Below are 57,671 nucleotides of genomic sequence, written 5' to 3' on the forward strand. Positions count from 1 at the left end.
TTTTCTACGAATACGGCACCACGCTGGCCTTTAGCTCAGCCGTTCCGTTTTCTGGCTCATAACGGTGAAATCAATACGATCGAAGGTAACCGCAATTGGTCGCGAGCACGTTCGCGAAAATTTGCTACGGACCTGCTGCCTAACCTTGAAGACCTACAGCCTATTGTAAACACTAGCGGTTCTGACTCCTCTAGCATGGATAACATGCTGGAATTTCTAATGGTTGGTGGAATCGATATTTACCGTGCGGTTCGTATGATCATTCCACCTGCGTGGCAGAACGTGGATACCATGGATACGGAGTTGCGTGCTTTCTATGAATACAACTCGATGCACATGGAACCATGGGATGGCCCTGCAGGCATGGTAATGACCGATGGTCGATTTGCCGTGTGTATGCTTGACCGTAATGGTTTACGTCCATCTCGTTGGGTGATGACGAAACAAGGATATATTTGTACGGCGTCCGAAATTGGTGTTTTTGATTACCAACCTGAGGATATTGTGGCGCAGGGGCAGGTAGGCCCAGGTCAGATTTTTGCCATCGACACAGCCAGTGGTGAAGTATTACATACAGCGGATGTTGATAACCGTCTGAAAAAAGCTCAGCCTTACAAAAAATGGCTCAGAGAAAATGCTCTGCGTCTTGAGCAGACGATGAACCTGAGTGAAGAGTCGCGTTCTTTCCGTGAGATGCCTCCAGAAGAAGTTAAAAGGTACATGAAAATGTTCCAAGTAACTTTCGAAGAGCGAGATCACGTTATTCGTCCACTGGGTGAGTCTGGTATGGAAGCAGTCGGCTCCATGGGTGACGATAAACCAATGGCCGTTTTGTCTAGTCGTGTACGTTCTCCATATGACTATTTTCGTCAGCAGTTTGCCCAAGTTACCAACCCTCCTATCGATCCTTTGCGTGAAGCGATCGTTATGTCGTTGGAAACCTGTATCGGTGCTGAGCAGAATATTTTTGAAGAAACAGCAGAGCACGCCCGACGCGTTATTTTGACAACTCCTGTATTGTCAGCGTCTAAGTTCCGTCGTCTACGCGATAACGAAGTTTCTGGCTTTGATGTTATAACGATTGATTTGAATTACGATCCTTCAAAAACCAATCTCAAAGATGCTATAGCAACCGTGACAGATCAGGCTGAAAAGTCTGTTCGTGATGGCAAGGTGATCATCATTCTATCGGATGCCAAGATAGAAGAAGGTAAATTACCTATCCATGCGGCGATGGCTACAGGTGCTGTGCATCACCGCTTAGTAGATACAGGTCTGCGTTGTGATGCCAATATCGTCGTTGAAACGGGAACAGTCAGAGACCCACATCACTTCTCGGTTCTGTTTGGTTTTGGTGCTACAGCCGTTTACCCATTCCTTGTTTATCGTGTGCTAAATGACTTGTGTGCATCTGGCGAAATGCTATTAGACCCACTGGATAGCCATGAAAATTACCGTAAAGGTATTAATAAAGGCTTGATGAAGATCCTCTCGAAGATGGGTATTTCTACTATCGCTTCGTATCGAGGAGCTCAGCTGTTTGAAGCCATCGGTTTAAGTTCAGAAGTCGTCAATCAGTGCTTTAAGGGTGTGAGCAGTCGTATTGAAGGCGCACGTTTTGAAGATTTCGAATACGAGCAGTCATTACTGGCCAAGCAAGCTTGGACTGCGCGTAAGCCTATTCAGCAAGGTGGTTTATTAAAATATATGCACGATGGTGAATATCATGCGTATAACCCAGATGTTGTTCGTACTATCCATGAAGCGGTTGAAAGTGGTGATCCGGCTAAATATCAAGTCTATGCTGATCTAGTGAATAATCGTGGTGTTGCCACACTGCGTGATATGTTGGCTTTGAAAAAAGATGTGAAGTCTATTTCACTAGACCAAGTTGAGCCAGTCGAAGAAATTCTTAAGCGCTTCGACTCAGCAGCTATGTCTCTGGGAGCTTTGTCACCAGAAGCGCATGAAGCATTAGCGGTTGCGATGAACGAGTTGGGCGGCCGTTCTAACTCAGGTGAGGGGGGGGAAGACCCTGCTCGTCACGGCACAATGAAGCGCTCAAAAATCAAACAGATTGCATCAGGTCGTTTTGGGGTTACTCCTGAGTACTTGATGAGTGCAGACGTTTTACAGATCAAGGTTGCTCAGGGAGCTAAACCTGGTGAAGGTGGTCAGCTTCCTGGCGGTAAGGTCAATGAACTGATTGCCCGCTTACGCTTTTCTGTCCCAGGTGTAACGTTGATTTCGCCACCGCCGCATCATGATATTTACTCAATTGAAGATTTGGCACAGCTGATTTTCGATTTGAAGCAAATTAATCCAGAAGCATTGGTCTCAGTTAAACTGGTTTCACGCCCAGGTGTCGGTACTATCGCCTGTGGTGTAGCTAAAGCGTACGCTGATCTAATTACTATCTCAGGATATGACGGTGGAACGGCAGCATCACCTATTACCTCGATTCACCATGCGGGTTCACCATGGGAGCTAGGTCTTTCTGACGCGCATCAGTCTCTACGTGGTAATCATCTTCGTGGCAAAATTCGTTTGCAAACAGACGGCGGTTTAAAAACTGGTTTGGATGTAATCAAGGCGGCGATGTTAGGTGCTGAGAGCTTTGGTTTTGGCACGATGCCAATGGTGGCTCTAGGTTGTAAATACCTACGCATTTGTCATTTAAATAACTGTGCAACCGGTGTTGCTACTCAGAATGAAAGACTGCGTGACGATTTCTTCCGTGGAACGGTTGAAATGGTGAAGAACTTCTTCAGGTTTGTCGCAGAGGAAACACGTCAATGGATGGCTCAAATGGGTATTCGTACCATGGATGAGCTGGTCGGGCGTGTTGACTTACTGGAATTGATCGACGGTTATACACCGAAGCAACAGAATCTGGATTTAAGCCCGATTATAAGTGATGGTGGCGTGCCTGCTGAATATCCACAAATTTGTCAGCAAACGCGTAATGAACCGTACGATAGTGGTGCTCTCAATACTCAGATGCTTGATCTGTCATTACAGAGTATTGAACAAAAAACCGGTGGCGCATGGCAGTTGGACATTACTAACTGCGATCGCTCTGTTGGTGCGCGTACTTCAGGTGCTATTGCTAAGCAGCATGGTAATTTGGGTATGTGTGGTCAGCAGCTAACGTTTAGCTTTAAAGGCCACGCAGGTCAGTCATTCGGTGTGTGGAACGCCGGCGGACAGGATCTGATTTTAGAAGGTGATGCCAACGATTACGTCGGTAAAGGCATGGCGGGCGGCAAGATAGTAATTAAACCGTTTGCTGCTTCTACTTTTAAATCAAATGAAACCGCTATTATGGGCAATACCTGCCTTTACGGAGCAACTGGCGGTAAGTTATTCGCTGCGGGCCGTGCAGGTGAGCGTTTTGCCGTACGTAATTCGGGTTGTCATGCGGTTGTTGAAGGTGCGGGCGATCATTGCTGTGAGTATATGACTGGTGGTTTGGTTACGGTACTAGGATCGACTGGTTATAACTTCGGTGCAGGTATGACCGGTGGTTTTGCCTATGTGCTGGATATGAGCAACACCTTTGTGGATAAGTACAACCATGAACTGGTTGAAATTCACCGAGTTCATACTGAGCATATGGAAATCCATAAAAACCATCTGCGTTCAGTGATTATTGAGTTTGCTAGAGAGACAGGTAGCGCTTGGGGCCAAGAAATTGTTGAGAATTTTGATGATTATATTGGTCGCTTCTGGTTAGTTAAGCCTAAAGCCGCTGGCATTACTGATTTACTGAATAGTGTTCGTAGACGCCCTGAATAACAGGTTTCGTAGCGATAAAGTTTAACCTGCGCCTGTTAACAGGCGCCATAATGAGGTGGGACTATGACTGAACGTCTTAACAATGATTTCCAGTTCATCGACGTATCCCGTGAAGGGCCGAAGAAAATAAAGGCCTCTGTTCGTAAAAAACAGTATGCTGAAATTTACGAGCCATTTGTTGAAACAGAAGCTGCAGAGCAGTCACATCGGTGTTTGGATTGTGGTAATCCGTATTGTTCATGGAAATGCCCTGTGCATAACCATATCCCGGATTGGTTACAGCTAGTGTCGGAAGGTAACATCATTAAAGCGGCTGAATTAAGCCACCAGACAAATACGCTGCCAGAAGTATGTGGCCGTGTATGTCCGCAAGACCGCCTTTGTGAGGGCGCTTGCACACTCAACGATGGTTTTGGTGCCGTAACGATCGGTTCTGTAGAGAAGTACATTACAGATACTGCGTTTGCGATGGGCTGGAAACCAGACATGAGTAACGTACCGAAAACAGGTAAACGAGTCGCTATTATCGGGGCTGGCCCTGCGGGTTTAGGCGCGGCAGATATTTTGGTACGTAATGGTGTTACACCAGTAGTATTTGATCGCTATCCAGAAATTGGTGGCTTGCTGACCTTTGGTATTCCAGAGTTCAAACTGGAAAAAGAGGTGATGGCCAATCGTCGTCGTGTCTTTGAAGAGATGGGTGTTGAGTTCCGTCTTAATACCGATATTGGCAAAGATGTTGCCATGCAGTCTTTGATCGATGAATACGATGCTGTCTTCCTTGGTATGGGCACGTATACCTATATGAAAGGTGGTTTTCCGGGTGAAGACCTAGATGGTGTGTATGATGCATTGCCATTCCTGATTTCTAATGTGAATCATTGTTTGGGTTTTGAAAAAGATCCTGCTGACTATATTAGTATGAAAGGCAAAAAAGTTGTGATTCTGGGTGGTGGTGACACAGCCATGGACTGTAACCGTACCTCTATTCGTCAGGAAGCTACGCGTGTTATCTGTGCGTATCGCCGTGATGAAGCCAATATGCCAGGCTCTAAGCGTGAAGTAGAGAATGCTAAAGAAGAAGGTGTTGAATTCTTCTTTAATCGCCAGCCTGTGGAAGTTGTGGGCGAAAATGGCAAAGTAGTCGGTATTAAGGTTGTCACTACTCAGATGGGTGAGCCTGATGAGAATGGCCGCCAGCGTGCTGAAGTTGTTCCAGGCTCTGAAGAAGTTTTGGATGCTGATGCTGTGCTTGTTGCTTTCGGGTTCCGCCCAAGCCCTGCGCCATGGTTTGCTGACTTTGGTATCGATTTACATGATGATGGTCGTGTAAAAGCGGATGAGAAACCGTCTCAAGGGCGTCATGCGTTCCAAACGAGCAATGCAAAAGTCTTTGCCGGTGGTGACATGGTGCGCGGTTCTGACCTTGTAGTGACTGCTATTTATGAAGGCCGACAGGCTGCTGAAGGTATTCTCGATTACCTTGAAGTCTAATGTTGGATTTTAAATTGTTGCGTAGTCGCTTCTTATGACTGCAGCGATATTTAAAAAAAGGCCGCTAATCTAGCGGCCTTTTTTATGTCTGTATTTTCTCCCTGCCTTACATCAGAACGTCACTCTTTTTATTTATCTAACCCTATACTGTCGGCGAATCTTGCTAGCTTCGAACGGCGCATGGCATCGATTGAGAAGACGGTAAAGCCTATCCATACCAGTGCAAAGGTTACTAGACGCCCTGTGTTGATTGCTTCCGCGAATACGAATACTGCTAAAAGAAAATAAAGGGTGGGTTCTATGTACTGCAAGACTGCAACCGTAGAGATGTTTTTTGTGCGGGCTACACCAAAGGCAAATAAACCCAGAGGAAGGATCGTTATTGGTGCGGTTAGCATTAACAAAAGGCGATCATTGTCTTCACCAGTTTCCCAGTGAGTAAGCCCCGACATACCAATTAGATAAAACAGTGCAAAAGGTACCATGAGTAATGTTTCTGCTGCGAGTCCGTTGAGAGTATCAATCCGCACCTGTTTCTTAATGACACCATAACAACCAAATGCAAGCGCAATACCGATAGTCAGCCAGGGGAAACTATCCAAGCTTATACATGCGTAAAGAAAGCCTGATGAGCAGAACAGCAGAGCTATTAATTGTAAGGGAGTCAATCGTTCACGGAGATAGAGCACACCAATCAGAATGCTGATCAGAGGGGTGAGAAAATATGCCAGACTTACCATGAGTACCTGGCCGTTGGTTACTCCCCAAGTGTTGAGGTACCAGCTAGTAGAGATACAAGCCGTAGAGATAAACAGTGAGGCAAATGTTTTGGGTTCCATTAGCAGTCTGAAAACGCGTATGGGAGTGACTGTAACCCAGAGCAATATGGTCATTAGGGGCACCGAGCAGAGAACGCGCAGAGCAAAAATTTCCATGGCTTCTACATCGCGAAGATGCTGATAGAAGAGCGGTGTTAGCCCCCAAATTATATAGGCCGCAGTGGTCCAAAGTAAGCCGCCTTGTAGTAAGTTAGATAGTTGCATATGTCGATTTTAGCTATAAATTATCATGATGACGGAAAAGGAGAAGTATACACAAGCCTGGTGTAATACATGGAATGAGCAAAGGTATTGGGGATGTCGAGACCCTACTGAAACTCCATAGTTACTGAAGTTGTTTATAAAACGATAGACGAAGTATGGAATGACGGCTGTGGTACAGGTTCAAGCCGTCATTTGTCACGCTCTTAGCACTGTTTGAAACTCAAATTAAGCTATTTGACGATCCACTGTCGCTGCCACCATGCGTGTTAGGCTGCTCAAATCAAAGATGGGTAGGGCAAACTTTTTCTGTAACTTTGGAGCAAAATGCGAAAGGTCAGTGCACTCTAGAACGATTGCCCCTACTTCTGGATTTTCGTCCAACATGTTCTGAACCACAGAGTTTAATTCCTCCTCAAAAAGATCCATATCTAGGTCATCGGTATCGCCACGAAGAATGACTTCTGCAAACTGTTTCTGGTGCTGCATACCTGCAACGACAATAGGCTCGGCAACAATACCGACACCTTTTAGGTGATCTTCGGTCAGTGCATCACTGTTGGCAACGACTACCCCTACTTTTTGATCCCGCTTTAATAAGCGAGACACTAATGGCACTTGAATGAGGCTAGACATAAATACGGGTACATTAACCGCATCGGCGATCTCTTTCTGATGTAGGGCTAGAAAGCCGCAGCTGCCGGTGATTGCTTTTACGCCTTCACGTTCTAGTTCCTGAGCGGCTTCTATAAATGGCTTTAACAGTTCAGGATCACGTTCGCGGATAAGGCGATCAATAGTGGCACCTTTGACTGTCTTGTAAAGAATGGGAAAGTCAAAGCTGGCGGGGTGTTTAATATGTCCAGCTGGTTTTGGGAAGTAAGACTCTAGGGAAATAACGCCTATGGTGAGCCCACAAAGATTGATACCACCTTTGATGATCATTTAAATATCCTGTCAGTTAAAGCGTGCGGCGGAGAATGGTTTAAGGTCCACTGCTGGTGCATGGCCCTGTATGCTTTGTGTAATCAGTTTTCCGGTGATTGCAGCGAATGTTAGCCCTAAGTGGCCATGACCAAACCCTACTTTTATCCGCGGGTGGTGCTCTAGTTCCCCGATAACCGGTAGAGAGTCTGGTGTTGATGGGCGACTACCAACCCAGGTCGATATAATTGAAGGGTCACTGCCCAACATCACTTTGGCATGCTTCAGCATTTCATCGGCACGCTGTGGGTTTAGTGGTGCATCAGCGAACGCAAATTCTGCTGTTCCTGCCAAGCGTATACCGCCTTCCATTGGCGTAAGGAAGACCGCTTTATCTAACCAACCTACTGGGCGACTAAGAGACTTTTCGCCAATATCGAGTGTTAGATGATAACCACGTTCGCTGACGAGTGGGAGTTTCACTCCAAGTTTTTTAAGAATCGCTTTTGACGAGAAACCTGCACAGATCACAACTTGATCATATTTTACGTTTCTATCATTTAGCTTCACGGTTACTTCGTTACTGTTAGGTAATACTGCTTGTACTTCATCATGCAAGATCGTTCCACCATTGTTACTGAAGTGGTGGGCGTAACGCCTACTTAATTCAACAGGGCTTATAGTGAAGCGAGTATCGGGATAAAAAACGCCGCCTGCATGAAAATTGGCTAAATTCGGTTCCAGCTCGTGAACCTGATGAGCATTAAGAAATTCGAGATTTACACCTTGCTCTCTGCGCTCTTGTAGATCGCCACTTTGTGCGGTTGAAAAACCTTCTTCTGTTGCAAAAAGCCCTAAACAACCCTCGGATTTAATCAGATCCTGAGCATTGGTGAGGTTCAATAGTTCTTGATTGGTGAGCTGTGTATGTTCTTGCAAGGATGTTAGTGCTTCCTTACCTTGTATGTACTTTGTGGGGAAGCAGGCTTTGAAAAATTCCCACCCGTAAGGCATCAATGAAGGTAAATAGCTTCCCTGCATAGACAGTGGACTGGTTTTATCTAGCAGCATTCCAGGCATTTTTTTCATCATGGCAAACTTGGCAAACGGCAAGCGGGCATAATCTGCGAATAAGCCAGCGTTACCGAAAGAGGCCCCCATTCCGGGGGCTTCTTTATCGATCAATGTCACCTTATAACCTGCTTCTTGTAAGCTTAGAGCGGTTGATAGGCCGACGATGCCAGCCCCCAAGATTCCAATATGTATATTTTGCATACTTACTTCGTGATGAAACCATCACGCCTCACGTTTTTAAACTTTGGCTGCAATTACCTGAATTTCTACTAATAGTTCTGGTCGTGCTAAACGTGATTCCACACAGGCCCTGACGGGTGTGTTGTTGCTATCTACCCATGCATCCCACACAACATTCATTTGGGCGAATTGGTTAATATCAGAAATCCAGATATTGGCGCTGATTAGATGGCTCTTATTGCTGCCCGCATCTTTGAGGAGTTCATCTATTTGTGCCAGAACTTGGTGGGTCTGCCCTGCCATATCCTCGGATGGTTTTTTTGCTACTTGGCCTGCAGTCCAAACTAGATCAGCAAAGCTCACTAGTTGGCTCATACGGTGATTTGAATGTTGTCGTTGGATCATGTTCTACTCGCTTATTATTGGTTTTTCTTTTGTTGGTTAGCAGTACTGCTAAGTGTTCTTACTACTTGCTTTTTTTGGTATCAGAAATCAGTTTCTTAAATCATTAAGCGGCGGCTCACGGACACTCAGTTATGAGAACAAGTAACTCAACATGGTTGTCGAAATAAATAAGAGAAGGGTTATAAGTGCTAGGTACTAGATGCTGATTTTTTATAATCACTACCGGTTGAAAATGGTATGAGCATCGAGATCTTCTTTTATTGTTATGTTCGGCTCACCAGCTAAAACAACCTAAGGAGCAGTTTTTAAGAAGTTATTATTTACACTAAAAAACATAATAACAAATCGTAAATATTTAACATTTCATCAGTTTTATTTATATTTGTGTTTGGAGCTGTGTGCGTTCTCATTCGTTATTGAAATTGAGTATTTACCGAGGTAGTCAATTGATGAGGCTTGTTAGCTTGGTGTTAAACCTAACGAAGGTAAGGTGACAATGTGTGGTTATCTGAGGTATTCGCTTTTAACTCTCTATTTTTGCTAAAGCATGTTTTCTTCGGCTCCATCGAAGTGATCTTTTCTCTTTCATTAATAAAATAATCCACTAGCGCCTATTCAGAACCCTGCTGCTATAGAAACACGCAATTACATAGTGCTCTTATTAAAATGCTGTTGGTGGGAAGGGGCATAGCGTAAAAAATAACATAAGAAAAACTTATATAATCAAATATTTTTTAGAATTGTATCTATATTAAGTTTGTTTACACTGAATGAATCAGCGTCCTGTGATATTGGCAATTGAGTTGTTACAGCAGCTTTATGTTCTTCGTCGCAGCCGTTGCTGAAACCTATAAAAACAAGAAACATTCGGGTAGCAAAATGGATAGAAGAAAGATAGACGTCGTATTATCGACATTTTTGATTATTGTTTCTTTGATCATCTTAACCAACAACAACTTAGTTGAAGGTGGTGCTGAAAGTGATCTAGGATCCATGTTTTTACCTCGTGTCGTAGCAGGGTTGATCATCCTCTTTTCCGCGACTATCGCTATCCAATCTCTAATGAAACTGTCAAAAGGCACCAAGATTGAAGATTTGGAGCTGATCAGTACTGATGGTTTCTCCGGTATCTTTATTTATATAGGGATCTTTATTGTTTATTGGCTTGCCGTGCCTTACGTAGGTTTTCTGGTGGCAACTCCCTTTATTATGATCGCTGTTGCCATACTCCTTGGAGGTCGCAACTGGGTTCCTATTATCGCTATGTCTGTTATCACCCCTGTACTGATTGATTATGGGTCTAAAGAGTTCCTGCGAGTCTACTTGCCAACTTGGGCCTTTTAAGGGGAGTAAATCAGATGTTTGATAATATTATTAGTGGTTTCTCTTCTATTTTGGCAATAGGCCCCATTTTGGGCATTATTGCGGGCGTAATCATCGGCATTATTTTTGGTGCTATTCCTGGTATCTCCGCGATTATGGCGATCGCTATCATTTTGCCGATGACTTTTTATGTCGATCCAATCATTGGTATCACCATGTTATTGGCTGTATATAAAGCCGGTATTTATGGTGGGTCGATCTCAGCTATCTTGATCAATACGCCGGGAGCTGCAGCCTCATTTCTGACCGCTCAAGATGGTCATGCACTGACGAAAGCAGGCAAGGCTGGCAAGGCACTTGATATGTCGCTATTTGCCTCGGTCACAGGTGAGATGTTGGCAACATTAGTGCTGATTTTAGTGGCGGCTCCGATCTCTCTGATCTCATTGCAGGCAGGCCCTATAGAGAAAGTATTCCTGCTGCTGTTTGCTTTTACCGTTATAGGTTCTATGGCGGGAGAGTCACTCCCTCGTGGCTTGTTATCGTGCTGTCTGGGTATGCTGTTTGCAATGGTTGGTATGTCTACCATTACGGGGGCTGCACGCTTCACTTTTGGCTATACCGAACTGATGGGTGGTTTTACCTTTACGCCCATGCTAATTGGTATCTTGGTTATGCCTGAGGTGTTCAATGTTATTAAACGGCGTTTAGTTCCTCATCATGAGATGACGATTACTCATTCTCCTAATCCTGCTGATAATCGCATTAGTTTTAAAGAATTTCGAAATGTGTTCAGCACCATTTTAAAGTCCAGTGGCATTGGTACTTTTGTAGGGGCGCTGCCAGGCTTGGGCTCTAGTACAGCTGCCTTTATTGCCTATGGTGAAGCAAAGCGTACTGCTAAAAAGCCTGAAGAGTACGGTAAGGGTTCAGTCGAAGGTATTGCGGCTGCCGAGTCTGCTAATAATGCAGTATGTGGCTCTAGCATGATTCCAATGCTGACATTGAGCATACCTGGTGATGATGTGGCAGCCTTGCTAATGGGCGCCTTTTTGATTCATGGTCTGACACCCGGCCCTATGATCTTTTTTGAACACACTGAAATTATCTACGCGATTTTTGCAGGTTTCTTGATTACTGATCTCTTCCTTTTGGTGATAGCACGCACTGGCTTCAAATTCTTCGTGAAGATGGCGTCGTTGCGCCGCTACTATATTTTCCCTTGTGTAACTGTGTTTGCTTTCACCGGTGCCTTCACCGCTGGGCAAAATATGGATGACATTCTGGTTCTTATTGCTTTCACCGTGATGGGCTACGGCATGAGACTGGTTGGGTTAAATCCGGCGGTATTTATTATCGGCTTTATTCTGACACCGTTTCTAGAGCAAAACTTAGATCAGGCAATGTCGATCGTTGGCACTGATTATTATTTGTTCTTTGCATCACCGTTCTCATGGGTGTTTATCGCACTATCTGTCTTCTTTGTTTTCTCCAGTATGCGAGTAAAGCGTAAAACTGCGAATGCTACTGCTTCGGCAGAAAGTAAAGCCGCCTGAACATGAAAACCAAACTTTCTTAGCTAGGCAGTAACTTTTTTGTTGCTGGCCTTTGCTTAAGGCCATAAATCCATATGAAAACCGTTAAATATAAATATAAATATAAATAAATCGAAGGAAGTATGTATGAAAAGTTCTAAAAAAATACTGGCAACTCTTACTGCAGCGCTAGCTGTAACATTGGCTTCTGGTGCCGCATTGGCTGAATACCCTGAGAAACCAATCAATGTCATCGTTCCTTGGGGAGCGGGTGGTGACTCTGATTTAACGACGCGTATTTGGGCTGACGCCGTAGAAAAAGAGCTAGGTGTTCCTGTGGTTGTTATTAATAAGACAGGCGGTGGTGGTGTTGTTGGTACATCGTTCGTTGCTCGTGCAAAAAAAGATGGCTATACGTTGATTAATGCGGGTCTGAGTAACATGTTAATAACCCCTAACTTCAGCAAAACACCATACAACTTTGATAGCTTTACACCCGTAGTGAAAATGACTTCTGTACCGTTAGCGGTGGTCGTTGCAAAAGACAGCCCTTATAAGACTTTTGAAGATTTTGTTGCTGGCGCTAAGAGTAAGAGAGTAACTCAGGGATCTTGGGGTGCGACCTCTTCCGGTACGATTCAAGCCAACATTATTGCAGAACAGATGGGCTATAAAGTTAAATATGTCCATGCAAAAGGCGCTGCAAACTCTATGGTTTCAGTAGTGGGTGGTCATATTGATTCTGCTGTGTCATTCCCTCCTGCATTTGGCCCGCATGTAAAGGCTGATCGTGCACGTGCACTGGTTATGAACCAGAAAATGGATGCATTTCCTGGTGTGCCGACATTTGCTGACTATGGCGTAAAAGGTAGCTTCGAAGGCTGGTCGGGTGTGTTTGCGCCAACAGGTGTTCCTCAGGACGTAGTTGATAAGCTAAATGCGGCAACTGCTAAAGTAATGAAAGACCCAAAAGTGTTGGCTGCTTACCAGAATATTGGTGCAATAGTTGATTATCGTCATGGGGCAGAGTGGATTAGTGACATGAAAGAAACTTACGGCATCATGAAAGAGGCGGCTGCTAAAGTTAAGAAATAATAGCCGCAACTGAATTTCAACGGCACTCGTGCTTTCTGGTTATCGAGCTGTCGTTGAAGTTTTCTGTTTAACTCTCTCTGCCATTCCACTCAAGACCCAAATCAGAATTTATCTACAGCCTGCGCTTCAACCCTTTTTGCTATTTCATTGCTCTCTTCTGGTTTATTGTGCGTAACTTCCTAGCTTAAAAAATGGATAACATGAACAGGTATTGAATGCTTGTATGCGTTATATTTCTACTGAAATTATAACCAAATACTCATTTTTTAGAGTAGTTTATCAGCATATCTAATATTTAAAGGTGAAATAATGAACCTCAAGCAGATGGAAGCCTTTCGGGCGGTGATGTTAAGTGGTTCGGTTTCACAGGCCGCTAAACAATTATTTCGAACTCAACCAGCAGTGAGCATGATGATTACCTCGCTGGAAAACGATATTGGTTTTCAATTGTTTGAACGGCATAAAAAACGCCTGTATCCCACTCCTGAGGCTCACTATTTATATAAAGAAGTAGAAGCTATCTTCTCTCGTATACAGGATGTAAGCCAGACTGTTCAGGATATACAGAACAAGCAGTATGGTTTTCTACGCATCGGTTGTATGCCTGGGCCATCTAATTTCTTCGTGCCAGATATTTTGGCAGATTTTTTGGAAGATCATCCCAAGGTTCAGGCCTCATTACAGACTCGAACGTCTGATGCTGTCGTTGAGTGGGTCGCTTCCAATCAATACGATTTGGGTCTGGCTGAAATATCCACGCATCAGTCCAAGCTAGGTAGAAATAGGCTGTTCGAATTGCCTTGTGTTTGTGCGCTACCGGCTGAACACCCGTTGGCAGAGCAGGAGGTGATTACGCCCGAGATGCTTGACGATGAGCCAATGATAACCCTGCATCCAGATCATATGATATTCCATGATTTGATGCAGCTGTTTGAAGCGGGTGGGCATCGTATGAATGTGCGTTTGCAAACCCGCTTCTTTATTCCGGCGCTTAAGTTTGTTGAGCGGGGGCTTGGTGTATCTATTGTTGACCCTATATCAGCAAGTAGTTACACCACGTACGCACAAGCTGACAAAGTTGTCTTTCGTCGCTTTCAGCCTGACGTGCATTTACGTATAGGTTTGATGTTTCCCTCGGGTAACCCGTCATCGATGATTGCCATGGAGTTTGCTGACCTACTGTGCAAGCAGATTGAAAATGTTCTTGATAACCCTGAGCAGTTCCTTGGTTGGGGTGAGTAATGGTTCTAGTTAGGTGTTGCTGGATTGTGTGGTGTATTAAAATATTTAGCAGTGAAAACAAAAAAGCCTCGTATTTACGAGGCTTTATATAGGGCTATAACTAAACTTTATAGCTTGCCAAGATAACTATCAAATCGCTGTTTAATTGATTCTGACGGTGCTGCGGTTACTAAGCTTACAATGATAATTGATAGTGCCGCAAAGATAATTCCCGGAACTATTTCATAAACATCAAAGATGCCTCCACTGATCTGTTTCCAGATAACAACCGTTAAGCCACCCACAATAACACCCGCCAATGCGCCAAAACGGTTCATGCGTTTCCAGTACAAGCTCAGGATCAGCGTTGGACCAAAAGCAGCACCAAAGCCTGCCCATGCATAAGAAACCAATCCTAATACAGAGCTATCAGGACTCATTGCTAGCACTAGTGCTACAAGGGATAAACCTATCACAGCAATGCGACCGACCATGACAACTTGTTTTTGCGATGCGTCTTTACGAAATACCTGTTTATAAAAGTCTTCAGCCAATGCTGAAGAAGATACCAGTAGTTGAGAATCAGCAGTACTCATAATGGCTGCAAGAATCGCGGCTAGAAGAATGCCGGCAACAACAGGGTGGAATATGGCATTGACTAGCAACATGAAGATTTTTTCGCCATCGCCTAAGTTTCCACCTAGCTGGTTGTCTACATAGATAATACCGGCAAGGCCCACTAGTATAGCGCCGACCATGGATAGCCCAGACCACACGACCGCAATACGACGAGCAGTAGATATCTCTGCATTACTACGGACTGCTGCAAAACGTGCCAAAATATGAGGCTGGCCGAAGTAACCTAAACCCCACGCAGCTAAAGAAATAATAGCGATGGCTGTGAGTGGTTCACCTTTGCTGTCGTTCCATATAGTGAGTAATTCAGGGTTTTTAATTTCTAGAGCAGTAAAGAGGTTAGCAAACCCACCTTCTGACTGAATAGCAATAATAGGTACAAGAATAAGCGCTGCCGCCATCAATAAGCCCTGTACTAAATCTGTCCAAGATACCGCTAAGAAACCACCAAATAAGGTATAAGACACAACACAAACGGTGCCTATAATGACCGCGAGGGTGTAATCCAGTCCAAATACAGTTTCAAATAGTTTGCCGCCAGCAACGAGACCTGAACTTGTGTAGAACAAGAAGAATAATAAAATAAAGAAGGCAGAAATAACCTGTAATAAGTTTGATTTGTCCTCGAAACGATTAGCAAAGAACTCGGGCAGTGTGAGTGCATCGTTTGCTTCAATACTATAAGTACGTAGACGCTTGGCTACTAATAACCAGTTTAACCAAGTCCCTATGAGTAAGCCTGCTCCTAGCCAAATTGATTCTAAACCAGATGAAAATGCATAGCCTGGAAGGCCTAAAAGTAACCAGCCACTCATATCTGAAGCGCCTGCCGATAATGCAGCTGGCCAAGGGCCTAGAGAACGGCCTCCCAAAAAGTAATCTGAAGAGTTTGCTGTACGTCGGTAAGCATACACACCAATGGCGAGCATGAGTCCCAGATAAATCGTAAAAGTACCAATAATGGCACCGCTATTTGCGATCATTTACCATACCTCGTGTTGAGTCTAAGAGTTATTATTAGAATCGGCCTATTTTGGAGAGGGCGAAAATAAGCCGTGGATCATACGCTTACCGTTATACTTTTGGATATGACGATAAGCATATTTTGAGGTTACGAGTCGCTTTTGCCACCAAGCTCCAATAACGTCGCATTACCTCCAACCGCAGTGGTGTTCACTGAGAGAGTGCTTTCTGTGACAAAACGCCAAGGATAATCAAGGCTAGTTAATGTCGGATAAGTATTAAAATCTGTTTCTGTAATGAGTTGCGCTAGCATGCCGTCGCGTTGTGCTAGTTGTGTATTGAGCGCTATTACATCGGCATCTGATCCACAAAAAGCATAGGCATGAAAGGCTTCATGGCTGGCTAGCTCTTCTATTGATGCACAGCTGATTTGAACGGTATCAGGTGTAATTCCTGCATTCAGTAATACTGAATGCAGTCGATGCATATATTTATTGGATGACTGCAGAACCACTGCATTTCCGGTTGCTAGTGCTGTGAATAACTGTGCAGCTATCGCTGCCTCATACGCCAGAGTCGTCTTATCATCTTCTGAATGTGGGGGGGCTGAGCAAATGCCGATAAGCCCGCGGCCACTCCAATGTAGGCTGTTAGCTTCGCCTGTAGGTCCTGGTAAATGGACTGTGTCTGGCATCGAGTTAGCGATGCGTGTCAGGAGCCAAGTGACTAAAGGTTGGTTGAGCTCTGTAGCTGCGACACTAAGTAATTCCACTCGGGCTGTAGTTCCTAACGTATTCCAAGCTTCCCAGGAAGATTCTGCCGTTTTTACAGCACTCGCTAATGTTGGGTTAGTCATATTAATCTCCTGCTTACACTTGGCTAGTTAGTGGGCTTTGGGTGTTTTGAGCGTGAGTACTTTGAGGCTGAGTCTTTCGCACTTCACGAGTGAAACGTTTTAAGTAGTGTGGTCCACCCGCTTTAGGACCTGTTCCTGAGAGTCCTTGGCCACCAAAGGGCTGAACGCCGACTACCGCGCCTACTTGGTCGCGATTGATATAAATGTTGCCGGCACGAACACGATGTGTAATGTGATTAGCTGTGGTTTCGTTGCGTGTATGCACACCAAGGGTTAAACCAAAACCGCTGGCATTTATGCTATCAATGATGCTGTTAAGCTCAGACGCTTTATAGCGAACCACGTGAAGAATTGGCCCGAACTGCTCTTCAGATAACTGTTCGATTCCTGAAATTTCAAATGCACTTGGCGCAACAAAAGTACCTTTGTCTGAATCAAATGGCAGCGGCGTTTGAGCAATTAGAGAGGCATTTTTATGCATGTTTTCAATATGCTGCAACAGCCTGGTTTGTGCCCTTCTATCTATGACAGGCCCAATATCTGTTTGATGATATTCAGGGTTTCCAACAATGCTCTCTTGCATGGCTCCACGTAGCATTGGAATAATGCGATCAGCTATATCTTGCTGAACAAATAACACACGTAATGCTGAGCAGCGTTGCCCGGCGGATGCAAAAGCTGAGCGTACAGCATCGCGTACGACCTGTTCAGGTAAGCATGTTGAGTCGATCAACATGGCGTTTTGGCCGCCAGTCTCGGCGATAAATGGAACGGGACCTGCTTGGCGTTTGGCTAGAGAGCGGTTAATACGCTGCGCGGTCCCTGTTGAGCCAGTAAAGGCAACTCCAGCAACACGCTTGTCAGACGTTAATGGCTCACCGAGTGTTGCTCCCTCACCGGTAAGTAGCTGAATAGCGCCTGCAGGGATGCCTGCCTCAAGCATTAGTTGAACAGCGCGAAAGGCAATAAGGCTAGTTTGCTCTGCAGGTTTGGCGACAACCGTGTTACCGGCAGCCAACGCTGCTGCTATTGGGCCTAGGAATATTGCTAGAGGGAAATTCCATGGTGATATACAGACGAACACACCACGCCCTTGACGGCTTATCTCTAGTGTTGAATGGTCAAAGCTCTGTAGCGTTTCAGTTTCACTCATTGCCAAGCGGGCTTGGACTGCGTAATAACGACAAAAATCAACGGCCTCACGCACTTCGTCGATTCCATCTTGTAACGTTTTTCCCGCTTCACGATGGCATAGTGCCATTAACTCACCGTAATTTTCTTCTAGTAAGTCGGCTAAGCGTTCTAAAGCTTGGGCACGATCAGTTACTGGTGTATCGCGCCATGCAGGGTAGGCTTTCTCAGCATGTTCTAGAGCAAGGTCTACATGCGAAGCACTGGCGAAATTAACCTGTCCTACGATGTGGTTGTGATCGTATGGCGCAACAATGCTAAAGGGTGTGGTGTTTGTAGATAGCACCTCACCATTTATAATCGGGCCTGCTTGCCAAGTAGTAGCCATAAATGGCTGAATCATCGCTTTAAAGTTGTTCCACTGCGCATCAATTTCAATGTTGTAACCGTAAGAGTTTTTACGCTCACCACTAAACAGTTCTGCAGGTAGTGGGATATAAGGGTTAGCCAGTGATTTTCGTGATGCTAAGACATCTGCTGGATGATCCACTAGTTCACTAATAGGGCAACGAGCATCCACCAAACGGTGCACAAAAGAGCTGTTGGCGCCATTTTCTAATAAACGGCGTACTAAGTAGGGCAGTAAGTCTTTGTGGTTACCTACCGGTGCATAAATACGTACAGTAACATTGTTTGTTTTGATGACCGTATTATAAAGCGCATCTCCCATGCCATGTAGGCGCTGGAATTCGTATTCATCGTGCATAGCCATAGCTATCACTGAAGCAACGGTATGCGCATTGTGGCTAGCAAATTGAGGATAAATATGCCCTCGGACATTTTCGCTTAACAAAAATCGCGCGCATGCTAAGTAAGCGGTATCCGTTGCTTCTTTACGTGTATAAACGGGGTATCCGCTTAAGCCACGCTGTTGGCAATTTTTGATCTCGCTATCCCAGTAAGCGCCTTTTACTAAGCGCAATGGAATACGATCTCCCTGGCTTTTAGCTAATGCTGCTAGCCAGGCTAAAACAGGCAATGCGCGTTTTGAATAGGCCTGTACTACTAGACCTAGTTCACCCCAACCACGGGTTTTTGGGTGCTGGTATAGCTGCTGGAATAGTTCTAAAGATAATTCTAACCGATCCGCTTCTTCAGCATCGATGGTAATACCGACATTGAGGGATCTCGCGTGGCTGATGAGTTCAAGTACCTTATCGCTCATCTCTCCTAGTACGCGTGCTTTTTGGCTCACTTCATATCGTGGGTGAAGTGCTGACAGCTTGATAGATATTGTCGGTTTAGGCGCGCTTCCTTCATACTTATCTTTTCCAACAGCACTAATAGCCTGTTTATAATCATTGAAGTACTTATCAGCATCTTGCGATGTTAACGCAGCTTCTCCAAGCATATCGAAGGAGTAGGTATAGCCTTTGTCGCGGTCGCTACGGCCACGCTTTAGTGCTTCTTTAATTGAGCGTCCCAGCACAAACTGATGGCCCATTATTTTCATAGCCTGGTTCATCACTTTACGGATGACAGGTTCAGACATTTTATTGACGAGACGGTTAATGACGTTTGACGGTTCGCCGTCTTCATCTTTATCAAGCGATACAACTTTACCGGTCAGCAGTAATCCCCAGGTAGAGGCGTTTACAAAGAGAGAGTCTGAGTTCTTCAGGTGTGCTTTCCAGTCAGCTACTGACAGCTTGTCACGTATTAGCGCATCGGCTGTTTCTGCATCAGGGATACGCATGAGTGCTTCGGCAAGGCACATAAGGAGGATACCTTCACGAGTGTCTAAGCTGTATTCAAGCAGCAATGCATCAATCATGTGAATGGCACCATCATCTGCGCGCACCTGTTCGATTAGCGTAGTCGCGCCTTGAGTGATCTGTTGGCGTTCATTCGTATTAGGTGTGGCCAATGGTAACAGTTCTTTTAACCAACTCGTTTCATCTACTGAGTAGAGCGGTGAAATGAGTTCCCAAATGTGTGGGAGTGGCTGATCTAGAAAATCAGGATTAAAGATGTCGGTGGCTTTGAACATAGTTATGCTCCCTAAACATGTTGGACGGTCGATAGCTGCGCCATGGGTCACGAATATCATGATGGTTCAACTGTATGGCCAACTGGCCGCTTTCGTCTTGCGAAAAACTTGGGTTGTTTTGTAAAAAGCTCTGTTTTACCTTCCATTAAGTGCTTTTTTGGACGTTTTCTTTATAAACATGGGAGGTGATGAGGGAAAATTCCAGTTTTTAAGCGATCAATTGTCTGGAATTTGCTATGATCCGCTTTTGCGGCGTTATCTGGGATAGCGCTTCTTTTTAGTACAATTAATTAGATCGGATCGAGTTATATGCAACCGAAAGTCGCCATTATCATGGGTTCTAAAAGTGATTGGGATACCATGAAATTAGCCACCGAGATTCTGGACGAGCTTCAGGTACCTCACCATGTAGAAGTCGTTTCAGCACACCGCACACCTGATAAGCTATTTTCTTTTTCCTCTGGTGCCGTTGATGCAGGCTATCAGGTCATTATTGCAGGTGCTGGTGGTGCCGCACATTTGCCTGGCATGGTTGCTTCAAAAACGCGCCTTCCTGTTCTAGGTGTTCCTGTACAGAGTAAAGCGCTGAATGGTATGGATAGCTTGCTATCAATTGTTCAGATGCCTAAAGGTATTGCTGTTGGCACATTGGCCATTGGTTCTGCCGGTGCTTTTAATGCAGGCTTGATGGCAGCACAAATGCTTGCAAACACGGATGCTGAGTTAGCGCATCGTTTGGAAGCATTTCGTAAGGCGCAGACAGATACTATTTTAGAAAATCCTGATCCACGAGAAGTCTAATGAGTAAAGTATGGGTATTGGGTGCAGGTCAGCTAGGAGCAATGATGCGCCATGCGGCAACGCCGTTAAATGTTGAAGTTGTACCGGTTGACTTTAATCAGTCTCAGAGCGTTGAGTTGGCAGATGATGATGTTGTTACTGCTGAAATAGAGCTGTGGCCTGAAACGAATGCAACCAAGGTGCTTTCAAAGCATCCGCACTTTATTAATCGCGAAGTATTCCCGCGGTTAGCTGACCGCTTCACGCAAAAGCAGCTACTTGATGAGTTACAGATTGCCACAGCGCCATGGCAGCTTGTGGATTCTGACACTCAATCACAAGCCCTTTATCAAGCATTAGGTGAAACCGTACTCCTGAAGCGCCGGACGGGTGGTTATGATGGGCGCGGCCAGTATTGGCTGAAGCAGCCAGAAGGAACAGAAGTACCAGAAGGTTGGCATCAAGAAGCCATTGCAGAACAGAAAATACCGTTTGATGAAGAAGTCTCTCTTGTCGGCGCTAGAGATAAGGAGGGTAATTTGTATTTTTACCCGTTGGCGCTGAACCTACATGTTAACGGCATACTGATGGCATCTATTGCTCCGTTAGAGCGCTTGTCAGGTGTTCAGGCAGAAGCGGAAGAAATGCTGGGTAAACTGCTGACGTCGCTTGAATATGTGGGTGTGATGGCGATGGAGTGTTTTCGTGTCGGAGAGCATTTGATGGTAAATGAACTTGCTCCTCGTGTACATAATAGTGGGCATTGGACTCAATCAGGAACAAGTATCAGCCAGTTTGAATCACATATTCGTGCTGTAGCAGGTTTGCCAATGAGTAAGGCGGTGGTTAAAGGCCAGTCTGTGATGATTAACTTGATTGGTGTTGAGCGCAACGATGATTGGCTTGCCGTTGAAGGCGCTGAGTTGTATTGGTACGGAAAAGAGGTACGAGTTGGGCGTAAGGTAGGGCATATCAACCTTACGTTGAATGATTCGCAGCAGCTGAACTCATCTTTAAATCAACTGGCTTCAAGTTTTCCTGAGCCTTACCCTGAAGTATTTAGCTGGGTCGCTGATAATTTGAAATAAGCTTGTAGTTTCATACTTAGATAAATTGTGATTAGTAAAAACATTAACGCCGTTGAATTTCAACGGCGTTTTTTGTTTAAACTTTTCTTAAAGCTAAGGGCTTGGGATTACTTAAAAGAATAGGCTGGTGTACGGTTGAGCTGTTGTTGTTTCAGTATTCAATAATGGTTTTTTGGCAGCGTGCAGGCGTGATATTAAAATGATCACGAAATGCATGTGTAAAGGCGCTCTGGCTGCTAAAACCACAGTGTTCAGCTGTTTGTAATATTGTCCAACCAGCAGCTAACTTCTCTTTCCCTCGCTCCAAACGCATTCGTAATACATATTGATGAGGTGTGATACTTGTTTTCTCTTTAAAACAGCTATGAAAATGGCTAGGGCTTAAGAAAACACTTCCGGCGAGTTCTGCAATAGATATTTTACGGTGCATGTTTAATTGGATATAAAGGTCTAACGCTGCTAAATCAATCTGTGTGTTAATTCTTCGTGGTGAAGGCTCGTTCATGAGGTTTTGCATAGAAAGCAGCAAAGTATTACCACACGCCTGTAGTAACGGCGAGTTGGTAGGTGTTTGCTTTATTTCTTGGCAAATAGCTTGAAGTAATACTTGTCTTTGGCTATCTAGTGAGAAGTAAGAAGCTTTATCAAATAGACGAGATACTTGTGTTTGTAGGGTGGCTGAATTTAGTTTTGCTGTTTCTATATTAATGACAACAATACGGTTGTCTCCCATGCCGCAAAACGCATGTTCTGTTGCTGAGGGGACTAAGCAACCTTTGCCAAGACCCACATTAGCCCCGTGACCTTGAATATCAAATTCAGTATTGCCTTCTAATCCAAAAACTAGCTGATGATACTTGTGGTCATGGTTATGGGCGGTATCAGGTAATGTCAGCAACTCTGTAGTCGTCACGATAGTGCTTGCCGTAGTTTGAACTGGGTTTGTTATATTTATAATTAAGTCGGCATATTTCAGTGAAAAGCCGTACTGATTGATAATTGTACAGCAAAATATCAATGGTTCCATGGGAATCAAATAGAGTTAGCGATGGCTTCTTTGATGTTGATCGTCTAATTAGAGCGCATTTCCTCATAAAAATCGGTAGAATACGCCCCCATTGAAAGAAACTTTAGATGGCTGAAATTGACATGGCTGAATTACAAAACGACCGCTTTTTACGTGCGCTTTTGCGTGAACCCGTTGATGTTACACCTGTTTGGATGATGCGACAGGCGGGACGTTATTTACCAGAATATAAAGCAACACGTGCGCTAGCAGGAGACTTTCTGAGCCTGTGTAAGAACCGTGAACTTGCATGCGAAGTAACACTTCAGCCGTTAGAGCGCTTTGAGTTGGATGCGGCAATTCTATTCTCTGATATTTTGACAATCCCTGATGCAATGGGTTTGGGTTTGTATTTTGAAGAGGGTGAAGGCCCGCGTTTCAAAAAAGTCATTCGTACTGAAAAAGATGTTGAAGCGTTAAAAGTACCAGACGCTGCTACGGATCTTGATTATGTAATGAATGCTGTTAAAGAGATTCGTTCAGAGTTGAAAGGCCGGGTGCCATTGATTGGTTTTTCTGGAAGCCCGTGGACGCTAGCAACCTATATGGTTGAAGGTGGCTCTTCAAAAGATTTCCGTCATCTTAAAAAGATGATGTACGCTGAACCACAAGTGCTGCATGAGCTGTTAAGTAAGCTGGCGCAGTCAGTCACTAATTATCTTAATGAGCAAATTTTGAGCGGCGCTCAAGCCGTACAAATCTTTGATACTTGGGGTGGCGTGCTTAGCGGTGACATGTATAAAGCGTTCTCTTTAGATTATATGCGTAAAATCATCTCCGGTTTAATTCGTGAACATGATGGCCGTAAAGTACCGGTTATTATGTTTACCAAGAATGGCGGGCAGTGGTTAGAAGTGATGGCAGATGCAGGTGCGGATGCGCTAGGTCTTGATTGGACTACGGATATTGATGACGCACGCCGCCGTGTTGGGGGTAAAGTAGCGTTGCAAGGTAATATGGACCCTTCTGTTTTGTATGCGCAGCCTGAACGCATTCGTCAGGAAGTTGCAGATATCTTACAGCGCTTTGGTACAGGTAATGGCCATGTATTTAATCTTGGTCATGGCATACATCAGTTTGCTGACCCTGAACATGCCAAAGTATTTGTTGATGCAGTGCATGAACTCAGTGCTAAATATCATGTCTGAGTTATCTAGCTGATATGCTTTAATAAAAGGGACTTCACTGTCCCTTTTTATTAATTAGTTTTTGGCGATGGGATTTAACGTCTGATTCTTTATACCTAACTTTTACGGGTTAATATGAAAAAACTACAGCATCTTTTTGATAGTAACCGTTCTTGGGCGGACAAAATTACGGAAGAAAATCCAGATTTTTTTGCTACGCTAGCGAAGCAGCAAGCGCCTGATTATTTATGGATTGGTTGCTCGGATAGTCGTGTGCCTGCGAATGAAATCGTCGGAATGTTACCAGGCGATATCTTTGTTCATCGAAATGTATCAAACCTTGTTATCCACACCGATATGAATTGTCTATCAGTGATTCAATATGCAGTGACCGTATTAAAAGTGAAGCATATTATGGTGGTAGGACATTACGGCTGTGGTGGTGTACGCGCTGCTATTGAATCAAAGCCACATGGCTTGATTGACAACTGGTTACGTCATATCCGTGATATTGATACGAAACATCGTGACTTGTTGTCGGTTTGGTCTGACCAGACTGAGTATTTAGAACGCCTATGCGAACTTAATGTCATTGAGCAAGCCTACAATGTATGTAATACCACTATTGCTCAAGAAGCGTGGGGAATAGAGCAAGAGCTTTCTGTACATGCGTGGGTGTATGGTTTAGATAATGGCCTAGTAAGAGATCTGAATTTTTGTATATCTGACCCGAGTTCTATTGAGTCGGGCTACCACGAAGCTGTGGAGTCGATTAATCAGCTTGCTTCAGCCAAGTGATTTAGATATAGCATTAAAGTATCCCCTGCAATGTTGCATTACAGGGGATAGATCAGAGCAGTATTAAGTTTTTACTTAGTGCTAGCTAGTGCTTGTTCAAGGTCAGCAAGTAGATCGTCTATATGTTCAATACCGATCGATAGGCGAATCATTTCTGGTGCAACACCAGCTGATTTTAGCTCTTCATCATTTAACTGACGATGAGTTGTTTCGGCAGGGATTGAGGCGAGTGATTTACAATCCCCAATATTAACCAAGCGTACAAATACGGTTAAAGCGTCATAGAATTTGCGGGTGGCTTCGCGGCCACCAGTGACGCCAAAGCTTAAAATTCCCGATGCTTGGCCTTTCATATATTTCTTCGCTAATGCGTGATCTTTATGGCTTTCTAAGCCTGCATAGTTCACCCAAGCTACTTGCTCATGGTTCTCTAAATACTCAGCTATCGTTTGAGTATTAGCATTAACACGCTCCATACGCAGTGCTAGCGTTTCTATGCCCTGCAGAATTAGGAAAGCATTCATAGGGGATAGAGCAGCACCCATGTTGCGCAATGGAACAACACGACAACGACCGATAAATGCCGCAGGGCCAAAGGCTTCTGTGTAAACAACGCCGTGGTATGAAGCATCGGGTTCGTTTAATAAAGGGAAACGTGTTTTGTTTTCAGCCCACGGGAAATTACCCGAATCAATGATCACACCTGCTAACGAGTTGCCGTGTCCACCCATATATTTTGTAGCAGCATGTACAACAATATCAGCACCTTGTTCAATAGGGCGCCACATCAGTGGGCTTGCGACTGTATTGTCCACAATCAAAGGCACACCGTGTCGATGTGCAATCTCTGCTAATTTCTCAATATCAGCAATACCACCTGAAGGGTTGCCGATAGACTCGCAAAAAATCCCTTTAGTGTGCTCGTCGATGTGCGCTTCAATGGCAGCAAAATCATCTTTGTTAGCAAAACGAACCTTGATCCCTTGGCGTGGCAGGGTATGAGCAAACAAATTATAGGTGCCGCCATAGAGCTCGCTAGTAGAAACGATGTTATCGCCTACTTCAGCGAGTGTCTGGATAGTATAAGTAATGGCAGACATGCCAGAAGCAACGGCTAATGCCGCGATGCCTCCTTCTAGTTCAGCCGCACGTTTTTCAAGAACATCGGTAGTTGGGTTCATGATGCGTGTGTAAATATTACCTGGGACCTTTAAGTCAAACAGGTCTGCACCATGTTGAGCATCATCAAACGCATAAGAAGCTGTTTGGTAAATAGGGACAGCAACCGCTTTAGTCGTTGGGTCTGGCGTATAACCGCCATGAACGGCAATGGTTTCCAGTTTCATGTAGCGCTCCTTGGGTGTTTTTTATTAAGGGCTGTTATCGTCTGTTAGATAATACGATAAAAATAGTAGGTCGATTGTAAAGGTTATCCCCAACAAATTAAAAGCGAAACAGACTAATGCTTTATGAGAAGTGTGCAGGTTGGGTAGAATGCATTTCATATAGCAAAGGGAGAACATTATGGCGAAAGCCAAAACGGCTTATGTTTGTAACGAATGTGGTGCTGATTTTACTAAGTGGCAAGGGCAATGCTCGGCTTGCCAAGCATGGAATACCTTAAGTGAAGTACGTTTAGGCGCAACACAAAATTCGTCTGCTAAGCCACGGTTTGATGGCTATGCTGGGCAAGCGAGCCAGCGTGTAATGCGTTTGGCCGACGTCGACCTAGCAGATATGCCACGTTTTAGTACGGGTGCAGAAGAGCTTGACCGTGTACTGGGTGGAGGGTTAGTCCCAGGATCATCTATTCTGATGGGAGGGCATCCAGGAGCGGGTAAAAGTACACTGCTATTACAAATCATGTGTTATTTAGCTGAAAGCATGCCTGCATTGTATGTGACGGGTGAAGAGTCTTTGCAGCAAGTTGCTATGCGTGCACATCGTTTAGGTTTAAAAGCTGAGCAACTAAAAATGCTCTCTGAAACCAGTGTTGAGTCTGTGTGCCAGGTGGCCACTGAGCTTAAGCCTAGAGTGGTTGTTATTGACTCTATTCAGGTGATGCATATGGCTGAAGTGCAGTCTGCTCCGGGTTCTGTTTCGCAGGTTCGAGAGTCTGCGGCTGATTTAACACGTTTTGCTAAGCAAACGGGGTGCGTGTTGTTTTTAGTTGGGCATGTGACGAAAGATGGTTCGTTAGCAGGCCCTAAAGTACTAGAGCATATGATTGACTGTTCTTTGCAGTTAGAAGGCTCCTCGGATAGCCGTTTTAGAACGCTACGCTCACATAAAAATCGTTTTGGTGCCGTAAATGAATTGGGCGTATTTGCTATGCTGGAAACAGGGCTTAAAGAGGTGAAGAATCCTAGTTCCATCTTTCTTAGTCGTGGTGAAGTAGCAAGCCCTGGTAGTGTTGTTATGGTTGTCTGGGAAGGTACTCGGCCTTTGCTGGTTGAGATACAAGCGCTAGTAGATCAGTCGCATATGAATAACCCAAGGCGTGTGGCTGTTGGGTTAGACGGTAATCGTTTATCCATGTTGTTGGCAGTTTTGCATCGCCATGGAGGTTTACAAACGGGTGATCAAGATGTGTTTGTGAATGTCGTAGGGGGAGTGAAAGTACTTGAAACAAGTGCTGACCTTGCATTGCTGTTAGCGGTCGTGTCCAGTTACCGAGATAGGGCTTTACCGCAAGATCTAATGGTCTTTGGGGAAGTTGGTTTGTCAGGAGAAATTCGTCCGGTACCAAACGGACAGGAGCGTATTCGTGAAGCAGCTAAGCACGGCTTTAAGCGAGCGATTGTCCCTAAAGGAAATGTGCCCAAAGACGCGGTAAAAGGAATGGAAGTGGTTGGTGTCAGCCGCTTAGCTGACGCTTTGGATGCGCTATAATGCTTAAGTGCTCAAAATAAAGGTGACTTATTACACCTTGTAAAGGTGAATCAGTTCTCGCTCTAGTAGAGCTGGATCACCTAAGTTCAATTCTACAAGGCGGCGCAAGTAGCTGATACTTGAAAGCTCCATATTCATTGCTTGAAAGCCGAGATGATTATCTTCTCGATGGTTTATTTGTGCAGGCATGGTAATAACAACATCATTGCCATCGAGTATAATCTTCAGCTCAACTTGATCCCCAATGTTGAGAGGAATAGTAGTATGACTCTCAATTAATGCACCTTTTAAGCAAATATCGATTAGTTTGACTGGCCACTCTCCATCTGGATAATGCAATGTGCACTGCGCATCAAAATGAATTCTGGTGAACTTACGTCGATTTTGTGGGTGTTGAATGGACTCTTCCACTTTGTGCTCCAGATATTTGTCAAATTCTTATAATTTAGTATAGAGCTAAAATCGCTATTAGCGTAGATCATCAACTACACTATTCATATGGAAATTAATTCGGTGTGTGAACATAAATGACTAGCTTTGCAGGATTATTGAATAATGCTGTTTTATTGCTGGCGCTTGGCGTTATATATGATTCGTTAGGCTTACATAATTTAGCTAATAAAGCACTGCGCAACGTATTAACAGGAATTTTAGTTGGCATCATAGGAATCTCTGTGATGTTAGCACCTTGGGAGCTAAGCCCAGGTGTGTTTTTTGACACCCGTTGGGTATTGATCAGTCTATGTGGGTTGTATTTTGGCCTTGTTCCAACGTTAATCGCTGTAGCTATGACCGTTTGTTTGCGTCTTTTTCAAGGTGGCGCAGGAATTTATGTCGGCTCAATCGTTATTGTCTCCAGTGGCATTATTGGTTTGGCGTGGCGTTATTGGAGTCTGCGATATAAGAAGGAGATGAGCTGGGGGTTGCTCTACTTGCTGGGATTGAGTGTTCAGCTTGATGTTCTATTGTGTATGTTTTTGATGCCTGTTGAGATGCGTTACATCATTATTTCGGCCATTGCTCCCTCGTTGTTTACTATTTATCCCATCGGAACAATGCTGCTGGGAATGTTACTTAAGCATCAGAAAGATAGACGCAAAGCCGAGCTGGATCTTCTTGAGCATAAAGTTTTATTGGATCGCGAAAGGGGCTTACTTAAGCGCCTTATGGACAGTATTCCAGATTTTATTTTTTATAAAACGGTAGATGGTCGTTATTTGGGTTGTAATAAAGCCACCGCTGAGCTTTTGGGTGCGAGCGAAGAAAATATTATAGGTAAGACGGATTACGATTTTTTTGATCATGAACAGGCTGCTTTCTTTCGTCAAAAAGATCAAGAGATGTTGTTGTCTGGCCAGCATCGTGCAAATGATGAAGTGGTTAAACATCCCGATGGGCGAGAGATTCTTCTTGATACATTGAAAACGCCTTTTTATGGTGAGGCCGGTAAGCTTTATGGCCTGATAGGGATTGGCAGGGATGTAACTGAAAAGAAAAGAGCAGAGGAGCTATTACGTAGGAATGAAAATACTTATCGTAATGTACTAAGTACTGCTTTAGACGGTTTCTTAATTGTATCACCCGATGGTCATATTCAGGACGCAAATGAAGCTTATGCAATGATGTCGGGTTATCGTATTGATGAGCTTTCAGGTATGCATATCAATGAGTTGGTGGCTGTTGAAACGGCCCAGATGACTGAAAAGCATATTCAGCAAATTATTAATCAAAAAGAACAGCGTTTTAGTAGTCAACACTGTCGTAAAAACAACTCGGTGTTTGATGTTGAAGTGAATGCGACATATTGGGCTGAGAATGGCGGTAAGTTTTTTGTATTTATAAAAGACATAACCGAGCGGAAAATGGCAGAACAGCGCTTATGGCAAAGCGAAGTAAGATTTAGGCATGTGTTTGAGAACATGTCTGCTATTGCTGTTCAAGGTTACGACAAAAATCGTAATGTTATTTTTTGGAATGATGCGAGTGAAACCGTATATGGTTATTCGACTGCAAATGCCTTAGGGAAAAAGCTTGAAGATTTAATCATACCCAATGCAATTAGAGAGCCGGTGATTGATGAGGTCAACCGCTGGGTAGCGGGAGGTCCGGTGACGCCTGCATCAGAGATGATATTGCAAAAAGCTGATGGTTCACCGATTACAGTATTCACAAGCCACGTTATGATTACTGGTGTGAATAATGAACCAGAGATGTATTGTATTGACTTAGATTTAACGGCATTGAAACGTGCTGAAGAGCGTATTATCACGCTTTCTCAGGCGATAGAACAAAGTCCTGTTTCTGTGGTAATCACTGATACTCACGGCAAAATAGAATATGTTAACGGCATGTTTGAGCGAGTGACTGGCTACAGTAGTGATGAAGTAGTTGGTAAGCCTAGTAGCTTGCTCAAATCTGGCTCCACTCCTGACGCTAAATACCAGCAACTCTGGGCTGCTTTGGCTGCTGGGGAATCATGGCAGGGAGAGTTTCAGAATAGAAAAAAAGACGGGCAGTTATTTTGGGAGCAGGCGCATATCGCCCCCGTTATTAATGAAGTTGGGAATGTAAAACATTATCTAGCGGTAAAACAAGATATAACCCAGCAAAAAAACCAAGAAGAAAGAATACTCTATCAAGCTCATTTTGATAGTTTAACTGGTCTACCTAACCGATTTTTATCGCTTGATAGGCTGTCGCAAATGCTGAAAGACACTCAGCGTACACAAGCACAAGTAGCTGTTTTCTTTCTAGATTTAGATGATTTCAAAAAAGTGAACGATACCTTAGGGCATCAGGTTGGTGATGAATTACTGGTAGAAGCTGCCTTGCGATTGAAAGCTGCTGTTAGGGATGTAGATGTCATTGGTCGTTTAGGTGGCGATGAGTTCATTATTCTTATTGATCAGTTGGACAGTAATACCATCATTGCTCAACTTGCGGAGAAACTATTAGAGCAATTTAGAGCTCCGTTTCAGTTGAAGGGAAGAGAGCTTGTGTCCACTGTGAGTATTGGTGTATCCGTTTACCCCACGGATGGCATAACGCCTGCTGAGCTATTAAGACAGGCAGATGCGGCTATGTATCATTCAAAAGAGCAGGGGCGTAATACCTATAATTTTTATACACAAAAAATGAATGAAGATGTTGCACGCCGCTTGCTTATTGAGGAGCAATTGCGTGCTGCGCTAGAGAAAAATGAGTTTCAAGTATATTTTCAGCCTGTCGTTGATTTAAAAAGACGTGAAGTGATTGGTGCAGAAGCGTTACTGCGCTGGAATAACGACGTCTTGGGGCCGGTGGCGCCGGATGAGTTTATCCCTATCGCAGAGCAGACAGGGTTAATTGTTGCTATTGGCAGGTATGTATTGGAGCAGGCTGTTACTGTTGCGGCGGGGTGGCGTAATGAGTTTTTACCGAGCTTTCGTGTGGCTGTTAATATTTCGCCTCGCCAGTTTCGGGATGTGTCGCTGGTAACATTTATTCGTGAGTTATTAGAACGTTTTGATTTTCCGGCTTCTGGAGTCGAGCTTGAAATTACTGAAGGTGTTTTGATGACAGGACACGCCATGGTCGATGTCGCGTTGTTAGATCTGAGTAACATGGGAGTAGGTATTTCAATGGATGATTTTGGTACGGGCTACTCATCATTGAGTTATTTGCGAAGTTACCCATTTGATACGTTAAAAGTTGATAAAAGCTTTATTAACGATATAACGCTGGATCAGGCTGATTTACAGCTTGTAAGCGCTGCTATTGCGATGGGGCAAGGATTAGGTCTTAAAGTAATAGCAGAAGGTGTTGAAACAGAAGAGCAGTACCAGCTGTTGTTGGAGCAGCAATGCGATTATGCCCAGGGGTATTTGTTTGGCCGGCCAGTCCCAGCTGATGAGTTTGAAAAGATGCTTATGACAGGTAGCAAACAGCTACATTGATGAATAGGGCGTTATGAGAATAAACAACCAGCCTTGCTGGTTGTTTATTGTTAAAGGTTTTACTAGTTGATACGTTTGTACTTAATACGCTCTGGCTGGTGGTCTTTGCCATGGCGACGTTTGTAATCTTCAGCGTATTCTGTGTAGTTTCCATCAAAGAAAGACACTTGTGAATCGCCTTCGTAGGCCAGCATATGTGTGCACACACGGTCTAGGAACCAGCGGTCATGCGAGATAACGACGGCGCAGCCAGGAAAAGCCAATAGTGCTTCTTCTAATGCACGTAGAGTCTCTACATCCAGATCGTTGGTCGGCTCATCTAATAGCAGTACGTTGCCGCCCTCTCTGAGTAGTTTTGCCAGATGTAAACGGTTGCGTTCACCCCCTGATAAATCGCCCACACGTTTTTGTTGATCGGAGCCTTTAAAGTTGAAGCGGCCACAATAGGCGCGTGATGGTGTTTGGTAATTGCCGATAGTTATAATGTCTTGCCCATCAGAAAGTTCTTCCCAAACGGTATTGTCAGCGTTGAGTTCGCGCATCTGATCTACATAGGCTAACTTAACCGTGCTTCCAACGATAACTTCACCAGAGTCGGGTTGCTCTTCGCCAGCAATCATCTTAAATAGCGTAGATTTACCCGCACCGTTGCCCCCGATAACGCCCACAATAGCACCTTGTGGAATGGTTGCTTCTAGGTTTTCAAAGAGCAGTTTGTCGCCATAGGCTTTAGAGACGTTATGTAGCTCTATAACTTGAGCGCCTAAACGAGGCCCTGGTGGGATGTAGATCTCTTGGGTCTCGTTGCGTGCTTGGAACTCGCGAGAGTTCATCTCTTCGAACTGGCTTAGGCGAGCTTTAGACTTAGATTGTCGACCTTTTTGACCTTGACGAACCCATTCTAACTCGGATTTTACGGCTTTTTGATGAGCGGCTTCTTGCTTAGATTCCTGAGCTAGGCGCTGTTCTTTCTGCTCAAGCCATGATGAGTAATTGCCTTCATATGGAATGCCGTGGCCACGGTCTAGCTCAAGAATCCAGCCTGCAGCATTATCTAGGAAGTAGCGGTCATGGGTGATGGCAACAACAGTACCTGGGTACTCTTGCAGAAAACGTTCAATCCACGCGATAGATTCTGCATCCAAGTGGTTGGTTGGCTCATCTAAAAGCAACATGTCTGGTTTGTCGAGAAGGAGGCGGCATAGAGCAACACGGCGACGTTCACCACCTGATAGATGCTCAACTTTGGCATCCCATGGCGGTAGTCGCATAGCATCAGCGGCACGTTCTAGTGCGACTTCAAGGCTGTGTCCTTCTTTTGCTTCAATCAGGTTTTCAAGTTCGCCCTGTTTTTTAGCCAGCGCGTCAAAATCTGCATCGGGCTCTGCATAAGCTGCATAAACCTGATCAAGCTCTGTTAGCGCATTCTTTACATCGGCTACTGACTCTTCAACAATCTCACGGACCGTTTTGCTGTTATCTAGCTGGGGCTCTTGTGGTAAGTAGCCGACGTTGAGATCCGGCATAGGGCGAGCTTCACCGATAAAATCAGTATCAACGCCAGCCATGATTTTAAGAAGGGTGGATTTACCTGAACCATTGAGGCCGAGTACGCCGATTTTGGCGCCGGGGAAAAAAGAGAGTGAAATGTCTTTAAGAATCTGGCGTTTGGGAGGAACGATTTTCCCCAAGCGATTCATTGTATAAACGTACTGTGCCATAAGTCCTCAGCGTATAGTATCGGTTAGCATGCCGCTCAATTTTATTTAAAAATACTAGAATGAAACTCTTATTTTTCAAATCTGTTTTTGGAACTCACCTATAAAAGAGGAGTCGCCGATAAGTATTTTTTAGTATTGCTATATTGAGAGCGCTTTGAATAAAGGTAAACAATAAAGGAGTAATAAGGTTCCGGCAACTGAACTCGTGCAATAACGCGTGTGTATGTTCTTAGTCATAGCTATCAAAGGCGCGTGCTGCCATACAAGGTATGAAAAATAGTGAGGGCCCTAATTATGCTCTTCTTTATTAGGGCTCTAACTTTTAGAACGCTCCGGTACTTTGTTTTTACGCTTTTGTATTTACAAACCTTTGTTCGAGGTAGCGGATAATATCGCTCGATTCATACATCCAGCTTACACCACCATCATCATTAGTGATGCGCAGGCAAGGTACTTTAATGCGTCCCCCTTGTTCTAGTAGTTCTTGGCGAAATGTTTCATTATTTTTGGCATCGCGTATTTCAATATCAAGTGTGTAGCGCTTCATCGCACGACGTACTTTGACGCAAAAAGGGCAAGCATGAAATTGGTAAAGTGCCAATTGATGTGTTTGTTTATCGATTTGCGCCTGTTCGTCAGCAGTGCGTTTGAGTCCACGAGGTGTTGTCAGGAAGTTAATGGTCAGAATTAGTTTTCCTAGGAACCAGCGAATAAAAGCCATCTCTAAAAGTCTCAGCTATCAAGGTAGAAAGGCGCGTAGCTTAGCATGTTCAGCGATTAATGATCAGCTATCGGCTGTGATGAATGTTCTTCTTGTCTAGGTGATAGAGTTTCATGTGTGTTTTGGCCTCAGTTCAGAGTATAATGCGCTCCTTTTTTAAGGCCGGATGCCATCCGGGTGAGACCAGTAACCTAGGGGATAGCTATGTTTAGCAAAGATATGTCAATTGCCGATTTTGATACTGATCTGTGGTCAGCAATGCAGTCTGAAGCCACACGTCAGGAAGAGCACATCGAATTGATTGCTTCTGAAAATTATACCAGCCCACGAGTCATGGAAGCTCAGGGGTCTGTACTGACTAATAAATATGCTGAAGGTTATCCTAATAAGCGTTACTACGGTGGTTGTGAGTATGTTGATGTTGTAGAGCAACTGGCCATTGATCGCGCTTGTGAGCTTTTTGATGCAACTTACGCAAACGTACAGCCTCACTCAGGTTCACAAGCTAATGCTGCTGTATACATGGCGTTGTGTCAGCCAGGTGATACTGTCTTAGGTATGAGCCTTGCTCATGGTGGCCATTTAACACACGGTGCAGCGGTGTCCTTTTCTGGCCGTATTTATAATGCTGTTCAATATGGCTTGAACGCGGAAACGGGCGAAATTGATTACGCTGACGTTGAGCGTTTAGCACTTGAGCATAAACCTAAGATGATCGTTGCTGGTTTCTCTGCGTACTCTGGCGTTGTTGATTGGCAGCGTTTCCGTGATATCGCGGATAAAGTGGGTGCATATCTGTTTGTTGATATGGCGCATGTTGCTGGTTTGGTTGCCGCCGGTGTATACCCGTCACCAATGCAGTTTGCGGATGTTGTTACTACCACTACGCACAAAACATTAGGTGGCCCACGTGGTGGTTTGATTTTGTCTGCTCGTGCAGATGAAGACTTACAGAAGAAACTGAATTTTGCTGTTTTCCCTGAGTCTCAGGGTGGTCCCTTGATGCATGTTATTGCAGGTAAAGCGGTTTGCTTTAAAGAAGCAATGCAGCCTGAGTGGAAAGCATATCAGGCACAGGTTGTAAAAAATGCACAGGCAATGGCTGAAACGTTTAAATCTCGTGGCATTAATATTGTTTCTGACGGAACAGAGAACCATTTGTTCTTAATGGATCTGATTGATAAAGACTACAGTGGTAAAGATGCAGATGCTGCCTTAGGTCGTGCAAATATTACTGTGAACAAAAACTCTGTCCCTAATGATCCACGTTCACCGTTTGTTACATCGGGTCTGCGTATCGGCACACCTGCGGTAACACGTCGAGGCTTTAAAGAGGCAGAAGTTACCCAGTTAGCTAACTGGATCTGTGATGTTCTTGATGATATTACTAATGAAGAAACGAGCGCGCGTGTTAAAGCACAAGTACTCGATATCTGTAGCCGTTTCCCTGTTTATAAATAGCATTTCAGTTTATAAATAAGCGCTGAATCAGGTAGAATAGACGGGCGACTGAAAGGTCGCCCTTTTTTGCGTTACAGGTTATGAACTAGCTATTATATACATCGCTCTTTACCTCGAGTAAGACACGAACTGTTTTACTTACGCTCTTTAATGACAGGATTTCACTATGCATTGTCCCTTTTGTGGCGCCAATGAAACCAAAGTAGTCGACTCGCGCCTTGTGGCTGAAGGCCAGCAGGTTCGCCGAAGACGTGAATGTATTGCCTGTCATGAGCGCTATACCACTTTTGAAATTGCTGAACTTCTCATGCCTCGTCTAATTAAAGCAGACGGGTCACGCCAACCTTTTGATGAAGACAAGCTCCGCGCTGGAATTCAACGCGCGTTAGAGAAGCGCCCGGTTAGCGTTGAAGCTGTCGAAGCTTGCATTAATCATATAAAGCACCGTTTACGCGCCACAGGCGAGCGAGAGTTACCATCACGCCAATTAGGCGAAGAGGTGATGGCTGCGCTACGTAAACTAGATCAAGTCGCTTATGTCAGGTTTGCATCTGTTTATCGTAGTTTCCAGGATATTAACGAATTCCGTGAAGAGATCGAGCGCCTGTCTGAAGATGAGGCGCCTAAAGTTCTTGCCTCTAAAGATAAAGTACTCGAGGGTTAGGCAGTGCTTGATTGGAGTGTAGAAGATACAGCCTATATGGCTGAGGCTATCCAGCTGGCCAAGCAAGGGCTATACACCACGGCCCCTAATCCGAGAGTCGGTTGTATTTTAGTGAAAGCCGGTGAAGTGGTTGGTCGTGGTTTTCACTATCGTGCAGGTGAAGGGCACGCTGAAGTGAACGCGCTTAAACAAGCGGGAGAAGCCGCTCGTGGTGCAACAGCTTATGTCACGTTGGAGCCTTGCAGCCATTACGGAAGAACACCTCCATGCGCGGAAGGCTTAATTAATGCAGGTGTTGCTCGGGTTGTGAGTGCCATGCAAGATCCCAACCCTAAAGTAGCTGGGCGGGGCATAAAAATGCTACAGCAGGCAGGTATTGAGTGCAGTGCTGGCTTATTAGGTAAGCAAGCGGCGGAGCTGAATCCGGGTTTTATTAAACGCATGGAAACGGGGCTTCCATGGGTAAGAGTTAAACTAGCGATGAGCCTTGATGGACGAACAGCGATGAACAGTGGTGAATCCCAATGGATCACCGGAGGCGCAGCTCGTGGTGATGTCCAGCGATTGCGGGCCAGAAGCTCTGCCATTGTCACGGGCATCGGCTCGATACAGATAGATGATTCCTCTTTGACGGTCCGTGAGACCGAATTAGGCTTAGACAATGCTATAGACATTGTTAAGCAGCAACCGCTTCGTGTGGTGCTTGATAACTCTGGGAAGATGGGCCCTGATGCTAAAATTTTACAGCAACCTGGGCGTACCCTATGGGTAACTCAGGGGGAGCGTGATATGCCTCACGCTGACGTGCTTACAGCTCAACAGTGTGATAGCCAGATTGATTTACAATGGCTATTACGTCATCTGGCAGAATCGGAACAGTGCAATGAGGTGCTGGTTGAGGCTGGTGCTACATTGGCAGGAGCATTTGTTGAAGCGGGGTTAGTCGACGAGCTAGTTGTCTATATGGCGCCGACAATATTAGGCTCCAATGCGCGCGCTTTATTACAGTTGCCCTTAGATAAAATGGATCAGAAACTACGGTTATCAATGACTGATTGTCGGCAATTAGGTGATGATCTTCGTCTAACGTACTCTTTTCTTGATAGAGCAAGCAGTTCCTGTAACACCTCCCAAAATAACGCCGTTAATGAGGTGTCCGTTTAATGTTTACTGGTATTATTGAAGCCTTGGGAGAAGTGGCAGCACTTGAGCAAAGCCAAGGTGACCTTCGTCTTTATATTAGAACGGGTGCTTTAGATTTATCCGATGTTCAGTTGGGCGATAGTATTGCGACAAACGGCGTGTGTTTAACCGCCGTTGAATTACCGGGTGATGGGTTTTGGGCAGATGTATCACGTGAGTCTTTAGCGCATACCCGGTTAGAGTCTTTGAAGGTGGGTGAGCGCGTTAACTTAGAAAAAGCCTTGATGCCTACAAGCCGTTTAGGTGGGCATATTGTGACAGGGCATGTTGATGGTATTGGTAAAGTGCTTGAGCGACGTGAAGATGCCCGCTCAATTCATCTGGTGGTTGAAGCCCCGGTGTCTTTATCAAAGTATATCGCTGGTAAAGGTTCGATCACTGTTGATGGTGTTAGCTTAACGGTTAATAGCGTGCAGGGAGCCTTGCTGACGCTGAATATTGTACCTCATACGGCCCAACAGACACTGCTTGATCAATATGTCACGGGCAGTAAAGTTCACTTGGAAGTAGATATCATCGCTCGTTATATGGAGCGCCTTCTAATGGCTGGACAAACAGAGCATACGCAAGAAGAACAAAGTGGATTAACGCTGGCGACGCTAGCGGAAAATGGTTATATGAAGCGTTAAAATATTATAAGACAGGAAGATAATGATGGAGCTAAATAGCCCACAAGAACTGATTGAAGATATTCGTCAGGGAAAAATGGTCATCCTGATGGATGATGAAGATCGTGAAAATGAAGGCGATATTGTTATCGCGGCTGATCAGGTTCGTGCTGAAGATATTAACTTTATGGCAATGCACGCGCGCGGCTTAATTTGCTTAACGTTAACGCGTGAGCGTTGTGAACAGTTGAATCTACCCTTGATGGTTCAAAGCAATGGCGCTCAGTTCTCGACTAACTTCACAATGTCTATTGAAGCAGCTACCGGTGTTACCACGGGTATCTCTGCCGCTGATCGTGCCCACACGGTTCGTGTAGCGGTAAAAGGCGATGCTAAAGCCGAAGATATTGTTCAACCCGGTCATATATTTCCATTGATGGCGCAACCCGGTGGTGTTTTAAGCCGCGCGGGGCATACAGAGGCAGGTTGTGATCTTGCGCGTATGGCTGGTTTAACCCCAGCAGCGGCTATCGTTGAAATCATGAATGATGATGGAACGATGGCGCGTCGCCCTGATCTAGAAAAGTTTGCAGAAAAGCATAAATTGAAGATCGGCACTATTGCTGATCTCATCCATTATCGTACGACTAATGAGCGCACAGTAGAAAAAGCTGATGAAGGCGTTTTGACGACAGAGTACGGCGATTTTAACTACACGACTTATCATGACACTATTCAAAATGTCACTCATATGGCGTTAGTTAAGGGCGATATTAAGCCCAACGACGCTACGATTGTTCGTGTGCATGTGCGTGGTGATGTGTTGCGTGATTTAGTGGGTGTAAACCGTGATGGCGATTCTAAATGGACAATGCATCGTGCACTAGAATATGTAGCCAAGGAAGAGCAAGGTGTTGTTCTGCTGCTGGATAATGGCCAGCGTGAAGATCTTGGAACAGCGTTAGATCGTGTGTTGGGTAAACAACCTAAAACACGTGCAGCTAACTTTAGTTCGTCTGGTGCTTATCTGACGGTGGGTACAGGGTCTCAAATTTTGCGTGACTTAGGTGTAGGTAAAATGCGTTTACTTAGCTCTCCTATCAAATTTAATGCAATTTCTGGGTTTGATTTGGAAATTGTTGAATACATCCCCTGCGATGAGTAATTAACAGGAATATATTATGCCAGTACAAATTATTGAAGGTGACTTCGTTTCCGCTGATGGTAACTATGCCATCGTAGTGGGCCGTTTCAACGCATTTGTGGTTGAAAGCTTGTTAGAAGGTGCACTGGATACACTTAAACGCCATGGCGTTAAAGAAGAGAATATTCGTGTTGTACGTGTGCCTGGGGCATTCGAAGTTCCTTTGGTTGTGCAAAAAATTGCCCAACAGAAAAAAGATGATGCCATTATTGCTTTAGGTGCGGTTATTCGTGGTGGTACACCACACTTTGAGTATGTGTCAGCTGAGAGTTCTAAAGGTGTTGCTCAAGTAGCAATGGATTCCGGAATTCCTGTTGCTAACGGTATTTTGACAGTTAATAGTATTGAACAAGCGATTGAGCGTTCAGGTACTAAAGCGGGAAATAAAGGCGCTGAAGCAGCGTTATCTGCACTAGAAATGGTTAGCTTACTGCGTAACCTTGAGGCGTAATTGGAATGACAGAAGAAAGCTCACCAGCTCCACGTAAAGCTAAAAAGACATCGTTAACGGCACAACGTCGTTCCGCTCGTGGTTTTGCTTTACAAGCCTTGTATCAGTGGCATATGGCTGGGCAACCAGTTAACGAAATAGAAGCTCAGTTTCGTGTTGATAATGATATGGCTGGCACGGATGTTAAGTTGTTTCGTGAAATTCTACAGGGTGTTTCACACTCTAAGAGTGAATTAGATGAGGCTTTTCAGCCTTTCCTTGATCGTGGATTGCATGAATTAGATCCCGTTGAACTAGCGGTATTACGCATAGGTAGTTATGAACTGATTAACCGCCTAGAGGTACCTTACCGTGTTGCTATTAATGAAAGTGTTGATTTAGCGAAAACCTATGGTGCTACCGATAGCCATCGTTATGTGAATGGTATTTTGGATAAGCTGGCTCAACGTGTTCGTATGGTTGAGATTCGGGGTGCTCGAGGAAAGTAGTCGTCATGGATGAGTTTGCACTGATACGCCGTTACTTTCAGCCTTTACCGCAGCGCCAGCAAGGCGCCTGTGAGGGCGTATCTGTAGGTATCGGCGATGATTGTGCAGTGCTTAGTGTCCCAGAGGGGCAGCAGTTGGTTGTCTCTATCGATACGCTGGTTGAAGGTACGCATTTTTTAACAGATACACCGGCGGAGCAGCTTGCTTGGCGCCTGCTTGGGGCCTCTGTTAGTGATTTAGCTGCAATGGGAGCAACCCCCAGCTGGCTGACGCTTGCACTGACATTACCTTATGCTGACGAAGCATGGGTGAGTGATTTTTCCGCGGCACTGGCTGAAGCATCTCAGCTTTACTCTATCCAGTTAGTGGGTGGTGACACTACGCGTGGACCGCTGACATTAACGGCACAGGTGCATGGTTTTGTTAAAACAGATGCTGCCTTGTTACGAAGCAATGCTCAGATCGGTGACTTGATTTGTGTAACGGGAACGCTCGGAGATAGCCGGGCAGGGTTAGAAACGCTATTAACAAAATCCTCATCAAACACTGTTGTAGAGTACTTACGTCAGCGTTTTTATCGTCCTCAGCCTAGAGTCTCTACAGGGCAATTAATATCTGCTTATGCTTCGTCGTGTATTGATATTTCTGATGGCTTGTTAGGCGATATACAGCATATTCTGGATCAATCAGGTGTAGGGGCTCAAATTAATCCTGAAGCGCTACCTTTGTCAGCTGAGATTCAGCACTTTACTGATGATAAAACAGCACGAGAGTGGGCTTTATCCGGAGGTGAAGACTTTGAGCTGTGCTTTACAGTGCCTCCTGAGCAATGGGTAAGTCTACAGGAGCACTTGCAAAATCATGACGTGCAGGTAACACCTGTCGGTGCTATATGTGATGAGGCTAAGGGCTTGCAGTTATTCAGTCAAGGTGAATGGCGTGCTGTAGCAGCGAATGGATATAAGCACTTTTAATGAATAAAGAAGACACTATATGAAGCTCAGTACAAAACGAATTTTACGTAATCCAGTGCACTGTTTAGCATTTGGTTTTGGCAGTGGACTTGCGCCTAAGGCACCTGGAACCTTTGGTACTTTGGCTGCGGTGCCTTTGTTTTTGTTGTTGTCTTACTTATCATTATCTGAGTACATATTTGTTGTTATTTTTGCATCAATTGTGGGTATTTATTTTTGTGGTCAAACGGCTAAAGATTTACGGGTGCATGATCATCCGGGTATCGTTTGGGATGAATTTGCAGGTTTTTGGATCACAATGATAGCTGTACCTGTCTCGTGGTGGAGTGTGCTGCTTGGTTTTGCATTATTTAGGCTTTTCGATATATGGAAGCCTTGGCCGATTAAATGGGTAGACCAGCATGTTCATGGTGGTGTAGGTATTATGTTAGATGATGTATTGGCCGGCTTATTGGCATTTGGCGTGTTACATCTACTTATTGGTTTAATATCTTAGCCGAGAACTTTTTGTTCTTAAAAAGTATTTCGTTTTCAGCTTCGTTTCAGTTTCAGGGACTACTCTGCAATTGAAATAAAAAAACGGAGAACGGTCATGAAAATGTTTACACAAACAATTGCCCTTACCTCAATCCTCTTTGCTGCTAGTGCAGTCGCTTCAACTCAAGGGTTGGCTCCACCTATGCACTCAACTGAATTTAACATGCACTCTCCAAGTATGGTTATGGCTGATGCACATTACACCTTTGCTGGTATTTATGAGAATGCACTTTCAAGTAGTTCGACAGAGCGTCATCTTGGACAAGGTATAACTGGAGGCACACTGAAGGCATCCGAATTTTGTCTTACAACGGACTTATCTATTGCGCTTAATGAAAACTCAGTTGAAAGACATCTTGGTGGTAAGCAATGCTAAATAGGTTTTTTTCTGTAGTACTTCATAGTATAGAGAGGCACACTTAACGTACCTCTCTTATACTGTGAGGGTCATCATGGATTTTGTGGTTTTATGAATAAAATAAAAATAGTACTTATATTTGTCTTACTCTTTTCTCCTTTACTACATGCTGGTGAAGGTACTCCTATAGCACCTGCGGTCTACGAAAATGGTGATCGATTAGATTATCAAGCGTGCAGAGTGTTAGTGAAGCGCGGCGAAATATTGCCCATGTCAGACCTGATGGAATTAGCCAATAAGCGCTCCAGTGACCATATTCTTGATGCATATTTAGTGAAAGAGAATGATCAGTACTATTATCAAATCGAGTCAGTCGATAATAATGGGGTTGTGAGTGTCTTTTATATGGACGCTACCAATGGCGAAATTGTAAAGAACTTCAAGGTACCTCAGTGAGAATACTGCTAGTAGAAGATGATCGAACGTTAGGGCCAGATTTAAAGAAAGAGCTCGCGGCACTTGGGTATGCAGTGGATCTTGCTGATAACGGTGTGGATGCTGAGGCTCTAGGGTATGAAGATATTTATGACCTTGCTGTGCTTGATTTAGGCTTGCCTCAACGGCCGGGTATTGAAGTATTAAAAAACTGGCGTAAGCGTAGTAATAATATCCCCACATTAATTTTAACAGCACGCTCTTCTTGGCAAGAAAAAATTGACGGCTTTGATGCGGGTGCTGATGATTATCTGGCTAAACCGTTTCATACGGAAGAGCTGGTTGCACGTATGACCGCTTTATTGCGTCGTGCAAAACAGCAGCCAACAAAGCAGCTAGAAACATCGGGCTTAGTTTTAAATGAGAAGACTCAAGCCGTCAGTGTTGAAGGCAGTAATGAGTTAGAGTTAACTGGGATGGAATACAAATTATTAAGGTATTTAATGCATAACCCTGGACGCTTGCTTTCTAAGCTCCAAATTGTGGAGCATATTTATGATGATGGTGCTGAAAATGACAGCAATGTTGTTGAGGCCTATATAAAGATGTTACGTAAGAAAATTGGTAAAGAACGTATACAAACAAAACGCGGCCAAGGTTATATCTTTGTAAATCAGTTATGAAGAACTCAATACAAGGAAGGCTTAATCTTGCATTTGTTGGGCTGACATTAACTGTCTTTGCGATCCTTTGGGTTTTACAGGGTATGGCGGTGCGAGAAGTCGCCTATGAATTTGTAAGCGCTAGAATGCAGGGTGATGCTCGTACAGTGCTACAAGCTGTGATGAGTAAAGATGATAAATGGCAAATTGACCCTGAATACATCTCCCCTGTTTATACGCAGCCCATGTCTGGGCATTATTACCAATTTCTTGTCGATGATGGAGAATGGAGCTTCTCAAGATCATTGTGGGACGAAGAAATACCTACCTATGACGGGAAGCCTGTTGGCCAACTCAATATTGATTTACAGTATAAGCGTGATAAGCCTTGGTTGGTTTATGATAATCGTTTTGAAAAGGCTGGCCATACGATACGTATTGTCTTAGCTGAAGATATCAGTCAAATAGAAGCAAAGCTGAAGTCCTTAAGTTGGTGGGTGGCAGGTATTGGCTTGCTATTTATTCTGATTCTTTTAGTCGTTCAAATATTAGTTATTCGCCATGGTTTGAAAAGCCTAACATGTGTGCAGCAAGATATTATCAGGCTTAAAGAAGGTGATATAAGCACACTGTCTGAAGTTCAGGTAAAAGAAATAGCGCCTTTAGTGAATGAAATTAATTACATGATAGAGAGTATGACCCTTCGCTTGGATCGTTCTCGTCATGCGGTGGGTAATTTGGCTCATGCTGCTAAAACTCCCTTGACGGTGATTGATCGCCAGATTGAAACACTGCGACAATCCAGCCCTGAGTGTGCAAATGCACTTGAGCAGCAGTCTCAAGCTTTAAGGAACTTAGTGGAGCGAGAGCTCACTCGTGCTCGCATTGCTGGAGCAGCAATGCCTGGGCAAAAAGTAATTATTGAAGAAGAAGTCGAAAAATTAACGAAAGCGATGAAGATGATTTATCGTGATAAAGCCCTCGAATACGAAATTTCCATAAAAAGTACCACATTCTTCCCTGGCGAGCGTGATGATTTAATTGAGCTAATGGGTAATTTGATTGATAACGCTAGTAAATGGGCAACAACAAAAGTTCGTATTAGAGGTATGATGAATGAACATTGTTTAGAGTTGTGTATTGAAGATGACGGGCCGGGTATTCCTGAAGATAAAATGACACTACTAATGTCACGGGGTGAACGCCTAGATGAGTCTACGGTTGGACACGGTTTAGGGCTCAGTATTGTTATGGAAATTGTTCGCCAGTATAAAGGCGTGTTTCAACTCCTGCCTTCCAATATGGGAGGTTTGCATACGCATCTATTGCTACCCCGTCAGCAGAATGCTGAATTGAAATCTGTCATGCTAACTAGTCAGTGATAATGATTACCCAAAAGGGCCATCCACTGATAAACTATGCTGCCTGTTTTTTGAGGATAGATGAGTGACTATCGAGTATGTAGCTGATTCCAAACTGCCAATGCCATGGGGCACCTTTACTATGGTGGGCTTTGAGGATACAGAAACCAGTAAAGAGCATATCGCTATGGTTTTTGGTGACGTCTCCGGTGATGAGCCTGTATTGGCGCGAGTGCATTCAGAGTGCCTAACAGGTGACGCGTTATTTAGCTTGCGTTGTGATTGTGGTTTTCAGCTGCAAGAGGCATTAAAGCGGATCGCTGAAAATGGCAGCGGTATTCTTTTATACTTGCGCCAAGAAGGCCGCGGTATTGGTTTGCTTAATAAAATTAAGGCATACAATCTTCAAGATCAAGGTGCCGATACCGTTGAAGCAAACGAGCGTCTCGGCTTTGCTGCCGACCTTCGTAATTACAGCATGTGTGAACCAATGCTCGAGCACTTGGGGATTAAGTCTGTTAGGTTAATGACAAATAATCCTCGTAAAGTAAAAGCATTAGAAACATATGGCGTTACAGTATCTGAACGAGTGCCGTTACAGGTTGGGAAAAACCGTCATAATGAAGAGTACCTCGCTACTAAAATGGGAAAGATGGGTCATATGATGACTGAACACCATTTTGTGGATGACGAAAGTTAAATAACCTATCCCAAACTATTCGCTCTTATATGACGGGCTTTCGTATAGGAGCGTGATTAAGCACACCCGAAAGAGCAGAGTTCTCAGCGGCATTGTCGCGACTCCCAGACTCCCAAACTCTTTTTCGTATATCGGTCGGTTTTCTGAGAAGAGTAGTAGCTTGTTCACGTGAAATGGGTCTGCTGAACAGATAGCCTTGAATTTCATCACATTTCAAATTTTGCAGTACGTTCAACTGTTCTTCGGTTTCTACTCCCTCAGCAATTACATGCAGTCCTAGACTATGTGCCATCGCAATGATTGCGCTTATGATTGCGGTATCGTGTGTATGCGTTGGGAAGTCTCGTAGAAAAGATCGGTCAATCTTTACGATATCAATTGGAAAGCGCTTTAGGTAACTCAGAGAAGAGTAGCCAGTGCCAAAGTCATCCAATGAGACACGTAGCCCCGCATTACTGAGACCATCAATTATAGAGACAGCAGTATCGAGGTTTTGTATTAATGCTGATTCGGTGATTTCTATAGTTATTGATGCAGGCGCTACACCTGATTGCTCAACAATATCTATGACCAAATTAGCTAATTCAGATTTGCGTAGTTGAACGGTCGAGAAATTTACTGCCATGGATAAATGCTCGTGCCCACTTGATTGCCACGCTTTTAATTGTCTGCAGGCGGTTTTTAGTACCCAATTACCAATTTCATCAATAAGGCCAGCATTCTCAGCGATAGGTATGAAATTGTCTGGAGTGACTAGTCCAAGTTCTGGGTGGCGCCAGCGTATTAGTGCTTCAAAACTAGAAATTCTACCGGTGCTCATGTCGACCACTGGTTGGTATTCAAGAAAGAGCTCATCGCGTTCAACGGCGCGATGAAGTTGTCCTTCCATGCGTAATTGTCTTTTTGAACGCAGGCTCATCTCTTTATTGAAGTATAAGCACACGTCTCTTCCGGGTGCAGATTTAGCTTCACGTAATGCTGCCGCTGCATTTGCTAATAGGATATCAGGGTCATCACTATCATTAGGGTAAATACTGGCACCGATACGAACATCAAGTAATACTTCAGTACTTTCGATTTGGATTGGTTCGTTCATAGAAGCAAACATACGTTGGATAATCCACGTAGTGGATTCATCACTTTGCATATCCGTTAGTAGTACGACAAATTCACCGCTACTAATACGCGAAACGCTAATGCCAATGTTTGATGAGCCATCAATAGCGACGGTGTCTGTAGAACGAAGTGTTTTATTCAAGCGGCCTGCGACCAGTTTGATTAATTTCTCTGCACTGAGGTCTCCCAGAGTATTTCTAATTACTTGTAATGTATCAATATCAATAAATAGCACAGCTATTTTAGTATTGCAGCGGCGGCTACGCTCTACATTCTGTTTTATCCGGTCAACTAAAACGATGCGGTTGGGAAGGCCTGTAGCTTCGTCAGTTGAGGCTACACCGTGGGTACTTTGGGCGCGAATTAATGCTTCAAGTTCTGTTATGCGATGTTGTAGTCGTTGCTCTGTTTCGCGTTCAATCTGTGTATCGTTTATTAACTCGTGAGTATCGATTGAGGGGAGTGTTACAGAATCATCTACATTACTCATGGCATCGGTGTTACTTGCTTTTGACCAGCGAGTGACTCGGTTACGACCAGAATTTTTAGATTGATAAAGCGCTTTATCAGCTAAATCTATCATGGCTCCAGGTGTTGATGTTCCTCCAAAATCGCTTGAAACTCCAAAGCTTGCAGTAAAACGAATAGCACTGGTGAATTCATCAATTTTTCCTTCGTGAACAGCTACTCGCATGCGTTCTGCAATAATGGCAGCTTGTTGTTCATCTACATTTGGAAGTACGATGCAAAATTCTTCACCGCCATAGCGGCCTACGAGGTCTTCAGTACGTGCTGTTTCAACTAATATCCTAGCAAGAAGTTTGATGACTTTATCGCCAGTTGAATGTCCGAATCTATCATTGATTGACTTGAAGTGGTCAATATCTACCATAATACAACTAATTGATGTCCCTTCATCAGCGGCTTCTGCTAGTAAGGTTGTAAACCCATCAAAGAGCGAACGTCGGTTAAGAGATCCCGTTAATGGGTCTCGGGTAGCTAATACTTGCAGTTCTCTATTTTGGCGAGTTATTTCTCTTTGGCTGTGTTGAATGCGGTCTAGTGCACGCTTTAAATCAGTATTTTTGTGCTCCAGTTCTGTTACGTCATCGAAGGTGGCGACGATGCCGCGAACATCTCCAGCAGGTGTTTGTATCGGTGCTATATTCACAGCAAAGCTAAGTTGTTCTTTAAGAGCCGTTGTAAGCTTTAGCTGAGACGAAGAGGGGGCTTCAATACCATCTAAAGCAAGTTGCCAGGGCAAGATTAATGGGCCGCCTTCGTCTTTAGGTGATGCGGCGCTCCAATCTAGATCTGAAAGGTATTTACCTATTAAAGTATTGGAGGATTGACCAATTTTTTCTTCAAATGCTGTGTTTAAAAACACAATACGCCCTTTAGTATCCAGCATGGCCAGCCCTTCGGCTAATACATCTAGAGCTGCGCGTACACGATCGGGGACAACCGCACTTGGGTCTAATTCATTGAGTGCGCGTTTGAGAAAAAGCCAGTAAGCGATAAAACCTGATAAAGAAATAAATAAAATGACAGTTACAATGGAGCCACCATTGAAAAGCTCAAAGTCATTGGCTCCGAGTGGTTTGAAGCTGATTTCTAGCGCTCCCCAGCGTCCAGATTCATTATGAATGGGCACTTGAACATGAGTGGCTGTTGATACATTTTTATCAGTGGGCTTCCAATAGCTTATATGATCTCCAGCACTTGATATTAAGCGACCATCAGCCGTTCTTAAACCGGCAGAAAGGATGCTCTGATTACGAGCTTGTAAAGAGTGGATTGTGTCAGTGACAGAGTCCATGTGGCCTTGTGCAATACTTGACGAAACTTGCACGGCAAGTGATTCGGAAATGGTTTTTCGTGCCGTAAACTCAGCATGTTTTTGGTCGGGAATAACACCCAGCAAGTCTCCTATTAAGAGTAAGCTAATCGTTAATAAGATCAAGCCAATAGAAAGGCGAAAAACAGGTGAAACAGCTGGTCTCATTGTTTTTTCAACTTGTTATTAGATAGGTGTATGGCCTTAACGCTCAAATAGCTCATCAACTTTATTCTCTGTTTTTTCATCTTGAATATTGTCTAAAATTTGCTCAGTCTGAAGTGGTTCTTTTTGATCTTTTTCATTGGCCGCTAAAATAGGCATAGGGTCTAAATGCCTCCAAGCGGGCATGGCCGCTAAAAGGCTGGCCATTAATGATCCTGCTCTAAGTGCCCAGCTAACAAAACCGGCAGTCAAGGTTATGCTTACACCCGTGATGGCTTCTGCGCTTAACTCTAGTTCTTTTTCTTTCGCCATTTCTGATTCATCAAGATCTTGAAGCATTTTATCTAGATCATCTAAGAACTCGAGGCTCTTAGTACTTGAGTCACTAGGCTCTACTGTAGCAATGCCATCATCTTTCCAGAATGAAGCAAGTTCTTGAAGGAATGTCTGTGTTATTTCAACACTAGGCTTAGTGTCTTCTGTTGTTTTAATTGTAGACGGTCTTTCTGACAAAACGCTTAGAAAAAGGTCATTGGGTGTGAGAGGTGTTGGTGTAGCCGTAGCCGTTATAAACGCAGGGGTTAATGAGCTACTGTCGTCGAAAATAGTTTCTGTCGCGTTTTCTGTATCATTAGTTTCATTCGTGTCGTTGGTTTCTTCTATTTCTGAGGTATTTTCATCATCTGGCTCTTCTGTCGGTGGCGTTGTTGGCTGCTCTGGTTCAGGTGTAATAGGAATGATTACGCTAGGGGGGCTATCAATACCGTTAATTGTGATAGCGATATTATGCGTAGTACCGTCGGCGCTCATGACTGTAAAAGTATCAAGTAAAGATTGAGATCCACTTAATACTTGGATAGTTGCTTGAGAGTTATCAGCTGAATAACTCCATGCTCCAGTAGTGTTGATGCTTATGATGCCATAGTTTCCAGTAATGCTAGCAGGTAGGAAACTTGATTGTCCTGGGTCTACGTCGGTAATCGAGAGTGTGCCGGATGTACTTAAGAGTAAATTAACATCAAGGTTTTTTGTAACGGTGCCAGTATTGTCACCGTCAATAACTGCAGGATCGTTGATATTAGACAGCGTGATGCTGATGGTCTGCGCAGTGCTACCGCCTGCATCATCGGTGACGGTGACCTCAAAACTGTCGCTCCCAAACCAGTTCGCATCGCTGGGTGTATACGTCCACGCGCCACTGCTCGCATCAATGCTTGGCGTGCCGTTGCTGGCCGCTGTGCCGCTGATGCTGAAGTAACTGCCATCGGTTAAGCCATCGGCATCGGTGGCGGTGAGGGTGCCGGTGACCACCACGCCTTCGGCGGCGGAGCCTGATGTGTTGCCGCCAATGCTGGCCGGATCATCGGTGTTGGTGATCGTGATAGACACCGCTTGGGTGGTTGTGCCGCCTGCATCATCGGTGACGGTGACCTCAAAACTGTCGCTCCCAAACCAGTTCGCATCGCTGGGTGTATACGTCCACGCGCCACTGCTCGCATCAATGCTTGGCGTGCCGTTGCTGGCCGCTGTGCCGCTGATGCTGAAGTAACTGCCATCGGTTAAGCCATCGGCATCGCTGGCGGTGAGGGTGCCGGTGACCACCACGCCTTCGGCGGCGGAGCCTGATGTGTTGCCGCCAATCGTGGCCGGATCATCGGTGTTGGTGATCGTGATGGACACCGCTTGGGTGGTTGTGCCGCCTGCATCATCGGTGACGGTGACCTCAAAACTGTCGCTCCCAAACCAGTTCGCATCGCTGGGTGTATACGTCCACGCGCCACTGCTCGCATCAATGCTTGGCGTGCCGTTGCTGGCCGCTGTGCCGCTGATGCTGAAGTAACTGCCATCGGTTAAGCCATCGGCATCGCTGGCGGTGAGGGTCCCGGTGACCACCACGCCTTCGGCGGCGGAGCCTGATGTGTTGCCGCCAATCGTGGCCGGATCATTCTGCGGTGTCACATCAATCGTAATTGTATTGGTCGAAGGGTCAGTATCTACGCCACTGTTAGCCGTGCCACCGTCATCCTGAACCTGGAATGTAAAGGCGTCGTAGCTTGAACCATTGCCGTTAAGCGCTGGCTTGAATTTGAGTTTTCCAGCGTTGATGTCTGTTATGGCTATTGAGTCGAGGTTAATTAGCGTTTCTCCTCCATCGATAATGCCATCCCCGTTACTATCTAGAAAAAGATCTCCGTTTATCGGTGCGCTCGTGATAATTATATTAAGTAAATTATTCGCAGGGGAATCACTGCTGTCGGTAAAACCAAAATCACTGGCAGCAAAAACAAAGTCAGTATCTTCCAGCGTCGCTACTGTTTTGTTTGTGCCGGCCGGCGCATCGTTAACGTCACTGACGTTGATCGTCACGGTGATGTCTGACGACAGCTGGCCGTCATTATCTTCAACGGTGTAGGTGAAGCTATCGGCCCCGACGAAGTTCAGGTTACCGGTATAAGAAAACGTCCCGTCGCTGTTGTTGGTTAAGCTACCGTTGCTGGGGCCAACGGTCACCGTGGTAGTACTCAGCACCACCGTGCCATCCACATCGGCAACATGGCTACTGATATCAATGGCGGTGGCGGTCTCTTCCAGAGCGGCCACGACCAGCGTGGTGCCGGTCGGCGCATCGTTAATTCCGGTGATAGAAATTGACGCCGTATTAAGCGCAAAACTAAAAGCACCGGATGTATCGAAAGTGCTGGTATCTACTTTGGTTCCAGTGGTACCTGAAGTTTGATCCCAAGCCGAGAAAGTAATAAATGCAATATCAGAATTTTTCTGATCAGGCACAAATCGTAAGCTATCAGAATCACGCAACAATAAGGATTGGTAAAATGAGACAGTGTCCACATCCAGCCAGCCTCCACCGATATTGTATTGCCAAGTACCATTGCTGTTGTCTATTGAAGTAATAGCAATGCCTTCTAGTGCGCCTGCGTCCGCATCGGTAATGCTATTGCCGCCATTACTGGCGATAATTTCAGAAACAAGATTACCGCCGTTGTTTACGTTATCTTCAGTAATGGCTGTCAAGAACATGCCAGCGACAGTTGGCATTTCTGGCGCATCATTGACAGCAGTTACCACTGTGCTGATAGAGACTAAACTACTGCTTATCGATGAAGAGCCTCCTGGGCTTGAAGCATCCGCAGTGGCTGCTGTAGCACCAGAGGTAAAGCCGCCAGAGTAGGTATTATCAAGTGCGCGAAGTGATAGAACATCGGGCGAGCCGTTGTAATCGGTGCTGGGGACAAAACGGATACTGGTTGATGTATCAAGTGCTAAAGAATTGGGGTAGGCAATATTTCCGATGTTATACCAGTTTGAACCCGTATCAGTAGAGTACTGCCATGTGCCTTGTGAGGCGTTTTCAGGGTTGTTAGTGATCAAGACCCCAGACATGCTAGAACCTGCATCAACATCGTTGAATGACCCAGAAAATAGATTGCTAATGGTTTCACCGGCAGGGTTCGTTAAGTCTTCAGTGATACCCGGTAAGGACCCGCCGCCAACAGTCGGTGCGTTATTGGCAGCTGTCACTGTGATAGCAACATTGTTGCTGACCTCGGTGTTATCAGCTGCTAGATTGAAAATTTCGTCTGAGGAAAGGGCGCGAGTGTAAATTCTTGCATCGTCTATTAGACCGTTGAAGTCAAAGTTAGCGTCACCGTCGTTGGGGTGTGCTCCGATACGCGACTCTCCAAACCAACCGGTATAAGTGATTGATGATGTCAGCGTGGCTGAGCCAACAACTGCTCCATCAATATATAACTTTTGAGTGTTCGATACGTCATCGAAGCTAAACGCTATATGATGCCAATTCCCATCTGACAGACTGATGTTACTTTCAATGAATTGGTATGAGCTGCCGTCGTAAAAAAATCCGGTAACCCCTTTTGAGCCGTCATCGACTCTAAGAGCGATATCGCCTCCTAGCGTGATAACCTCCCCACCATTGATGTCGAAGCTGGAGTAGTTGACCCAGGCGGCTAGAGTCACATTCGCTGGATCACCAAACATTGAAGCTATCTGAACATAGTCGCGGTCGCCGTCCAGGCTTAATACTTCCCCGCGGGTTGCGTCGGTTACGCTTGACGCATTGTTTATAAGTACTCCATTCTGTGAAACGCCAACGCTGTCGTCGATGGCATTACCGGCATCGAAGCTGTAATAACCGGTCATGTCAGCGCCCAAGGATGTCGTCATCTGTAGAGAGACTGCTCCACTAAAGCTGGTGTCGGGTGTGAAGGTCATCCCTTCTAATGCGGCGTTTAGATCGGATTCACTTCCATGAACTGTCATAAATGAGCTAGCGTTGGCCCCGCCAAGAATGGATAATCCCGTCGTCTGTGACAAGGTAAGTATTCCGTCATTTACGGAGATGAAAACCTGAAGGCGAGTATCCGTTGTACCATTGGTATCGCTTACCGAGACGGCATTACCATTGGTGGCGTTAAACGTTAGTGTCTGATTTTCGCCAATGCTTTGTGCGCCTGGTAATGTCTGGGTAAATACGCTCGGAGAAGTCGTAATGACGTTCATTGAGAATTCAGACGTTGCACCGTAATTTCCACTTCCCAGATCCACTGTGGCTGTTGAGCTGACTCGATCATTTGCAGCAATTGATACACCAAACACTGCATTAATTGAAGCGTCACCATTTATATCTGTTGTAACAGAAATGTAGCCAAGGTAAGTTTCGCCTTCGCCGTGCCCGCTAGGGTCTTCTGTACCAACAGGACTGCTAAAAAATTCAATACGATAAGTAGTATTTGGGTTTGAGTTTATCTGTCCTGTAATGGTTGTATTTACCCCAGAAACACTAGCAGCAAAGAGCACAGGGAAGTTTTGTAAGCTGTTTGCACCAGTATCTCCATCTCCGTCGACAAGGTCATTCGCAGTTACGCCGTCATTGCCTAAATCAATCCCTTGTTGGGTGTTTGAATGGATAGAATTTCCAAGGATTGTATTATCGGTAGCCGCATTATCTGAAAGTAAGATGCCATCGCCTGCGTTGAAAGCAATAATATTACCTGCGCCTGCTTCTGTTCCGCCTATCGTATGGTTAGATTCAGTAGTGATGCGTATGCCGTTAGTGCCATTACTAATAGCGGTTGTACTGTCTGAGCCAACGCCAATATAGTTGCCTTGGATGACTGTTCCTGTTGTTCCGGTACCTGGGCTGGCTCCATCGCTGATAATGATGCCGTCGCTGTTGTTACCCGAAATAACATTGCGTGCTGCTGATGTTGTACCACCAATGATGGTGTTATCTGCACCACTTTCTATTTGTATCCCTCTATCGCTGTTACCTAAATCAAGTAGGCCGGTTACATCCGTACCGATATAGTTGCCTTTAATGATGGTTCCATCGGCATTCTGAATGTAAATACCATCAGAGTTACCACTAATGATATTACGCGCCGCTACCGTGGTTCCGCCAATGGTATTTGCGTCTGCATTACTACTAATCTCAATACCAGCAGCAGTGTTGCCTACACTAATGGTGCCGGTTATATCGGTGCCAATGAAGTTGCCTTGTACGGTGTTATTTGTTGTGCCAGTACCCGTAATGAAAATACCATTATCATTGTTGCCTGATATGATATTTCGCTCGTTTGTAGTGGTTCCACCAATTACATTATTGGTGGAACCACTTTCTAGGCGTATACCATCTATGCTGTTACCTATATCTGTAAGGCCGTCAGAGCCGATGCCGATATAATTGCCTGAAATAGTATTGTTATCGGAGCCGTATGAAACGATACCGTTTTGGTTACCACCTATGATGTTCCCTGAATTAGCTACTGTCCCTCCAATTGTTGTGGTTTGTGTGGTGCCTGAAAGCTCAATACCCGCAGACCCATTACCAATACTACCCAGCCCGCTCGCGTTCACACCAATGTAGTTTCCCGCGATGACGGTGCCAGTTGCAGTACTTTGGAGTTGAATGCCATCATCGTTATTGCCTGCAATAACGTTGCGATCAGATGCCGTAGTGCCACCAATAATATTATTACTGCCGCTGATACGAATACCGTCATAGGTGCTGCCCAAGTCAGCAATACCGTCCGTGCCTATATAGTTCCCTGCGATCAAGTTGTTGCTGGAGTCTATCTTTATACCGTCATTTCCAGCATTGAGTATTTGTAAGCCACGAATAGTACTGCCATCGCTTCCTTCTTGAAGCCAAAGCCCATTGACCACACCTGCCGAACTACCATCAATTGCTATCAGCGGTGCTCCGCTAAAGTCGGTTTCGGTTGTACCATTGATGATTACTGCTTCAGTGATAGCGGGGAGAGCTGAGGTTAATGAAATCGTATGAATGCCTGATCCAGCAATATTAAAGTTTATGGTATCTGTGCCGGAGGTATTGTTAGCCGCGATAATTGCTTCACGCAAAGAGATAGCAGCATCACCTCCTTTATTTAGGTTTAGCCAGGCAGTATCTTGGCTGGCATTGCCGTTAGTAATGCCGCTATCATTATCATTTGTTGCCGTGTCGACAGTGAGGGATGTAACAGCGGACGTGACCGTAATGCTGTAATCCTCAACTTCTCCAAACCCTATTATCTCGTTCGATGCCGGCGCATCTTGATATTTAACACTGGTGCGCATGACTGTTGTGCCTGCTACTGCATCAGTAGGGGCGAGAATGGATAATGTATAAGGCCCGTTAGCCATCACATTGGTTGCTAGCGTATAGCTTTCATTTATGTCGAGAAAGTCGCCGTCTTGGTTCCAGTCTATCCAAGTATTAATGTATTCATCACTATAAGCATTAATAGTGATGGATAGGTCATTAGATGTACCTGCTGCTACACTAGCAAACTGAGCAGTGTAGTCGCCGTACCCCCCGCCATCTTGTCCTGTCGTGTTATTGATACCTGCAAAGGTAACATTAGTGATCCATTCAAAAGTGTTATTCGCTCCATATGATGTTGGGTAGGTAGAATCTGTGACCATGACATCGATTGCTTGAGTATCTGATCCATCAATGCCATCACTTGCTTGGACGATTACCTTGTAAACATTATCTAGGTTAGTGTCAGTTGGGCTTGAAAACTCCGGAGCTGATGCAAATGTGAGCACCCCCGTAGTAGGGTTGATTGAAAACTTTAAAGCATCGTCTCCACCCGAAATGCTATAAGTCATAGTGCCGCTATTGTTATCAATAGCCGATACTGTTGCTACACTTGTAGTGCCATCTATGACAGAAATATTTGCTGTATCATTTCCGCCACTACTAATAATAACGGGTATATTTCCAACATTATTATAGAGCTCGGTAATGTCTGAACTGGTTAGTGCTCGATTGTATAAACGTACTTCATCAAGAAGGCCGTCATAATCACTGCTGACGCCATCAGTAGCTCCCATTCGTAGAGCTACGGTATTATCAACACTACCGATTAGTGCATTTGTTGCTGAATCAGCGAGGGTATTATCAATATATAATGAGAAGTCATTGCCGCTTCGCGTCCCGACTACATGGTGCCACTCTCCGTCGAATAAACCTCCTGCTGTAAGGGTTTGGAGTTGCGCTCCTGATGTGATTAGGAAATTTACTTCCCCCGAGCCTGAGCCATAAAGTATATAGCCATCTGCGCCAATAGAGTCACCTACAAGCCTAGCTGCTGTCCCTAATGATGTTGAGTTAAACCAGAAGCCAACAGAAAAGTCGCCACTTCCAAAGTCTGTAGCGACAGCATCGGGAGCGTCTACATAATCGAAGTCGCCGCTAAAATTTAACGCCCCAGAACCGACAATGCCTGTTGAGTAAACTGGAGACCCAATTAAGGAGGCGTTATTGGCTGATGCGCTACTATCAAAAGCAGTAGAGCCACTGCCCTCGTCAAAGGTGTAATGTGCGACAAGGCTGCTAGTGATATCTAGCGTTACTTGCCAGTCAGCTTGTGTATATGAGGGTATAACTATATTGGTTTCGATATTCCCCGTTGAATATTCAAGTTCCCAGTCTCCGCCAAGTTCTGCATGGCCTGTTAGATCATCAGATGCGGCAATGTCTGCTAGTGTAAGTTCGGATAGTTGCTCTATTAATGTTTGGCCATTGCCAGAAGATACTAAGTTGCAACCGTAAATCAAAATGTCGGCTTGAGTATTAAGTGATTCTCCCCACTGCCGAAGTTGGTTTTGATATTCTGGCAGGCTGTTATTACTAAGTTGGGCGCTACCTAGGTCAATCGTCCCATCACTACTATGAGAGAGAATATGAATAGCATCTAGGTTGGTGTAGTTCGCAAGTACTTCTGTAATGTGCTCAACGCCATTGATATGAGAGTTAAGCACCAACACGCTTATGTTACGAGCATCTTCAGTTTGTCGCTTTATGTCTTCTAGTAACCGTTCGTAATCAGGTACGTTTGAATTTATGAAGACGATTTCGTGACGAATACTTGTTTCTTGGGTTGCTGTTATTGGTAAAAGCTTTTCGGGCTCGAGCACTGAGTGGTTAGTGCTTTCACTTTCTAGTTGAGATGGTTGTACATTAATACGTGCGACTTCTGCTTCTGCATCCCGCAAAATGTTGGAAATAGCATCATCAATTTCTGCAATACTGGTATTTGTTAAAACATCAAGGCCAGGCACATCTGCAGAAAGCAAAATGCGGGGTTCAAGCCCTTCGATAACGGGTGCTTTATATCCTTGCTTACGTTTGAAAGCAGACTTATTCATATGAAATAGAGACATCACAATTAGTAGAAAAAACAAATGAATATTTTTCTGTACACAATTAAAAAATAGACCAGTTTGGCTGATTCAACAAATATAAAATGTTGAGGTTTTTAGAGGCGGGCCTGTTGGTTGCATGATGTTAATTTAATACTTTGGCTAGTATTTTTTAGTTGCTTTAGATCTTCTGGGATGAGTCGTGATTGCTGGTCTTTTATGGATAGCCAGTATTGCTTATTTTGTTTGAATCTTGGTTGCGTTATGACAATGAAACCTTTTTTCTTTAGTTGAGTGACACGTTGCTTTGCACTTTCAGGGCCTGCGTATAAACCAAGAGATACTTGTAGAGGTTCGCCATGCTTACTGGGAAGTAAAAAGTGGTCTTTGTCACCTGCTTTGCGTAAGCGTTTTAAGTAAGCTCTTGCTTGAGATTTAGAATCAAAGAGAGGTGACAGTACTTTAAATCCAACCTGTTCATTGGTCGTGTCATGCTCGACTGTGGTTGTTAGGTTTTGTGTATTTAATGTGCTTGCTGCGGTGATAGCTGCGGCTTCGTTTATGTAGGGGCCTAACCAAGAACAGTGATCTGTTTCCGCTGAGTTTCCAGCGATCCTGGTTTCTATTGAAGGCATCCTTGATGGGTGTTTGTTTGTGTCTTTTTTGCCCTGCCCATTGCTCACTGCAGAGGTGTCTAGAGCGGTTAGTTGCTCTGATTCTGGTGCTGTTTTTTGTTCGGCTATCGCTGAAGTAACGGCAGGGATTTCCTGATGTAAAAAGTTTATACGACAGCGCAACCCCGCTGGAATTTTGTAATCAGGGTTTTCTAATATTAAACGAACACCGAAGGTGCCACTGGCAACGTCAGCAACACGATCAATTCGGCTAACTTTTGCTTGC

41 protein-coding genes (2 of these 41 running past the window's edge) are annotated in these 57,671 nt (G+C 44.6%); 26 read left to right on the forward strand and 15 right to left on the reverse strand.

Annotated features, from left to right (window positions below; all coding sequences use genetic code 11):
* Both gltB and NEJAP_RS01855 read left to right on the forward strand, forming a co-directional pair.
* Window positions 1-3,798, forward strand: the 3' portion of a protein-coding gene (gene gltB, locus NEJAP_RS01850) for a glutamate synthase large subunit (protein ID WP_201349034.1). 660 nt of this gene lie to the left of the window's left edge; 3,798 of the gene's 4,458 nt are visible here — the last part of the coding sequence; its start codon lies off the left edge, out of view; the stop codon is at window positions 3,796-3,798.
* A 63-nt stretch (window positions 3,799-3,861) separates the two neighbouring features.
* Window positions 3,862-5,292, forward strand: coding sequence for an FAD-dependent oxidoreductase (locus NEJAP_RS01855; protein WP_201349035.1), 1,431 nt, complete (start codon window positions 3,862-3,864; stop codon window positions 5,290-5,292).
* 128 nt (window positions 5,293-5,420) lie between these two features.
* Here NEJAP_RS01855 and rarD read toward each other — a convergent pair whose 3' ends face one another.
* The 4 genes from rarD to NEJAP_RS01875 all read right to left on the reverse strand — a co-directional run bounded on the left by rarD (window position 5,421) and on the right by NEJAP_RS01875 (window position 8,915).
* Window positions 5,421-6,335, reverse strand: coding sequence for an EamA family transporter RarD (gene rarD / locus NEJAP_RS01860; protein ID WP_201349036.1), 915 nt, complete (start codon window positions 6,333-6,335; stop codon window positions 5,421-5,423).
* Window positions 6,336-6,560: 225 nt separating this feature from the next.
* Window positions 6,561-7,277, reverse strand: a complete 717-nt coding sequence (locus tag NEJAP_RS01865; RefSeq protein WP_201349037.1) for an aspartate/glutamate racemase family protein — start codon at window positions 7,275-7,277, stop codon at window positions 6,561-6,563.
* A 12-nt stretch (window positions 7,278-7,289) separates the two neighbouring features.
* Complete coding sequence (locus NEJAP_RS01870) at window positions 7,290-8,531, reverse strand: NAD(P)/FAD-dependent oxidoreductase (RefSeq protein WP_201349038.1); 1,242 nt, start codon at window positions 8,529-8,531, stop codon at window positions 7,290-7,292.
* A 36-nt stretch (window positions 8,532-8,567) separates the two neighbouring features.
* The gene (locus tag NEJAP_RS01875; protein ID WP_201349039.1) at window positions 8,568-8,915 is read right to left on the reverse strand and encodes a RidA family protein; all 348 of its coding nucleotides are present in this window, start codon (window positions 8,913-8,915) and stop codon (window positions 8,568-8,570) included.
* A gap of 879 nt (window positions 8,916-9,794) precedes the next feature.
* Here NEJAP_RS01875 and NEJAP_RS01880 point away from each other — a divergent pair.
* From NEJAP_RS01880 to NEJAP_RS01895, 4 genes are all read left to right on the forward strand, one after another.
* A complete protein-coding gene (locus NEJAP_RS01880) occupies window positions 9,795-10,259 on the forward strand; it encodes a tripartite tricarboxylate transporter TctB family protein (RefSeq protein ID WP_201349040.1) in 465 nt (154 codons plus the stop codon).
* A gap of 14 nt (window positions 10,260-10,273) precedes the next feature.
* Entirely contained in the window at window positions 10,274-11,794 is a 1,521-nt protein-coding gene (locus tag NEJAP_RS01885; protein ID WP_201349041.1) for a tripartite tricarboxylate transporter permease, read from the forward strand.
* 126 nt (window positions 11,795-11,920) lie between these two features.
* Window positions 11,921-12,868 (forward strand): Bug family tripartite tricarboxylate transporter substrate binding protein, encoded by a 948-nt coding sequence (locus tag NEJAP_RS01890; RefSeq protein WP_201349042.1) that lies wholly within the window; start codon window positions 11,921-11,923, stop codon window positions 12,866-12,868.
* A 309-nt stretch (window positions 12,869-13,177) separates the two neighbouring features.
* The gene (locus tag NEJAP_RS01895) at window positions 13,178-14,110 is read left to right on the forward strand and encodes a LysR family transcriptional regulator (RefSeq protein ID WP_201349043.1); all 933 of its coding nucleotides are present in this window, start codon (window positions 13,178-13,180) and stop codon (window positions 14,108-14,110) included.
* A gap of 107 nt (window positions 14,111-14,217) precedes the next feature.
* On the opposite strand, the gene putP is transcribed toward NEJAP_RS01895, so the two are convergent.
* The 3 genes from putP to putA form a co-directional block, all read right to left on the reverse strand.
* Window positions 14,218-15,708, reverse strand: a complete 1,491-nt coding sequence (putP, locus tag NEJAP_RS01900) for a sodium/proline symporter PutP (RefSeq protein ID WP_201349044.1) — start codon at window positions 15,706-15,708, stop codon at window positions 14,218-14,220.
* A 128-nt stretch (window positions 15,709-15,836) separates the two neighbouring features.
* Window positions 15,837-16,544, reverse strand: coding sequence for a hypothetical protein (locus NEJAP_RS01905; RefSeq protein WP_201349045.1), 708 nt, complete (start codon window positions 16,542-16,544; stop codon window positions 15,837-15,839).
* Between the two features lie 13 nt (window positions 16,545-16,557).
* Window positions 16,558-19,725: a bifunctional proline dehydrogenase/L-glutamate gamma-semialdehyde dehydrogenase PutA gene (gene putA, locus NEJAP_RS01910; protein WP_201349046.1), complete on the reverse strand. Its 3,168-nt coding sequence runs from the start codon at window positions 19,723-19,725 to the stop codon at window positions 16,558-16,560.
* Window positions 19,726-20,034: 309 nt separating this feature from the next.
* Here putA and purE point away from each other — a divergent pair, with 309 nt between their 5' ends.
* A complete protein-coding gene (gene purE / locus NEJAP_RS01915) occupies window positions 20,035-20,526 on the forward strand; it encodes a 5-(carboxyamino)imidazole ribonucleotide mutase (protein WP_201349047.1) in 492 nt (163 codons plus the stop codon).
* Window positions 20,526-21,593, forward strand: a complete 1,068-nt coding sequence (purK, locus tag NEJAP_RS01920) for a 5-(carboxyamino)imidazole ribonucleotide synthase (RefSeq protein WP_201349048.1) — start codon at window positions 20,526-20,528, stop codon at window positions 21,591-21,593. Before purE ends, purK begins: the two co-directional genes overlap by 1 nt.
* A gap of 151 nt (window positions 21,594-21,744) precedes the next feature.
* Here purK and NEJAP_RS01925 read toward each other — a convergent pair whose 3' ends face one another.
* Entirely contained in the window at window positions 21,745-22,506 is a 762-nt protein-coding gene (locus NEJAP_RS01925; protein WP_201349049.1) for an AraC family transcriptional regulator, read from the reverse strand.
* Window positions 22,507-22,742: 236 nt separating this feature from the next.
* On the opposite strand from NEJAP_RS01925, the gene hemE reads away from it, so the two are divergent.
* Together hemE and can are read left to right on the forward strand one after the other, a co-directional pair.
* Entirely contained in the window at window positions 22,743-23,807 is a 1,065-nt protein-coding gene (gene hemE, locus NEJAP_RS01930) for a uroporphyrinogen decarboxylase (protein WP_201350422.1), read from the forward strand.
* A 114-nt stretch (window positions 23,808-23,921) separates the two neighbouring features.
* Complete coding sequence (can, locus tag NEJAP_RS01935; protein WP_201349050.1) at window positions 23,922-24,584, forward strand: carbonate dehydratase; 663 nt, start codon at window positions 23,922-23,924, stop codon at window positions 24,582-24,584.
* Window positions 24,585-24,655: 71 nt separating this feature from the next.
* Here can and NEJAP_RS01940 read toward each other — a convergent pair whose 3' ends face one another.
* The gene (locus NEJAP_RS01940; RefSeq protein WP_201349051.1) at window positions 24,656-25,930 is read right to left on the reverse strand and encodes an O-acetylhomoserine aminocarboxypropyltransferase/cysteine synthase family protein; all 1,275 of its coding nucleotides are present in this window, start codon (window positions 25,928-25,930) and stop codon (window positions 24,656-24,658) included.
* A 178-nt stretch (window positions 25,931-26,108) separates the two neighbouring features.
* Here NEJAP_RS01940 and radA point away from each other — a divergent pair, with 178 nt between their 5' ends.
* Complete coding sequence (radA, locus tag NEJAP_RS01945; protein ID WP_201349052.1) at window positions 26,109-27,476, forward strand: DNA repair protein RadA; 1,368 nt, start codon at window positions 26,109-26,111, stop codon at window positions 27,474-27,476.
* Window positions 27,477-27,506: 30 nt separating this feature from the next.
* On the opposite strand, the gene NEJAP_RS01950 is transcribed toward radA, so the two are convergent.
* Window positions 27,507-27,887, reverse strand: a complete 381-nt coding sequence (locus NEJAP_RS01950) for a PilZ domain-containing protein (RefSeq protein ID WP_236591031.1) — start codon at window positions 27,885-27,887, stop codon at window positions 27,507-27,509.
* Window positions 27,888-28,003: 116 nt separating this feature from the next.
* Between NEJAP_RS01950 and NEJAP_RS01955 the strand changes: the two genes are divergently transcribed.
* Window positions 28,004-31,411 carry a PAS domain S-box protein gene (locus NEJAP_RS01955; protein ID WP_201349053.1) on the forward strand — a complete coding sequence of 1,136 codons (3,408 nt, stop codon included), beginning with the start codon at window positions 28,004-28,006 and terminating at the stop codon, window positions 31,409-31,411.
* A 62-nt stretch (window positions 31,412-31,473) separates the two neighbouring features.
* Here the strand turns inward: NEJAP_RS01955 and ettA are convergent, their stop codons facing one another.
* Window positions 31,474-33,132 carry an energy-dependent translational throttle protein EttA gene (gene ettA / locus NEJAP_RS01960; RefSeq protein WP_201349054.1) on the reverse strand — a complete coding sequence of 553 codons (1,659 nt, stop codon included), beginning with the start codon at window positions 33,130-33,132 and terminating at the stop codon, window positions 31,474-31,476.
* 346 nt (window positions 33,133-33,478) lie between these two features.
* On the reverse strand, window positions 33,479-33,853 hold the full coding sequence (locus NEJAP_RS01965; protein WP_201349055.1) for a glutathione S-transferase N-terminal domain-containing protein: 375 nt from the start codon (window positions 33,851-33,853) through the stop codon (window positions 33,479-33,481).
* A 204-nt stretch (window positions 33,854-34,057) separates the two neighbouring features.
* Between NEJAP_RS01965 and glyA the strand changes: the two genes are divergently transcribed.
* The 14 genes from glyA (at window position 34,058) to ribA (ending at window position 44,959) form a co-directional block, all read left to right on the forward strand.
* On the forward strand, window positions 34,058-35,314 hold the full coding sequence (glyA, locus tag NEJAP_RS01970; RefSeq protein ID WP_201349056.1) for a serine hydroxymethyltransferase: 1,257 nt from the start codon (window positions 34,058-34,060) through the stop codon (window positions 35,312-35,314).
* 166 nt (window positions 35,315-35,480) lie between these two features.
* Entirely contained in the window at window positions 35,481-35,978 is a 498-nt protein-coding gene (gene nrdR / locus NEJAP_RS01975; RefSeq protein ID WP_201349057.1) for a transcriptional regulator NrdR, read from the forward strand.
* 3 nt (window positions 35,979-35,981) lie between these two features.
* Window positions 35,982-37,142, forward strand: a complete 1,161-nt coding sequence (gene ribD, locus NEJAP_RS01980; RefSeq protein WP_236591032.1) for a bifunctional diaminohydroxyphosphoribosylaminopyrimidine deaminase/5-amino-6-(5-phosphoribosylamino)uracil reductase RibD — start codon at window positions 35,982-35,984, stop codon at window positions 37,140-37,142.
* A complete protein-coding gene (locus NEJAP_RS01985; protein ID WP_201349058.1) occupies window positions 37,142-37,810 on the forward strand; it encodes a riboflavin synthase in 669 nt (222 codons plus the stop codon). The genes ribD and NEJAP_RS01985 overlap by 1 nt, the downstream gene beginning before the upstream one ends.
* 25 nt (window positions 37,811-37,835) lie before the next feature.
* Complete coding sequence (gene ribBA, locus NEJAP_RS01990; RefSeq protein ID WP_201350425.1) at window positions 37,836-38,954, forward strand: bifunctional 3,4-dihydroxy-2-butanone-4-phosphate synthase/GTP cyclohydrolase II; 1,119 nt, start codon at window positions 37,836-37,838, stop codon at window positions 38,952-38,954.
* 16 nt (window positions 38,955-38,970) lie between these two features.
* Window positions 38,971-39,444: a 6,7-dimethyl-8-ribityllumazine synthase gene (gene ribE, locus NEJAP_RS01995; protein WP_201349059.1), complete on the forward strand. Its 474-nt coding sequence runs from the start codon at window positions 38,971-38,973 to the stop codon at window positions 39,442-39,444.
* Window positions 39,445-39,449: 5 nt separating this feature from the next.
* On the forward strand, window positions 39,450-39,932 hold the full coding sequence (nusB, locus tag NEJAP_RS02000; protein ID WP_201349060.1) for a transcription antitermination factor NusB: 483 nt from the start codon (window positions 39,450-39,452) through the stop codon (window positions 39,930-39,932).
* A gap of 5 nt (window positions 39,933-39,937) precedes the next feature.
* Window positions 39,938-40,906 carry a thiamine-phosphate kinase gene (gene thiL / locus NEJAP_RS02005; protein WP_201349061.1) on the forward strand — a complete coding sequence of 323 codons (969 nt, stop codon included), beginning with the start codon at window positions 39,938-39,940 and terminating at the stop codon, window positions 40,904-40,906.
* Between the two features lie 19 nt (window positions 40,907-40,925).
* Window positions 40,926-41,402 (forward strand): phosphatidylglycerophosphatase A, encoded by a 477-nt coding sequence (locus NEJAP_RS02010; protein WP_201349062.1) that lies wholly within the window; start codon window positions 40,926-40,928, stop codon window positions 41,400-41,402.
* Between the two features lie 96 nt (window positions 41,403-41,498).
* Window positions 41,499-41,819, forward strand: coding sequence for a hypothetical protein (locus NEJAP_RS02015; protein WP_201349063.1), 321 nt, complete (start codon window positions 41,499-41,501; stop codon window positions 41,817-41,819).
* A 93-nt stretch (window positions 41,820-41,912) separates the two neighbouring features.
* On the forward strand, window positions 41,913-42,257 hold the full coding sequence (locus NEJAP_RS02020) for a PepSY domain-containing protein (RefSeq protein ID WP_201349064.1): 345 nt from the start codon (window positions 41,913-41,915) through the stop codon (window positions 42,255-42,257).
* Window positions 42,254-42,919, forward strand: a complete 666-nt coding sequence (locus tag NEJAP_RS02025) for a response regulator transcription factor (RefSeq protein WP_201349065.1) — start codon at window positions 42,254-42,256, stop codon at window positions 42,917-42,919. Before NEJAP_RS02020 ends, NEJAP_RS02025 begins: the two co-directional genes overlap by 4 nt.
* The gene (locus NEJAP_RS02030) at window positions 42,916-44,280 is read left to right on the forward strand and encodes a sensor histidine kinase (protein ID WP_201349066.1); all 1,365 of its coding nucleotides are present in this window, start codon (window positions 42,916-42,918) and stop codon (window positions 44,278-44,280) included. Before NEJAP_RS02025 ends, NEJAP_RS02030 begins: the two co-directional genes overlap by 4 nt.
* 64 nt (window positions 44,281-44,344) lie before the next feature.
* Window positions 44,345-44,959, forward strand: coding sequence for a GTP cyclohydrolase II (ribA, locus tag NEJAP_RS02035; protein WP_201349067.1), 615 nt, complete (start codon window positions 44,345-44,347; stop codon window positions 44,957-44,959).
* Window positions 44,960-44,984: 25 nt separating this feature from the next.
* On the opposite strand, the gene NEJAP_RS02040 is transcribed toward ribA, so the two are convergent.
* From NEJAP_RS02040 to NEJAP_RS02050, 3 genes are all read right to left on the reverse strand, one after another.
* Window positions 44,985-48,080: an EAL domain-containing protein gene (locus tag NEJAP_RS02040; protein ID WP_201349068.1), complete on the reverse strand. Its 3,096-nt coding sequence runs from the start codon at window positions 48,078-48,080 to the stop codon at window positions 44,985-44,987.
* A 36-nt stretch (window positions 48,081-48,116) separates the two neighbouring features.
* The gene (locus NEJAP_RS02045; RefSeq protein ID WP_201349069.1) at window positions 48,117-56,777 is read right to left on the reverse strand and encodes a DUF4347 domain-containing protein; all 8,661 of its coding nucleotides are present in this window, start codon (window positions 56,775-56,777) and stop codon (window positions 48,117-48,119) included.
* Between the two features lie 110 nt (window positions 56,778-56,887).
* Window positions 56,888-57,671, reverse strand: partial view of an efflux RND transporter periplasmic adaptor subunit gene (locus NEJAP_RS02050; protein WP_201349070.1) — the 3' portion only. Its footprint extends 707 nt past the window's final position; the window shows 784 of its 1,491 coding nt (coding positions 708-1,491); its start codon lies off the right edge, out of view; the stop codon is at window positions 56,888-56,890.

This window comes from Neptunomonas japonica JAMM 1380, assembly GCF_016592555.1.
Classification (GTDB): domain Bacteria; phylum Pseudomonadota; class Gammaproteobacteria; order Pseudomonadales; family Balneatricaceae; genus Neptunomonas; species Neptunomonas japonica_A.

Bases quoted from the DNA above. Each gene is read 5' to 3' on its own strand.
- NEJAP_RS01885 (WP_201349041.1), top strand. From the start codon at position 10,274: ATGTTTGATAATATTATTAGTGGTTTCTCTTCTATTTTGGCAATAGGC.
- rarD (WP_201349036.1), bottom strand. From the start codon at position 6,335: ATGCAACTATCTAACTTACTACAAGGCGGCTTACTTTGGACCACTGCG.
- ribE (WP_201349059.1), top strand. From the start codon at position 38,971: ATGCCAGTACAAATTATTGAAGGTGACTTCGTTTCCGCTGATGGTAAC.
- NEJAP_RS01965 (WP_201349055.1), bottom strand. From the start codon at position 33,853: ATGGCTTTTATTCGCTGGTTCCTAGGAAAACTAATTCTGACCATTAAC.
- NEJAP_RS01955 (WP_201349053.1), top strand. From the start codon at position 28,004: ATGACTAGCTTTGCAGGATTATTGAATAATGCTGTTTTATTGCTGGCG.
- can (WP_201349050.1), top strand. From the start codon at position 23,922: ATGAAAAAACTACAGCATCTTTTTGATAGTAACCGTTCTTGGGCGGAC.
- purE (WP_201349047.1), top strand. From the start codon at position 20,035: ATGCAACCGAAAGTCGCCATTATCATGGGTTCTAAAAGTGATTGGGAT.
- NEJAP_RS01880 (WP_201349040.1), top strand. From the start codon at position 9,795: ATGGATAGAAGAAAGATAGACGTCGTATTATCGACATTTTTGATTATT.
- NEJAP_RS01895 (WP_201349043.1), top strand. From the start codon at position 13,178: ATGAACCTCAAGCAGATGGAAGCCTTTCGGGCGGTGATGTTAAGTGGT.
- glyA (WP_201349056.1), top strand. From the start codon at position 34,058: ATGTTTAGCAAAGATATGTCAATTGCCGATTTTGATACTGATCTGTGG.
- nusB (WP_201349060.1), top strand. From the start codon at position 39,450: ATGACAGAAGAAAGCTCACCAGCTCCACGTAAAGCTAAAAAGACATCG.
- NEJAP_RS01855 (WP_201349035.1), top strand. From the start codon at position 3,862: ATGACTGAACGTCTTAACAATGATTTCCAGTTCATCGACGTATCCCGT.
- NEJAP_RS01875 (WP_201349039.1), bottom strand. From the start codon at position 8,915: ATGATCCAACGACAACATTCAAATCACCGTATGAGCCAACTAGTGAGC.
- nrdR (WP_201349057.1), top strand. From the start codon at position 35,481: ATGCATTGTCCCTTTTGTGGCGCCAATGAAACCAAAGTAGTCGACTCG.
- purK (WP_201349048.1), top strand. From the start codon at position 20,526: ATGAGTAAAGTATGGGTATTGGGTGCAGGTCAGCTAGGAGCAATGATG.
- NEJAP_RS01940 (WP_201349051.1), bottom strand. From the start codon at position 25,930: ATGAAACTGGAAACCATTGCCGTTCATGGCGGTTATACGCCAGACCCA.
- NEJAP_RS01890 (WP_201349042.1), top strand. From the start codon at position 11,921: ATGAAAAGTTCTAAAAAAATACTGGCAACTCTTACTGCAGCGCTAGCT.
- ribBA (WP_201350425.1), top strand. From the start codon at position 37,836: ATGGAGCTAAATAGCCCACAAGAACTGATTGAAGATATTCGTCAGGGA.
- NEJAP_RS02015 (WP_201349063.1), top strand. From the start codon at position 41,499: ATGAAAATGTTTACACAAACAATTGCCCTTACCTCAATCCTCTTTGCT.
- thiL (WP_201349061.1), top strand. From the start codon at position 39,938: ATGGATGAGTTTGCACTGATACGCCGTTACTTTCAGCCTTTACCGCAG.
- NEJAP_RS01870 (WP_201349038.1), bottom strand. From the start codon at position 8,531: ATGCAAAATATACATATTGGAATCTTGGGGGCTGGCATCGTCGGCCTA.
- NEJAP_RS02045 (WP_201349069.1), bottom strand. From the start codon at position 56,777: ATGAATAAGTCTGCTTTCAAACGTAAGCAAGGATATAAAGCACCCGTT.
- NEJAP_RS02040 (WP_201349068.1), bottom strand. From the start codon at position 48,080: ATGAGACCAGCTGTTTCACCTGTTTTTCGCCTTTCTATTGGCTTGATC.
- hemE (WP_201350422.1), top strand. From the start codon at position 22,743: ATGGCTGAATTACAAAACGACCGCTTTTTACGTGCGCTTTTGCGTGAA.
- NEJAP_RS02030 (WP_201349066.1), top strand. From the start codon at position 42,916: ATGAAGAACTCAATACAAGGAAGGCTTAATCTTGCATTTGTTGGGCTG.
- NEJAP_RS01905 (WP_201349045.1), bottom strand. From the start codon at position 16,544: ATGACTAACCCAACATTAGCGAGTGCTGTAAAAACGGCAGAATCTTCC.
- NEJAP_RS01865 (WP_201349037.1), bottom strand. From the start codon at position 7,277: ATGATCATCAAAGGTGGTATCAATCTTTGTGGGCTCACCATAGGCGTT.
- ettA (WP_201349054.1), bottom strand. From the start codon at position 33,132: ATGGCACAGTACGTTTATACAATGAATCGCTTGGGGAAAATCGTTCCT.
- NEJAP_RS02020 (WP_201349064.1), top strand. From the start codon at position 41,913: ATGAATAAAATAAAAATAGTACTTATATTTGTCTTACTCTTTTCTCCT.
- NEJAP_RS01985 (WP_201349058.1), top strand. From the start codon at position 37,142: ATGTTTACTGGTATTATTGAAGCCTTGGGAGAAGTGGCAGCACTTGAG.
- radA (WP_201349052.1), top strand. From the start codon at position 26,109: ATGGCGAAAGCCAAAACGGCTTATGTTTGTAACGAATGTGGTGCTGAT.
- NEJAP_RS02010 (WP_201349062.1), top strand. From the start codon at position 40,926: ATGAAGCTCAGTACAAAACGAATTTTACGTAATCCAGTGCACTGTTTA.
- putA (WP_201349046.1), bottom strand. From the start codon at position 19,725: ATGTTCAAAGCCACCGACATCTTTAATCCTGATTTTCTAGATCAGCCA.
- putP (WP_201349044.1), bottom strand. From the start codon at position 15,708: ATGATCGCAAATAGCGGTGCCATTATTGGTACTTTTACGATTTATCTG.